The sequence below is a fragment of the Nitrospira sp. CMX1 genome, assembly GCF_054902215.1.
In genome coordinates this window covers 57,672-114,818 of record NZ_JBUBKD010000013.1, presented here as the reverse complement: position 1 = coordinate 114,818, position 57,147 = coordinate 57,672, and the positions used below count along the sequence as shown (strand labels likewise).

The window sequence follows — 57,147 nt, the reverse complement described above, 5'->3', positions numbered from 1 at the left end:
ACACCATGAGCGTTCAGCTTCGTGCTCAACGTTTCAGCGATCTGCACGGTCAACCGTTCTTGAACTTGCAGACGCCTGGCGAACATATCGACAATCCTCGGAATCTTGCTGAGGCCGACCACCTTCTTGTTGGGCAGGTAGCCGACATGGACTCGGCCAAAAAACGGTAGCAGATGGTGTTCGCACATACTGAAAAAATCGATGTCTTTGACGATGACCATTTCGTCATATTCGATCGGAAAGAGCGCACCGTTTAAGAGATGGTCGATATCACGCTGATACCCCTGCGTCATAAAGGCCAGGGCCTTGGCCACTCGCTCTGGGGTCTTGAGGAGCCCATTCCGACTGGGCTTTTCACCGAGGGCGAGGAGCATCTCCGTGACCAGCGATTGGAGGACCGATAAGTCCGGAGCCCTTCCGCTTCCGTTTGCGTCTTCCACCGATGTCGGTCTCTTCTCTCGCTTTGGTGACTTTCTCACGATGTTCCCCTTCGGCTTATATAGCACCCGTATATTCAAAATAGTTGTCTCTGGTCTCAATGACCCCGACCTTATGCAGACGACCGGCAGGCAGCAGCGGGTTGAGAATGTCCCAGATCACTGTGACAAGATTCTCTCCCGTCGTGGTCAATGCAGAGAACGCCGGGTCACTGTTCAGATCCTGATGATCAAAACGCCCGATGATCGTGTCGGTGACGAGGTGGTCAAGAGAATCCAGGTTGCTCATATTCTCTGCCGTTCCGGCACAAATCGTCACCAGGACCACATAGTTATGCCCATGACCATTCGAATTATTACATTTGCCGAAGGCAGCCCAGTTTTCTTCAGGTGAGAGGAGATCCGTGTGGAGCCGATGGGCGGCGCAAAAGCGATAGCGTCTGGTCACATATGTCTGTGACATTCAATCCGGTGACTCGTGGTGTGGGTAAAACGCTAAGACTGCTCGATGTTCGAGCAGTCTTAGACGGGAGAGTCCATGATCGGCATTCCTACGGTCATCCCGTAGCCACGCTTACGCGCTAAAGGAGCTGCCGCAGCCACACGTCGTTTTGGCCTGGGGGTTCTTGATCGAGAAACCCGAGCCCTGCACACTGTCGACGTAGTCCACTTCCGCACCCTGCAGCAAGGGAGCACTCTGTGAATCCATGATGAGTTTCACCTCACCCTTTTCGATGATGGTATCGTCCTCGGCCATCTTGGATTCAAAGGCCATCCCATATTGATAGCCATGGCATCCGCCGCCACGTACGTACACCCGCAATCCGACCACGTCTTTTTCCTCGGCCATCAATTCCTTGATCTTCTGTTCCGCCACCGGCGTAATGTTAACCATTTCATCCTCCTCTATAGATCGTTCCAGCCCACTCGGCTGGCTAGAATGTTAGTCTAACACCTCTTCTTCCAATATCAACCCCTTGCCTCTGATGCCGCCCGCTGTGGTTGCTCCCATTTGGCTTCCGGCACGCGCACCACAACATCTCCCAACACCCGAGCCTGACAAGCCAAACGATGCCATGGTTCCGTCAAGGCTTCACGATCTAGCAGGTCTTGCTCGTCGAAATCAATCTCCGAGAGATGCTCCTGTCCCATCTGAACCTCGACCCGGCATGTCGTACAGGACGCGTTCCCGCCGCAGTCGTGATTCAGGTGGAATCCCAATTCCTTGGCGGCATCAAGCAGCGAGACGTTCTCATCAACCTCTCCACTTCGCCCGTCCTGGTGCAGAAACGTCACTCGTGGCATGATGACGTCTCCTAGGAGTGGGTGACAGTCCCTGCCGGTGTTTCCTGATAGGGACACCGCTGCAGCCGAATATGGTCTTCGTATTCGTGACGGAACAGCTTCAAACTGCTTTGCACCAAAACCGACGCGCCAGTGACGAGAGTGCAGTACCCAGTGCCTTTGACGAAGCCACAAAGCTGCAGCATGCTCTCCAAATCTTTTTGCGTGCCCTGCCCCGATTCAATTTTTGTCATCAGGATGGCAAGATTATTCGTCCCCATACGACATGGAGGACACTGCCCGCAGCTCTCGTCCTTGAAAAAATTTGAAAAATGCAGCGTCTTGGCCACCATACAGGTCGCATCGTCGACAACAATCACACCGGCCGAGCCCAACCCTGTGCCGGCTTTTTTCAAGGAGTCGAAATCCATTGGCAAATCGAGCTGATCCGCCGTCACCATCGAAAACGCCGGGCCACCGGGAAATACGGCCTTGATTTTGCGGCCATTGGGCACACCACCGCCACATCGTTCAACCAGATCGCGGATCGTCACTCCCATCGGCATCTCGTACACCCCAGGCCGATTGACCGCGCCGCTCAGCGAAAACATCATCGTACCAGGACACTTCTCCGTCCCTATCTCGGTGAACCACCCAGCACCTTTATGGAGAATCCTGGGAATATTGCACAAGGTCTCAACGTTATTGACGAGGGTCGGTTTGCCATAGAGGCCGAAGTCGGTCGGATAAAACGGAGGCTTCTGTCGCGGCATCGCAGGACGGCCCTGCATCGATTCCAACATCGCCGTTTCTTCGCCGGCTACGTAACTCCCATGGCCGTCAAAGATCTCCAATTCAATATCAACTCCACTCCCCAGGACATTCTTTCCAAGTAATCCTCGTTCCTTCGCCTGGGCCAAGGCCTTCTTTAGATTTTGCTGCTCTTCATGATACTCATGGTTCACGTAGATAAAGGAAGCTTTCGCTTGCACAGTGAAGGAGGCAATCAGACAGCCTTCGATCAATTGGTGCGGCAACGTTTTCAACAAATGACGGTCCTTAAATGTGCCCGGCTCGTGCTCGCCGGCATTGCACACGAAATAGCGTTCTTTCACTCGGTGATTAAGGACTTTGTCCCACTTGATCCCTGTCGGAAATCCTGCGCCACCCCGTCCACGAAGCCCTGATTTCTTCAGCTCCTCAATCACTTTCGCCGCGTTCAATCCCTTGACACACCGCTTCCAGGCTTCGTAACCACCGACTTTGAGATACCCCTCAATTTCCCAAGGAGCTCCCTCTATCTGTTGAACAAGGCGAGGTTCTGTAAGCGTAGGCATAGCTACCCGATCCGAACTCTTCAAGGTTGAGCTGTTACTATACGGTTCTGCCTCTTCTTCCGTCAAGGCAACCAGCTGTAAATGGGCCTGAATCTCAAACAGTTAGGACTATGGGGCCTACTCAAAACCTAGGCATGGAGGGGCAGAGGACAACAGAATGAGGCGATGGAAGTCGTGGCCGGTGGGGTTTGTCCCCACCGGCGAGGCAACAAGACCTTATCTGAAATGGCTACCGGCCCCCATGAAGAACAGCATGGGAATCGAGAGTAAAAAGTTTACGCGGGAAGCGAGCAAGGCAGTCCTCCCCCACTGCGCCATCTCGGGCGGCGCCGGGGTTCCCTGCGCCGCTGCAGTGACAGCCGCAATAATCTTCTTCTGGTTCGGCCAGATGATGCCATGAACATTACCCATCATGATGATGCCGAGCAATCCGCCGATAGCCAAGGCCACCGCTCCTGTGCCACCTTTATGATACATGTGCCCATACAACAACACACCGGCCAACACCGTCACGGTGGCCCCATGCCGGAACCAATTGAGTGCGGCCGGCATCAGCTTCGGAATCACGATGTTCTTGGTCGGCCCATCCAGGCTTTTCAAGAACGAGGCATTGATCAAATTGAAGAAATATAACAGCCCGATCCACGTGATCCCGGCTAGGAAATGTACCCAGCGAAGGATCATCTGGCCCCAGTCTGCCTCGCCTGCGCCAATGCCGGCCATTCCCAGATATATGATGATCAAGACGACGGTGAGGGCAAATCCTACTCCCATCGTCTGCATCGGATCTTCAAGAAATTTCATAACTCCCCTCTCTTAAAAAAACGGTTGATCGCCTAGGCTGTTGTCTGTACGACAGCTTTTCTCCGATTGTCAAGCAGGCACCGAAGGTCGTCGGCCATTCGACATTGGTCCAAATCGAGGAATCATACTTTTTTTCTTGATGACCGACGACTATTGACCAGTGACCGTCCTACCCCATCAATCGATCCACCGTACTACAGAGCTCCCGCACCGCGTCGGCCGATGTCTCTAATGCCGCTCGCTCGTCACCAGTCAGCTCATACTCCAGGATCTGTTCGGCTCCGCCCCGTCCGATCTTGACTGGCACACCGACCACGACATCCTTCAATCCATATTCCCCGTCACACAGGACCGCGCAGGGCATGACCCGCTTTTCGTCCTTGTGAATCGCCTCCACCATAGCCACCGCCGAAGCGGACGGCGCATAAAAGGCGCTGCCTGTCTTCAAGAGGCCGACAATTTCTGCTCCCCCATCGCGGGTCCGCTTGACGATGGCATCAAGCGTCTCTTTCGACATCAGTTCAGACACCGGACGTCCCTTCACGGTCGTATACCGCGGCAGCGGCACCATCGTATCCCCGTGCCCCCCTAAGACCATCGCTTCGACCTCGGTAGACGGCACGTTCAGTTCTGCAGCGATAAACGTGCGCATTCTTGCGGAGTCTAAAACACCCGCCATCCCGATGATTTTCGATTTGGGAAGGCCGCTGACGGTACGCGCCACGTGCACCATGGCGTCCAACGGATTGGTGACGAGAATCAGAATGATCTCCGGCGACCGAGCCACCAACCCCGTCACAACGGATTTCACGATTTTGGCATTGGTCGCCAACAATTCATCACGACTCATACCCGGTTTTCTGGGCATGCCCGACGTGATGACCGCGATTGAAGATCCAGCGGTGGCTGCATAGTCGTTGGTCCCGACGACTCGGGTGTTATACCCACACACCGGCCCTGCCTGGGAAATATCGAGCGCCTTTCCCTGAGGAACCCCTTCCGCAATATCGAGGAGCACCACGTCGTAGAGATTCTTTTCGGCCAATCGTTGCGCCGTCGTCCCACCGACGTTGCCTGCCCCCACCACCGTAATTTTTGGTCGTGCCATGCTTCCTCCGAAAGTTCTAAAGTGCCGAGTGCTGAGGACTGAGAGATGTGTCGCTCTCAGAACCAAGCACGTTCAGCGCAGCACTTCTTATGCGTGTTCAGTCCAGCCTGCAACTTTGAAGTTGATCGTACAAACGAAATTCTCGTCGTCATAGAAATTGACCTTGATCTTCTTTTTCCCATAGGTGCTTGCCAGAAACTCCTCGGGATTGTCCACGAGGGCCTGAAAGCTGCCCGGGGGATACTCCCCGAGATCATGAAAGACCACGATCATGCCTTCTTTGACTTCTTGCAAGACTTTCACTCGACAACGCGGATACACCTCCCAGAATTTTGCCTCGATCATGTCCTTCGTCGGCTCAGGACGATCCTCCCCAGGCTTCACCACCTGCCCGAATTTGGCCAAACGACGGACATAGGGATACTGATGCCCCGTGAAGAGCTTATACAGCCAGGCAGGAACCGCTGGTTTTCCTGTTGAGTTGTTGGTCATGCTGTTGATGCGTCTAAGTCGTCAATTGTCTGTACATACGCGGCAACCTGGTCGGCAAAGCCTCGACTCTGTCGATGACGCAATACCGTGTCTCGGCATAGAGAGGGCGCAAGTAACTCTCCGCTTCCCGGTCGATCGTCACGCAAAAGGTCTCGATTCCTCGCTGCCTTGCTTCACGGAGTGCCGCTTTCGTGTCCTCTAACGAATAGTCGTCCCGATACTGATCATCCAACGGTCTTCCGTCACTCAATATCACCAGGAGGCGGTGTTTTGCATCACGAGCCAACAGCTTCGCGACGGCATGCCGAATGGCCGTGCCGTCGCGGTTCTGATGACGAGGAGACAGCCCTCCAAGCCGACGTGCCGTCGCCGCTCCCAATCGATCCTCAAAATCTTTAATCGTGAGAAACTCGACCCTCCCTCGCCCTTGGCCTGAGTACGCATAGAGTCCGTACTGATCGCCGACCGCGTCCAATGCTTCACAAAGCAGTACCAACGCTTCTTTCTCAACGTCGATGACCCGCCGACCGGATCCGACCTGTTGACCGGTCGATCCGCTGACATCAACCAGGAAGGCAACCGCCACATCCCGCTCTCGTTTATCGCGGCGGATATACAGTCGATCGTCACCTTCTATGCCGGCCCACCGGTCCGCTGTGCGTCGGACCACCGCATCGAGATCCACCTCTTCCCCATCTGGTTGCCCCGCAACCCGACGATAGGCCGGGGCACGTAATCCTTCAAAAAACCGGCGTAGCAGTTTCACCACACTTTGTCGGGCAGCCAATGTCTCCGTCACGAATTCGTCGGACCCGAGGTCTGCCGGTCGTTCCGCCACGCGACACCAATTCATCCGATAGTCCTCGATCCGATGGTCCCACTCCGGATAGAGGACGGTGCGCTCTTCATCGGTTGTGGTCTGCCTTGATTGCGGGTTGGGTTCAAGAGTGAGGCATTCCTCCACAATGGACGGCAAGGTGCGCCCCTCCTGCAATATTTCTCCGCTCTCGAAAAAAGACTCTGCGCTCCGACCTCCCTGCCCGACAGGACTATCCCCTTGTGCCGAAGACAGGTCCTGAGGCTTCTCCAATCGCTCCGGACTCCACACGACGAACTCCGGCTTCATCGAACCACGATAGGCCACATCCGTGACGGTACGGTATTGGTCCTCCGCTCGATACGGTTGCGCCTGTCCCGCCACAGCCTCCTCCGGCTGTTCACGTTTTTCTCCCTGGATCATCTCGCCGCGAGCCGCCAGCAGTTCTTCAAGCCGCACGTAGACAGCGTCGACCACACGGACGGTTTCCTCGGCTGTTGCCGTGATTGTGAGTGCCGGCTGACACAGATCCCACAGGACGGAGACCTCTCCCTTGATCGCTTGAGGCACAACAGAATCTGCCGCTTCACCCAGAGAGAGCCTGAGCAGGCAATCGACGACGAGTTCCTTCGGTGTCACCCCTTGCGCTGGATCACGCGGAGTGATGGATTCGCTCGCTACTCGTGCAAGGTCACACCGAAGCCCGGGATATTCCGCGCGCAGTAAGCATTCAACCCTTGCATCCTCCAGCACAACCCAGAGATCCCGTACCAGCGTGGGATTCGGATACAGCTGAAACAGAGCCGCCAACGTCTCTGGTCTGGCTTCATTGGATCGCCCATATCGCAGTCGCACTGTTTCGACCAAATCGGCTAACGATTCGAGCCTGAGTTGATACGTACCGAACTCTATATGGCCGGCTTCATGTGCGGCCATCACAAGATAGAGGCGTTCGTTCTCGGCGGCCGTGGGATATCGACGGAGCAGCGCCGGGAGTGCGATGCGGCATCCATCTTCGCTGACCGTTGCGCGAACTGGGGAAGCCACCGAATCCGGAAGCGCCTCCACAGCGATATCTGTTCCACACAGTCCCTGAACAAAAAGTTTCACCGTTCGAGCAACCTGACGAAACGGCACCCCGCTCAAGGCTTGTTCGACCGAAGCCAATGCTTTCCGCGACTCGACCGAAAAATAGGCTCGTGCCCCATCGAGGCTGTAGGCCGCAACTTCCATCCCGGTCTGAAACCATCGTTCAAATCGCGTGAGCGCATCCGGACCAGTTCCGATGAGCGCGACAAGTTCCGGAGCACGACGGAGATACTCGATTGTCACCTCTGCATACTGTTCGGCGAGCAAGGAGCCGTACTGCAAGAACCGGCTCCGCCATTCCGTTGACGGCAGGACTTCCAGAAGCTGTGGTGACTCCGTAAGCCACGTGATGCTCGACTCGGGGGACTGTTCAGCTAGGACAACACAGAGCGATACGACTTTCTCCCGAACGGGTGGCTCTGGGACCCTTTCGAGAATGGACGGGCTGGTCCTGAGGAACTCCATGGTCGCTACGTAGTCCGGCTTCCCAAGGCTATTCGGCACAATTAATTTCGTGCCCACCATGGCCCAACGACGAGCACTCTCTCGAGGCAGGATGGGGGCCAGCTTGGAGAGTTGTCGAATGAACTCCAGCCCGACCACCACATTGACCTTGGTCAGTTCAATGCCGATCTCGAGCCAGGATCGCACCTGAGTAACCGGGACATTCGACAGGATCTGTGGAGCTTGGCGCAGGTATTCGAGGGCGACATTCGCATCTTCCTCCGCCATGTCCAGGCCGATGGTCAAGACCTCGGTACGCACATCAACAGAATCAATCAGCCCAAGAACCAAGGGGCTTTCCTTGAAATATTTGAGTGCGGACGCGCCGGATGACTCGGTCAACGCAATGCCCAGGTCCAGCCACAGGACGACGTGCGAAAGCCCCCCCTTCCGATCCAGCTCCGGCAGCGCTGTCATGGCCGCACAGACGGCTTTTTCGGAGAGATCAGAGAGCTCGTCCAACAGAGTCAGGACCTGTGCGGATGCGTCTGCTTTGCCCGTCTCCTGGGCTAAGCGGGTCACAAGGGTCTCCGCGACCGCCGGTCTCAGCTCTGCTACCAGTCGGTCTCGCAAAATTTCTCGACTCGACATGTCCGTCATGATTGACTACCAGAATCAGCGTGAAGGGACGGATTGTAAAGGAGCGAATTATCCTTGTAAACTAGAGGCTCTGCCCATCGTGGCGCTGAGGAGGAGATCCATGGCTGAGCCGACAGAGGAAAGCCTCGAGAAAATCCGGAAGTTCATCAAGGGATTTGCCGAGAAAAGTGGAACCGTGATGCATCCGAATGCCGCGGTGACGGACGCGGTCGTCAAAGGGTTGGCGTCCCATATCGATGAACTCGGGAAGCCCCTCTGTCCCTGCAATTTCTACAAGGACAAAGAGGCAGAAGCCAAACTCCGACGCTGGATCTGTGCCTGCGACGAAATGCAGATCTACAAATACTGCCACTGCCTCCTCTTCGTGCGAGAAGATGGGATGCCGATCACGGAATATTTACCGGAGGGTCACGAGGGTCGCGAGGTATACGGGTTGATCACCGACCCGACGCCCGACAAAGGTCGCGCGCTCAAACACAAGGCTGGCCCAACTCCCACCATTCAGGACACGCCGTCCACAGCGGCGGCACCCTCGACATGATGGCGCGTCATCGCGACGGTCGATGCTGGGGTGCCGGTTTTTTGCTGATGAGTTGCGCTCTGGTGGTCTCCGCGCAAGCCGCGACGCCGCTCCCCCCGAGTCCATCGGCCTTCAATGAGAAAGAGCTGTTTGCCTACAAAGCCAAAGGACATGGGAGCGCGGCAGGGCAGGTGTTCTTGCGTGCTGTGTCAGGCAAAGCCGTCACGCAGGCTGGGGCATCAATCGTGTTGGTTCCCATTTCATCCTATACTCGCGCGTGGTTTGACAAGCAGGTGAGAGAGAGCACGTGCACATCAAAAGGGGGATCGTCGTCCTCTGAGGCCACTGCGACACAGACGCCAACCGTCGAGTGCCTGCGCGCGGGGATGGACCAACTCCTGGCCGAGAAACGCTTGCTTCCTTATCTGCGTGTGACGCGGGCCAACCCGACCGGGCATTTTTGGTTCACGAAAGTTCCTGCCGGCCGCTATTACGTCATCGGCCTGCTGGAAGGCAGTGGCGGAGCCCATCAAGATGAGCGGGCCGTGGGCATCGCCTGGCTGACCCTCGAGCTTGATGCCGATGAAAAGGCGACGAACCTTGTGGTCACCGATTGCAAAAGTAGTCTCTGCTGAACTACCGCCTCCGTCGCCGTCGGTCTGCTTGGTCCAGCCATGAGGTAGGCGATGAGAATTCTGCTGGTTGAAGATGATGCGGATCTGGCTCAGTTCATTCGAAAAGGAATGAAAGAAGAGCAGTACGCAATCGATGTAGCCAACGACGGCGAAGCGGGCTTGGCCCTGGCGCTGGACAACCCCTACGATCTGGTGATTCTCGACATCATGCTGCCCAAGTTGGACGGCCTGACAGTCTGCCGCCGTATCCGAGACAAGGGTATCTCCACCCCCGTGCTCCTGTTGACAGCACGGAACACCGTTGAAACCAAGGTTTCTGGCTATGATACGGGTGCAGATCAGTTTTTGGAGAAACCGTTCGCATTCGTGGAATTGCTCGCCAGGGTTCGAGCCCTCTTACGGCGAGGCAGCTCTCAGCAACTTGCCCAGCTTCAAGCAGCCGATCTTCGATTAGACCCAGCTTCTCACCGTGTCTGGCGCGCCGGTCAAGAAATCGCGCTCACTAATAAGGAGTACGCTCTCCTTGAGTTTCTGCTGCGGAACAAAAACCGCGTACTCACGCGTACGGCGATCATCGAGCATGTGTGGGATATCAGTTACGACCCGATGACGAATATCGTCGATGCTCATATCCGCGCCCTCCGTGCCAAGATTGATCGAGACTATTCCCCTCCCTTGATCGCTACGGTTCGCGGCGCGGGGTACATGCTTGAAGAGCCGGGCACCTCTACATGAAATCGTTGCGCAGTCTGATCAGTTGGTCCGCCTTCGTTTTGATGGCTGGGCTTCTCCTGTTTTCTGGGCTCGTGTATGCCGCCAGTGAAACCCTCTTGCAACGGTTCGTCGACGGGCGCCTGCTGGTGCTGGCAGAGACGCTGGCCGAGTTTGTGGAGCAGTATCCCGATATCCTTGAAAAGCATGACCGCACGATCACCCCCACGAATGAATTAACGCAAAGCCCGACAGAACAACGCGTGTTGCCTGATGTCACGCATGCCCTTCGCATCTTTTCGACAGACGGTCGACTCCTGTGGAGCAGCCCCCATGCCGCCCCACAAGACTCCCTGTCACCTCGCGTGCTTGAGCGAGTCCGAATCTCGACCCTCGTCTTCGACACACTGACCGCACCGGACGGCACACCTGCCCGACACCTCTTCCTGCCCCTCGTCGTAGGGGGTGGGCGTATCCGGTACGTCCTCCAGGCAGAAACCTCGTTGCTCCATCATCAGGAAACGCTCCATGGGCTCGTGTTTTTGCTCAGTCTTGGGTCCGGCGCCACGCTGTTTATGGCGTGGGTCGGAAGCCTCTGGCTGGCCAAGAAAGTCCTGGCTCCGATCGAGACTCTGTGCAAGGGAGCCGAGACTATGTCGGTAGCCGATCTCGGAAAACGTTTGGCACTCGATTCGCCCTATCGTGAATTTCGACGACTCACCCAGGCCGTCAATTCCGTATTGGATCAATTTCAGCGGGGAAGTGAAGTGCAGCGGAACTTTTGCGAGATCGCTGCTCACGAAATGAAAACGCCCCTGACCATTCTCCAGGGAAACCTGGAGGTGGCACTCATGAAAGCCCGCACATCCGAAGAGTATCAGGAGGTACTGCTCAACAACCTCCAACAAGTCGACCGGCTCATCGCCTTGACCCGTCCCTTGTTGACATTGGCGAAGTTCACCAGCAGCAAGCCGCCTGTCAACCTCGTCCCCCTCGCATTGGAACCGTTGATTCAAGAGCTCATGGATGAATTGATGCTCTTGGCGGATGATCGTCAGATTACCCTGACGTTTGAATCTCAGCCGGTGCCGTCTGTGCTCGGCGATGCGCAGTGGCTCAAACAGGCCCTGATCAACCTGCTCGACAACGCACTACGGTACACGCCATCCGGCGGAATCGTGACCGTCCGCTTGCAGACCGATAGTCGCGATGTCACCATCGCTGTCGAAGACACGGGCCATGGCATCGAGCCGGAAAATATTCCGCATCTCTTTGAGCGCTTCTATCGAACTGATTGGGCGCGGGCGAAAGATGCCGCCGGGACTGGTCTTGGGCTACCCATTGTGAAGGAGATCATGGAAACCCACGGCGGGAGCATTTCCGTCATCAGTGAGGTTAACAAGGGTTCCGTCTTTACCCTGCGGTTACCGGCGCTGGCACAGCTGACCCCTCCCGCCTAACAGGATGTTTGCGTTCTGCGTCCACCCTCGTGCTCTCTCCCCGCATCTCCTCTCCAAACCAGTCCTCAGAAAGCTTGGCCAGACCTTACTTTCCGGGTAAAGACCATTTTGGTTGTTTGGCCCAAGCGGCACAACCCTGGACACCTGACCAAGATTCCACAAGCTGGCTGCCACTGCTGCAGCGTGTGAGTGAACCAAACCTAGTCCCGTACCCTGCACAGCTGCGATGTGTAACTCAAGGGTAAAGACAGCGAGCATTATAGGCCTTCTATCAAGCTGTAGGGCTAACTCCTTAACAGCGAGGACAATCTCCAACACCCGCAATTCTTCGGCTTTCCAATGAGATCCAGGGCATGACCAGACCCTTCGTCCATGAAGAAGTCTTCATGATCGCCTCATGGTGGCTTCATCTTGAAGAGGTATACCTATAAAAAAGCGAAGGGGGGTGAAGAAATATCATGGTCTCCTTTATTGAAGTCTTCATTTTGGTCGGCATCTTCGGACTGTTGTATGCCATGTTGCAGCTCTCCCGAGGGTAACTGGAGCCGTCGAGCTGTTAGGGATCAACCAAACCCAGGTAACAGAGCGACAGTCTGAGCAAGGGAAGGTCTACTTCCTCAGGAAGTCCCAACCGAAACCAATCATGGTTTCATTCGGGGAATAGACGGGCTAGATTAGGAACCGGTTCCTTTCGGACCTTCCTGCAGTCTCGGATCGGGCAGGCACCAGTCAGAAATGATGATGGGAGCTATCGCCGGAGAGGGGATGCGATTCGATCGCCTCACTGGTCACTCTGCAGGACCAATCCGCTGCAATATGGGTCTTTGACTCACAGATGACGGCTAGGCTTTCTCCGCTCGAAGGAATGTTGGGCTAGCCGATTACTTTCTTTCTTTGATCGCCCGTTCAACTTCCCGTCCTGCTTCACGAGCTTTGATGGAGTCGCGGCGATCATGTTGCTTCTTCCCCTTCGCCAGTCCGAGTTCGACTTTCGCCTGGCCTCGTTCTGAGAAATAGATTCGAAGAGGAATCAGCGTAAGCCCTTTCTGTTGAGTCTTCCCAAGAAGCTTGTTGATCTCCTTCCGATGGAGAAGGAGCTTTCGAGTCCTCATCGGGTCGTGATTCATGATGTTGCCGTGACTATAGGGACTGATGTGGCAATGGTAGAGAAAGATCTCGCCGTCTTTGGCACCCGCATAACTGTCTTGCAAGTTCACTCGCCGGTCCCGAAGTGATTTCACCTCCGTGCCTTTGAGCACGATCCCGGCCTCGAATTTTTCTTCGATGAAGTAGTCGTGGTAGGCCTTCCGATTGGTGGCCACGACCTTTTGATGATCTTCCGTATCTTTCGCCATACCCCAACACCAGTCCCTTGATCTCGGTCTTCGCTACCGCCTATGATGCCGCATGGCTCGCCCAGGCACTCTTGATTCCTTCGGCACTATTTTGTCCGGGCTCTCCAAACGACTTGGCCTTGAATCGAGACTGGTGGAACTGCGCCTGCAACATCGGTGGCGTGAGATCGTTGGTGAGCCCATGGCGTCCCACACCTGGCCGTCCCAGATTCGCTTCAAAAAGCTCTATTTGATCGTCAGGAACTCCGTTTGGCTTCAACAATTGACCTTCCTCAAACCGGCTCTCGTGACAAAACTTCATGCGGAGGTAGGTCCTGAGCTCGTGACAGACATCGTCGGTCGCGTCGGAGAGCTTCCGGGTGATCTGGAGACACCTCCTGTTGATCTCAGTCCAGATATCCGATCGGTGCAGTCCGAGGGTTCATGGGCTGAGGTCGTCACACATACCACGACCATTCACGACCCCTCTCTTCGTGAACGATTTAGAGAGGTGATATCGCGATACCCGGTTCAGGCTCTGCCTCAACCGGCAAAGGGTCCGTCACGCGCCCCTTGAATAGGACTCGTGTCTCGGCGGAAAGAGGTCCGTCTTTGGGCATTGGGCCTAGACCACCGTCTTCTTCTTGATCCAGCAATCGATAATATCCGCGCATAGCCCGTTCATAGTCTTTCACAATGGCCCCATCTCCAGCCAGGTACTTAGCGAGGACATCCGGGTCGGTCCAACCATGGTCGTCAAATACGTAAATCATGATCTGCTTGTATGGCCCGCCAGGATCACCAGGGGTCGTGGGATAGATCTTCATCCGAGCGAAATCATGCGTGTGGTGACCCATCTTTCGAAAGCGTTTGACCAGCGACTCAACCTCTTCATCGGTGGTACCCCGAGGAACGTCCGTCACGACAAGACGTCCCGATTGGGCACCGACGGTATAGGGAGGAATCGATCGATCAGGACGGCTCAGATACATGCCTCCCCAGATTAAGGCAAACGACCCAACAAAGACGCTGAGTGCAAACTTGACGACGATGTCGAGGGGCTTCTTGGTCTTCGGGTCACTCGGAGGCATAGCAGAAAAGAGCGGTTTGGATTAAGGCATGAAATAATCGGCGGGCTTAATCCGATTAGCTCTCCGGGGCGTCCTCTGAGATGGCATCCTCCCGCTCAGCGGCCTCCGCCAATCTGGCCACTGCGACAACTCGGTCTCCCTCGCCATCGAGATCGAGAATCCGAACGCCCTGGGTATTCCGGCCGATTTCACGGATGTCGTCGACTTTGCAACGCAGCACTTTCCCCTGCGCAGCCATCAGCATGATCTGATCGTCGTCTCGTACTTGAAGGAATCCCACGGCCAACCCATTCCGCTCCGTCGTCTTGACACTGATAATGCCCTTTCCGCCACGACCTTGCACCCGATATTCGCCCACGGGTGTGCGCTTGCCGTAACCGCCTTCCGTCACGGTCAAGATCGAGGTGGTTGAGTCCGGCGTCATGGTTTCCATCCCGATGACTTCGTTGCCTTCCTCGAGCGTGATCCCCTTCACACCATGGGCCATCCGACCCATCGGCCTCACTTCTTCTTCCTTGAATCGAATCGTAATGCCTTGTCGTGTCCCAAGCAGGATCTCACGCTGTCCATCGGTCAGTTGGACCCCGATCAATTTATCCCCACCTTCGAGTCCCAACGCAATGATCCCGCCCTGCCTGGGGTTGCTGAACGCGGACAATTCCGTCTTTTTGATGATTCCTTTTTTCGTGGCCATCACGATATAGCGGTCACCACGAAACTCTTTGACCGGCAAGGTCGCGGTCACCTTTTCACTCCCGGCTAACGCAAGGAGATTGACGAGTGCCTTTCCTTTCGCCGACCGGCTGGCCTCGGGAATCTCATGGACCTTCAGCCAATAGACTTTCCCCGCGTCGGTAAAGAACAGCAACGAATCGTGGGTGGAGGCGGCAAAGAGCGTCTCGACGAAATCCTCGTCCTTGATGCCCATGCCGATCTTGCCCTTCCCACCACGTCGTTGAGCCCGGTAGAGAGACACGGCATTCCGCTTAATGTAGCCAGAATGAGAGATCGTCACGATCACTTCTTCCGCTGCAATCAGGTCTTCCAGGCTGATCTCGGCTTCTTCCTTGACGATCTGGGTCCGGCGGTCATCTTTGTACGTTTCACGGATCTCAGTCAGCTCATTCTTGATGATGGTGCGCACCAATGACTCGCTGGCCAGCACGGACTTCAGGTATTCAATCTGCTTGAGCACGTCCTGATATTCTTCGATGAGTTTGGTCCGCTCCAGCTGCGTCAAGCGCTGGAGCCTCATGTCGAGAATGGCATTGGCTTGGATCTCCGTCAGGCCAAATTCCCTCATTAACCCCGCCCTGGCTTCGTCAGGCGATTGCGACCGTCTGATGAGGGCGATGACGGCATCCAGGTGATCGAGTGCGATCTTGAGTCCTTCCAGAATATGCGCCCGCTCCTCTGCTTTTCTGAGTTCGAAAGCGGTTCGCCGTACCACGACTTCACGTCGATGCTCGAGGAAATGATGGAGGATCTGCTTGAGGTTGAGGATCTCGGGACGATTATTGACCAGCGCCAACATGATGACGCCGAAAGTGGTCTCAAGCTGGGTGTGCTTGTAGAGATTATTCAATACCACCAGGGGAATTTCGTTCCGTTTGAGCTCAATGACCACCCGCACGCCTTCTCGATCCGACGATTCGTCTCTCAGGTCTGAGATGCCCTTGATGCGATCATCTTGGATCAACTCCGCTATTTTTTCGATCAGTTTGGCCTTGTTAACCTGATAGGGAATCTCTGTGACGATGAGCCGTTCCCGCTCAGTGCGTTCATCGGTCTCGACCACGACTTTTGCTCGCAGTGTCAGGAGACCGCGTCCGGTCTCATAGGCTTCTTTAATCCCGCCCATGCCATAGATGAAGCCGGCCGTGGGAAAGTCTGGCCCAGGGATCTTCTGCATCAGCTGAGCGATCGTCACATCGGGATTCTCCAGCAAGAGGAGCAATCCATCGATGATTTCCCCGACATTGTGCGTGGGAATATTAGTTGCGTAGCCGACGGCAATGCCACCCGCTCCATTGACCAGGAGATTCGGCACTCTGGTCGGAAGCACCAGAGGTTCTTGTCGTGACTCGTCATAGTTAGGACCGAAATCAACGGTCTCCTTGTCGATATCGGCCAACATTTCCTCGGCTAGCTTCGTCATACGGGCTTCGGTGTACCGCATGGCCGCCGGTGAGTCCCCGTCCATCGACCCGTAGTTGCCCTGGCCGTCCACGAGGGGATACCGCATGTTGAAATCCTGCGCCATCCGTACGAGGGTGTCGTAGATCGCCGAATCGCCATGGGGATGATAGTTCCCCATGATTTCGCCGACGATCTTGGCGGATTTTCGGTAGGCTCGATTGGAGGCCAAGCCCATTTCGCTCATACCGAAGAGAATCCGGCGGTGGACTGGCTTCAACCCATCACGGACGTCCGGCAATGCTCGCCCCACGATCACGCTCATGGCATAATCAAGGTAGGACGACTTCATCTCGTCTTCGATCGCGATATGACCTAATCTCTCATCAGACGGCATGTCTTCTCCTCACTGCACACAGCCATCGGCTCCGGAACGCTGATCGCTGGAAACTGACAGCTGCTTCGCTACACGTCTAGATTGCGCACTTCGAGCGCGTGGGTCTGGATAAAATTCCGCCGTGGTTCGACTTCATCGCCCATCAAGATGGTAAAGATTTCATCCACACCAGTGAGATCTTCAAGAGTCACCCTCAGGAGCGTCCGTATCTCAGGATTCATAGTCGTTTCCCAGAGCTGCCCCGGGTTCATTTCGCCGAGGCCTTTGTAGCGCTGAATGCTGAGGCCTTGCTTTCCCATATCCAGAATGGCCTTGACCAACTCATCGGTGGATTGGTACGGCTTTTCCTGACCCTTGGCCTTCAGCTTGTACGGAGCTCGACCTAATCCGATCGCAGAGGGCGTCAGTTTCTGGAGTTCCCGGAAGTCGGCGGACCCAACCAAGTCATGTGTCACTTCCAGCTCATGCGTGACCCCACTCATGTGCAGCCGGCAGACGACCTTGTTGGACTGGTGCTCCTCGTCCACGAGGATATCAAACGTCGGGGTCATATTCGGGAACACCACAGCCAGCGATTGCGTAATGTTTTCGACTGATCGTTGAAGTGCCGCACGATCCTTGAGCCGCTCGCGGTCCAGCCCAGGTTCATCGACAAAGACGCGAAGTATTGCAGCCTCGTGTGATTTCTTATTCAGGCGACCAAGCAAGGTTTCGAAGGCAATCATTTTCTTCAAAATGGGCAAGAGTCGGCGCCCAGTCACGTAGGTCTGAGCTCCCTCCATATAGAGCTCAACATCCTCGACTGCCAAATCGGCGAGGTACTCGTTCAACAACCCTTCATCCTTGAGGTATCGCTCCGTCTTGCCTTTCTTGACTTTGAACAGCGGGGGTTGCGCGATATAGATATACCCTCGTTCGATGAGTTCGGGCATCTGCCGGAAGAAGAACGTCAACAGCAGCGTCCGGATATGACTGCCGTCCACATCAGCGTCGGTCATGAGAATGATCTTGTGATAGCGGGCCTTTGCGATATCGAAGGCATCCTTCTCCGACTTGTCCCCTTCTTCCCGTTTGCGACCGATCCCGGTGCCCAACGCCATGATGAGCGTTCTGATCTCATCGCTGGAAAGCATCTTGTCGAACCGTGCTTTCTCCACGTTCAAGATCTTGCCTTTGAGCGGCAAGATCGCCTGAAACTTGCGGTCTCGTCCCTGTTTCGCAGATCCACCTGCTGAATCTCCCTCCACAATGTAGAGTTCGCTCAACGCGGGATCTTTCTCAGAGCAATCCGCTAACTTTCCGGGCAACGAGCCGCCATCCAGGGCGCTCTTACGCCGGATCAGATCCTTGGCTTTCCGCGCCGCTTCGCGCGCGCGCGCTGCATCCACCGCTTTGCCAATGATCTTTCTGGCGACCGGGGGATTTTCCTCAAAATAATTGCCCAAGGCCTCATTGACCGCGGCCTCGACCACGCCCTTCACCTCGCTGTTTCCTAACTTGGCTTTCGTCTGCCCTTCAAACTGCGGATTGCGCACCTTGACACTGACGACCGAGGTCAGTCCCTCCCGTACATCGTCACCGGTCAGCGATTCAGTTTCTTTCTTCAGCAGGTCGTTGGCATTGGCGTAATTGTTGATCGTCCGAGTGAGAGCGGCTTTGAACCCGACTAAGTGCGTGCCACCTTCTTTGGTATTGATGTTGTTCGCGAAGGAAAAGAGGTTCTCCGCGTAGCTGTCGTTGTACTGGAGCGCTACCTCCAGGATCATTTCCGGCTTCTCGACTTTGACGTAGATCGGTTTGTGCAGCGGTGTTTTGGCTTCATTGAGATGTTCGACAAAGGACACGATGCCGCCCTTGTATAAGAACACCTGCTCTTTCGCCGGCTCTTTCCGCTCATCTCGAAGGGTAATGGCCAGGCCCTTGTTCAAAAAGGCCAGTTCCCGCAACCGTTGGGCTAATACGTCGAAGCTGAACTCCAGCGTTTCAAAGACTTGGCCATCCGGCTTAAACCGAACCTTGGTCCCTCGGCGTTTGGTCTTGCCTGTTGCATTGAGCGGTGCACTGGGTTTCCCTCGTTCATATCGCTGTTCGAACACTTGGGCGTCTTGCCAGATTTCCAGTTCCAGCCACTCTGACAAGGCATTGACCACGGAGATACCGACTCCGTGCAATCCGCCGGAGACGGTGTAGGCACCCTGTTCGAACTTGCCCCCCGCATGGAGCACGGTGAGCGCAACTTCTGCCGCAGACTTCTTTTGGGTCGGATGCATCCCTGTAGGAATGCCTCGCCCATTGTCGATGACCGTCACGCTTCCGTCGATATGGATCGTGACCTCGATGGCTTCACCGAAGCCCGCCATATGTTCGTCGACACTGTTGTCGACGACCTCATAGACGAGATGATGCAATCCGTCGACTCCGGTACTCCCAATGTACATTGCGGGTCGTTTCCGGACGGCATCAAGCCCTTCAAGGACTTTAATTTGATCGGCACTGTAACTATCAGACTTGGTCGGAGACTGTTCTTCTGTGGCCATCCGCTACCTATTCCAGCCTCGTGGTCAGAGGGCTTATTTCTGTTTGGGGCAAGGCGTTCGTCCATGAGGCAGTCCCTATTCGATAGGAAGAGCCACCGAGAAATGGATGAGCTATGCCCGTGACTGCGTGCCGCATCCTGCTAAATCTTCACCGGCATGACAACACACTTAAAACCAGGGCTCTCCGGCTCCTGGATCAGACATGGGCTCAGCGGGGTCTCCATCTGGAGAGCAATCGTTTCACCCTCCATCACACTGAAGACATCCAGAAGGTACCGGGCGTTGAAGCCGGTTGTCAGACTTTCTCCCTCGTAGCGAGCCGGCAATTCTTCTGTTGCTTCGCCGAAGTCCGGGCTGGCAGAAAATAGCGTCATCTTGCCGGGCCCAAAGGAAAGCTTGACTGCGCTGGCCTTGTCTTTCGACAGTACGGACACACGTCGCAGGGCACTTTCCAACTCCGTCCGATTGACACTGATGTTCTTGCCCCCGTCTTTTGGGATGACTTGTTGGTAGTTCGGATAGCTCCCCTCCATCAGCCTTGACGTCAGGAGGAGGCCGCTCTTCCGAAAGATCATGAGATTCTTCGAAAACCCGATGAGCGGTTCGCCATCTCCTCCTTCCTCTAAGAGGTACCGAATCTCGTGAGCGGCCTTTTTGGGAATGATCGCTTTCATTTCCTGAGGAATGCCCGTCGACTTGGCCCCAGCTTTGCCGACATCCTGTTCCGCAACCGCCAGACGGTGGCCGTCTGTGCCGACTAATCGGAGGGTCGTCTTCTTTTCCGTCACAATCAAGGTGACCAAGAGTCCATTCAGAATGTACCGAGCATCATTGTCTCCGGCGGCAAAGAGGGTCTTCCGAATCAATTCGAGAAGCCCGTCCCCAGCTAACGGCATGAGCCCCTCTCGTTCGATCGCGGGCAACGCCGGATAATCGGAACTGGGGAGGCCCACGACTTTAAATTGGCCCCTCCCGGCCTGAATCGTCGTCCAGTTATTGTCCGTCGCCGTCAACTCGATGTCACCGGCCGGCAACTCCTTCACAATTTCAAAGAGCTTTCTGGCGGAGATAGTGACCCCTCCTGTGGACAGGACCGTTGCCTTATACAAACCTCTCATCCCCAGCTCAAGGTCTGTCGCGACGATCTCGACTCCATCCTGCTTGGCTTCCAACAGGATATTCGACAGAATGGGCATGGTGTTGCGTTTTTCCACGACGCCTTGCACACGCTGAAGCCCCGTCAACAACTCGTCTCGTCCGATCCGTACTTTCATGGAATGCTCCCCCATCGACGTCGCTAACTGCGAAGAATCTGTTCCTTTAGTGATTCGATCGTCGTCTGCAATCCTGTATCGGCCTCCTTGGCTTTCGCCACTTGGCGGCACGCGTGAATGATGGTCGTATGGTCTTTCCCACCGAATTGGCGGCCAATCTCTGGATACGAGGCATCTGTCAGCTCTCGACAGAGATACATCGCAATCTGTCGAGGATGCACGAGAGTCTTGCTTCGGCGGCGGGACTTCAGTTCCGCGAGCTTGACATGAAATTGGGCACAGACGGCTTCCTGGATGTCGTCCATTGCGACAACCTTTTTCTTATCTCCGATGATATCCCTCAGGACATTTTTCGCAAGATCGAGGCTAATGACTTGCCCGGTGAGCGACGCATAGGCCCCCAGTCGAACGAGACTTCCCTCCAATTCTCGAATATTGCTCTTCATGGTGGTCGACAGAAACTGGATCACATCTTCCGGTAATTTGACTCCTTCATCCTCGGATTTTTTCCTCAGGATGGCGATCCGTGTCTCGACGTCCGGGGGTTGCAAGTCTGCAATCAGCCCCCACTCAAACCGAGACCGTAACCGTTCCTCGATATCAGGCATATCCTTCGGAAACCGATCGCTCGACAGAACAATCTGTTTATGACCCTCATAGAGAGCATTGAACGTATGAAAAAACTCTTCTTGCGTCCGTTCCTTCCCGACAAGAAATTGGATATCATCGATCATGAGCATGTCGATATGTCGGTAGCGCTTTCGGAGATCCATCATCTTGTCGTAGCGGATGGAGTTAATCACCTCGTTCGTGAATTGTTCGGTCGTCAGGTATGCAATTCGAAGATCCCTCTGTTCGGCGACATGATTCCCGATCGCGTTCAAGAGATGTGTCTTCCCGAGCCCAACCCCTCCGTAAATAAATAAGGGGTTGTAGGTTTGACCCGGCTGTTCTGCTACCGCCATGCAGGCCGCATGGGCAAACTGATTTCCAGCCCCAACAACAAAGTTTCGGAACGTATATTTCGGGTTGAGGAGAATCCCACGCCGTGGTTTTACTTGCGCTTGAACCCTTCCCCCTTGTGTCGCGAGCGGCAGCTCCTCCTGAGCCGGAGCCGTTTTCTCGCGTACGATAAATGCCACGGTCAGCGGTTCACCCGCACCAGCAGTCGCCACAGCTTCAGCCAGGAGGGCTCCATAGTGCGTATCTAACCACTCCCCAAAGAATTTATTGGGTACCCCAATGTACACAGTAGAATTTTCAACCCTATCGAATTGCACTGGTAGGAACCAGGTGTCAAAGACCTGTTTGGGTACTTTTTGTTGAATATATTCAAGCGCTTCATCCCACTCAATCTCTATACTCATAAGCCGCATTCACTCTCTATTCACAGGATTACTCACACTTGTGGATAACTACTATCTTTGCACGATTTCTAGTGTAAAACAGGCCCGCTCAATACCATGTCTCGCCGCAGTCTGTCGAGTTGATCTCCCATCTACATAATCTATCAACAAGCTACTCATCTATACTCACATCACTACACAGATGGTTTCCCCAAGGTTATCCCTATTAAAAATTATAAATCTACTCAATATTATCAAGTACCTACACGATATCCACTCTATACACTTCACTACTCCTAATCCGACGACGACGAATTTTCTTTATTACAAAATATCGGAGTTACAGAGTAATAACCCGCTGACTTCTTAGTAATAACTCAAGTAAGTCCCTATACGACAACCGTGTCCCTTTTCCCCAAGAACAACCAGCAACACTTTTTAATATCTTTCCTGCGGAGGAAGACTTTTCAAGAATAACAATAATTGCGTTCTCCGACTCTGAATACAGAAAGGGTGAGACCTCATCTACAGAGGAACGAACTAGATACACCGTTGCCCCCATCAGAAATTCCCCATTTAAAACACGAGTGTGCAGTCCATCGATTGAATCACAGCAGCAACCGCATCCTCCGATTCACACCGAACACAAAACTCACCACTCAATAATGAAAGATCAACTACTTTAGGGAGGATAAAAGGGACACCTAGTTGCTCAATAGAGGGTAGGTATTTCTCAAGAATATCGAGATCGATAATATCATCCGCATCATCCATCAGTAGGCGAACAGCTTCACCAATCAAAATAACCGTGGTGTTATGAGATCCGGCAACCAGTCCAAGGGCAATTCGTAACGCCTCAACCGGTCGATGTGTGCTTCGTGGATCTTCTTGAATAACAACGGCGATATTCTTTGACACGCGAGATTTATAATGCCTTATGTAAAAGAAATGAACGGCTTACAGGCATCAATCAGTCCAGATAGAACAACCAACCCACAAAGGGTAAATTCTTTCTCAACATCTGTAGTTGAAACATGATGCTGCTGACAGCCATACGCGCACACAAACATGCGAACCCCTCCACGGGCAAGATTGCGATATGACTGAGACGTCATATTTTTAACCCCCTCATCAATGAGGTAGAGATACACCTCATGATTGGCGTCTAGTGCTGCCTGAGCAAGCCCAATAACTACCGCAGAACTTGGATGTGCAGGGGGAAGGGCTAGAAGGAACCCAATTTTCTGTTTCACAGGTTAATTCACAGGAATTTATGTGAATATTCAGTAGATTCGATGAGTTACTCACCGATAGGAGACTAAGTGGTTTTGAGGGGAAAGTCAATGCCTAAAAGCAGTGGTCAAGAAGGCCTGAGAAGAGACTGTATCTGGCTGGGAAGAGATGACAATAGAATATCATGCTGACTCTTGGAGTCCATATTTCGGAGCAACGCCACTCCCTTTATGGCCTCATCGTCGCCGAGTAAAAGCGTAAATTGACAGCCAAGCCGATCGGCTTGGCGAAGGTGCGCTTTCAACGTTGTCGCCCGAAAATCAGAGACAGCAGGTATGCCAAAGGTGCGAAGTTCTTCAAGAGCGGTAAGTCCGGCCACCGAACCTTTATCTCCGAAACCGGCGACATAGACAGTCTTCTCTGCAGGAATGTGAGATTTCTGAGAGTCTGGTAACAACATGGCTATACGCTCCAGCCCAACAGCAAAACCGACGGCTGGAGTCGAGGCACCTCCAAGTGTTTCCACGAGCCCATCGTATCGCCCTCCCGCCCCAACCGCGTTCTGAGCTCCAAGGTTTGTCCCGGTCACTTCAAACGTTGTGAGATTGTAGTAATCGAGACCTCGGACAAGCCGGTGGTTTAAGGAGTAAGGTATGCGGATGAGATCAAGACCGGCTAACACTTGAGCAAAGTAGGAACGGGCGGTCTCCGACAGAGATTCGGAAAGACGAGGTGCCTGCTCCGTAATGATTCGGCACTCAGGAACCTTGCAATCCAGGACTCGAAGCGGGTTAGCGTCGATGCGGTGTTTGCAATTACCACACAACTTAGCGTCGTGTTGTGTGAGGTAGCTGACCAGTAAGGGGCGATAGGTCTCTCGATCGGCTGCCTGGCCGAGGTTATTGGTTTCGAGGGTGAGGCCAGGAAGGCCCAGCTCATGGAGCATATGCCATAAGAGGGCAATCACTTCGACGTCGGCGCGGGGATCCGCCATGCCGTACGATTCCACACCGAATTGATGAAACTGCCTCAGCCGGCCGGCCTGCGGACGCTCGTGACGAAACATCGGCCCAGTATAGAAATATTTTTGAGGTACCGGGATAGCGGCACGATTGTGCTCGAGATAGGCCCGGACGGTGCCGGCAGTCCCCTCTGGGCGGAGGGTCAATGAGGTGCCGTCCCGATCCGGGAACGTGTACATTTCTTTCTCGACGATATCTGTGGATGCCCCGATGCTCCGTGCAAATAAGGTAGTCACCTCAAAGATTGGAATACGAATTTCGTGAAATCCATATCGGGTAGCCCATCGTCTGGCGGATTCTTCGATGAATCGCCAGCGGGGGGTCTCTTCCGGCAACAGGTCCTTGACGCCTTTGATCCCTTTGATCACAGACACGGAATCATCTCCTATATGTACTTACCGGTCATACTGCAGAGTTCGCGCGGACTATAGCGGCGGCCTCTGCGGCAAGTCAACGGCGTGAAGCTTGCGCCGTCCTACATCGGGAGGTATAGTGCCCAGCTTATGGTCCTGTTTTGTTCCCTCAATCTCCTATGAACCAAGATCAATCAGGCCGTCGGGTTTTGGCCTTGGCCCCCATGCCCCCTGAAAAGTCCGCCTATGCGCTGGCACGGTACAGCCGATCTCCCGACTCCATCGAGCAGAGCATCCGATGGGTGCATGGGCACTCGTCGGAAAAATTCTGGGAGCAGTTTTATTTTGATTACGGACATGCGTCGATCGCCGACCTTGGGCATGTCATCATCTGCTTCGAAGAGATTTCGGAACTCGCCGCGATTCGTCTGGAAGATGAGCCGCTCTGGGATGGTCAAGCAAAATCGAGCCGCTATCAGAACTTTGCCTCCAACCGATGGTTTGTCCCTGGTCAGATTCGAGGGAGCGAAACAGAGGCTCTCTATGAAGGGATTCTCCGAAGCCTCGGTGACGTGTATCGACTCCTCCATGAGCCTCTGAAACAGTTCCTGGCTGGGCGCGAGCCACGGCCTGAGTCGATGAAGCAGGCCGATTATGATCGGACTATTGCGGCACGGGCCTTCGACATCACCCGATACTTGCTTCCCCTCGCAGCCAAGACCAATGTTGGGCAGGTCGTCAGTATCCGGACGTTGGAGAAGCAGATTACACGCCTTCTCTCATCTCAACTCTCGGAGTTGCGGGCGATCGGGGAAGATCTGAAGGACGCGTGTCAACGTCCCCCGGTGAACCTCTGGGGTGAACTCTGCGGCCAGACCGCTGGCTTGAGTGATCCGTTGGCTCCGACACTGGCGCGGCATGCGAAAGCAAACGCCTATCAGGAATCGGTGTACTCTGATTTAGCTCGCCATGCCAAAGAAGCCTTGCGTGGGACTGGCCTCGATCAACCTGGAAACTGGGGACCAGTTGAATCCGTCGAACTGATAGAGCCGCATCTTCCGCTGGACGAACTCGTGGCAACGCTGCTCTATCGCGTCTCACAGGCTCCCTATCGCAAGATCCTTGAGGTGGTGAGAGAGTGGTCAGAGAAGGAGAAACAGGCGACCATCGAAGTAGCCACGAGACAACGCGGACCGTATGATGAGCTCATCAAAGAGTTCCGCAGCGGCTATGCCTTCACCTTCGACATCCTGATGGATATCGGGGCTTGGAGAGACATGCACCGTCATCGACGATGCCAGCAGGTGCAACAGAACTTCACGACCGTCCATGGTTACGATGTGCCGCCTCCATTAATCGATGCAGGTTTGGATCAGGAGTACCGGCAGGCCATGGATGCCGTGCGCCAGGATATCGAATCGCTCAGGAAGAAAGACCAAGAAGCTTCACTCTACGCCATTCCGTTTGGCTTCAAAATCCGATGCTTGTTTAAGATGGACTACGCGGAAGCAGAGTATATCTGCAAGCTCCGGTCCGGTGTAAAAGGCCATTGGTCGTATAGAACGGTGGCTTGGCAGATGAAGCAACAGCTGGCCAAGAGATATCCCTTCCTAGGCGACAGCATTCAGGCGACACCGCCTGACGTCGAAGACGCACTGACACGATAAAATCGTCACATCGTACATGAATACCCATCAGCAACAATGCGAAGCCGCTCTCGTGGCCGGCGCATGGGATACCCTGTTCGCTGAATCGATGGCCTGGAGCCGAGATCCGGACGGGGCGAAGGACCCGCGCCCGCTCTTTGCACGAAATGTAGTGTATCTCGTCCAGGGTCGGTTTGCCGACGCCTGGAAAACGCATGCACTCTGCCTTGAGGCCCAGGAACACATCGCAGCTGTGGGGAGCTGGATGAATGACCTCCTCGAGCGGGAGAGGAGCAGTGGTTATGCCCATCTCGTCCAGGGCTTGTTTCTCGCCCAGTCTGGGCAATCCGAACAATCGATGGGGCCATATGCGGAATCTGCAAGACTGCTTCCACAATCGGCTTACCCGCACTACTTCTTGGCGCAGATTCACGAACGGGCCGGCCATGTTGAAAGAGCGATCAAGGAGTATCGTGAAGCTGTCCGACTGGCTCCCGACTACGCGCCGGCCCGGATGAATCTGGGCGTGGCCTATCAAGACCAGGGGCGGCTGGAGATGGCCATCAAGGAATACCGTGAAGTAATCAAGCTCACTCCGAGCGATTCAGCCGCGCATTCCAATCTCGCTTGTGCCCTGGCTGAACAGGGGAAGATGGAACCAGCGGTGCAATCCTACAAAACGGCATTGAAGCTGAACCCCCAGGACGCCGAAGTGCACTTTGCGTTGGGCGGCCTTTATGAAACGCGTGGCCGCCTGGACCTGGCACAAAAGAGCTATCACGATGCGCTCAGCGCCAACCCTGACTTTGGCGCGGCCCACTCAGCCCTCGGGTGGCTGGCATTAGGGAAGCATCGGCTTCAAGAAGCGGCGGACATCTTCAGCCGGGCGCTCAAGTGCAATGAAGAAGATGCGCGTGCGTATCACGGCATCGCTGAAATCTATGCGATCCGCGGTAAACGCCAAAGCGCAATGGAAAACTACAGCAAGGCGCTGAAGTACTATCGAGATCCAGAGAAGAGAAACCAGATCATGAATCAGCTGTTTCAAGAAGGACAGGTAGGAGATTAAGGGTCGAGCCCCCTCGATTAATCCCATACAAGGGATTGCTCAGAATGACGGATCTCTCAGCGAGAAGTTGAAGAGAATGACAAGAGCGGACATTCGGGAAAATTTAGGAGAGAAGCTCCTGGCCATTGGTGTTGGACGAGAGACACTTCACGAACGACGGGATACAAGTTCTAGAGCTCGCGAATCGCGCCTTGCAGAACGGTAATCTGTGTCGTGGGATCGCCCGTCGCTTGCAGTTCGTTGCGGATCTGATCCTTGAGGTAAGAGGAATAGCCGACACGGTCGATGAGGAAGTCGAGGAAGCGTTCTGTCGGCAAGAGGCTCTGCTCCTTGAGCTCGTCGATGGTCTCGTCACTCACGGGGACGTACGTGCTGCCGATATGGAAGACCACGTTGTAGTGGCGCCCTGTCGCAATCCGCTCAAATCTCAAGCCCTTCACAGGTTCCTCCTTGAAAGCCTCACAAAGGGTCTCATTCTAGACAAGGTCGAGTCGTGAAGACAAGAGTGGCCTCAGGGCTCGCTGAGTGGACAGTGATGACGGGGGGCATTTATCATGACATGCTTCTTGATTAGACTGACCGGTGAGATGAATTGTGATGACTGCGGCGGAGTTGATCGAGTCATGGATCGTTAACCTTGAAGCCGAGCAAGCGCGTCTGGTTGAAACGGGACAGGATGCTCCGGCCATGGCGTTACAGGGCCGACTCGTCAGGACGATCGGCGGGCTGCATCTGTACGAGTTTCTCGTACCCGGTGAGGTCAGGCTGTCTATGGACCTTCCGGTCTCCATCGTCCCTGCCGATGACACGGATACGACGGAGGGAATCGTACTGCGGCAAACGGGGCCATCGATTCTGGTTCAACTGGTCGATCACCTCGGAAGTGAAGTCCCTTCTGTCACTCTGGTTCCAGACAAAGCCGGGCTGGTTGGTACGGCAGCGGCCCGTTTAAAAGAGATTCTGGCGAAGCCCGACCTGTACCACCTCGGGCCAGCCGAGCGGTTGGCGGCGCTTCTCCAGACGCCGACTGCGGAAGTGGAAACGTTCTCCGCTAGTTCATCCGTCTTCACGACCCTGTGGTCCGATGACCGAGTGCTCCGTCGACAAAAGCTTGGGAGCCTGGCGATGGACTTGGTTCGCGCCAATAAGCGTATTCTGTTGCTCTGTCCCGATCATGAAGACAGTGATGAGCTTGTCGGGATGGTGGGGCGCATCATGAAGGCGGGCGGATTGAACCCCAGAACGTGGGTGACGCGATATGAGCTCCCGATGATACCGCAAGCCGCCGGCCTCGATCTTCAGGAGCTGGGGTTTGAAGCCCAGATGCATCAATTCTACGCCAAGTCACAGGGTGATAAGGCCTCGTTGAAGCAGAAGTACGACCGGTTTCGGGAGTTGGCCCCGTTTCTGTCTCAGAAGGACGCAAAACAAAGAGATTTGGACGAAGTCCGTCTTCTGGAATGGCGCTTGGTGACACAGTTCCGAGAACTTCAAGTCAAGCTGGCGGGAGTCGACACGACGCTCAAAGAATTTGAGACGCTCCCGTTGTTTCAACGTCTCGCGATGCAGACCGTTGGGAAAAATGTGGACTCGCTCAAGCAGTACCGTGTGTTATATCAGAGTCAGATGGATCGCCTGAACAGCGAGATCGATGTGGCCAAAGGAAGAATTCAGCAGCTTGTTCCGGAAGCGGCGGTGCCTCGAGGGCAGCGTGCGGAGTGTGAGGACCTCAAGGAACAGATTGCGAAGCTCGGTGGGGCCAAGAAAGTCCGAGAGCTTCTCGCGGCTGAGGAGAATCCGAATCGCCAAGCCTTCGTCCAGAATCGACGTCTGGTTGCCGCAACGCCCACGCGAGTCGCAACCGACCCGTTATTCAGCCGCGTGCGATTCGATGTACTCATGGTCGATGAAGCCCCGCAGATAGCCATACCATCACTGCTGGCTGCTGCCGGACTTGTCCATGAACGCATTATTCTGAGCGGCGATCCACGAGCCATTGCGACAACCGGGCAATGGGCGATGCCTCAGAAAGGCTCCCGGGCTGTTTCGGAGACCGCTCCCTTACCACTTGCTTGACGTGGGTGAGGAGAATTCAGGATAATCCCCCATCTCGCAGGTTATTCAGCAGCACGCTCAACGCGGTTTTCAACGAAGCCGCAGGTAGCTGGAAGAAGGACCAGGGTAGCTCATTGCATTCGGGGATGTTCAAAAAGGCGGGTCAGCGAGGCCGCAGTGAATGAAAGCTTGAGGCGTACTCTTTACCGGTGGGTTGAGACCTTGAGCGAAACGAAAACAAAGCTGGTGGTCTTTTTCAACATCCCTTAGAGCCGAAGTGGTGGAATGGCAGACACGCCAGCCTCAGGAGCTGGTGCTCGCAAGGGCGTCCGGGTTCAACTCCCGGCTTCGGCACCAACCCTACCGTTGAATGACATCCCTCAGCCTGCCCTCGCATCAGAGTGTTGGAGCCCTTCCTGGCTAGGGACCCAGGCGGATCCATCGACCTCCGATCACCACTTCTTAGGACCTTCCACGTATCATCCTCAAGCGCAGAAGTGGTATTTTGGTGACAGCTTCATCAGGTTCAACAACAATGAACGTAGTCACAATCGACTCCCGTGAGCAGAGTGTGAGTATTCAAGAAGCCGCCGGCATATTACCAAGAGTGAACCGGTCGGCTTCACGATAGATAATCAGGCTGAAAGGTAGGGACGCAATGAGACGACTTGTGCTCGCGGGAGTCTTGATTCTGAACAGTGCGGCGATCGCCGCGGCAGTGGAACCACCGCCCGGGGCTCCAAAGCCGGTGGTCCCCCCCAAATCAATCCCGCTGGCTGGGGAAGAGCCCTATGAAGCATTGAAGCAAGGCGACTACCGAGTCGCAGCGGTACTCTTCTCTCCGAGGGCGGAGAAGGGCGATGTGCGAGCGCAGTACAACCTCGGGCTCCTGTATGCCAGCGGGATGGGTGTGGTGCAGGACTACCAGGCCGCATTGAAATGGCATCGGCTGGCGGCGGGGCAAGGGCACGCTGGAGCGCAAAATGAACTCGCGCAGATGTATGCAAAGGGACAGGGCGTGCAGCCAGATTCAGTGCGAGCTTATGTGTGGTACAGCGTTGCGGGGGAATCGATGACAGGCGGGTCGAAAACGGAAATCATGAAGGACCGGGACCATATGGCTAAACGCATGACCCCAGAGCAGATTCAGAAAGCAGAGGGGCTGACGAAGCAGTGCCTAGAATCACAATTCAAGAAGTGTGGTGAGAAATAAAGGCGGTCGATATCATTATCCGAACACGATTCCTCCAAACTCAAAACCTTCCGTAGTTCGTTTCTCCATGTCTATCCAGCTGGTTGTCTGACCAACTCGAAATAGCTTCCAGCTAACGGAAAGCTCCGACCGATTCCAATCGTAAGCTTCCCACCTTGCGTTCATCGTGAAAATGCGTAGAATCTGGCGCGGAGGCAGAGCAATCCGTTCGCCCTGAACTCGTCGAAGGGCGTATGATCTCGTATCTAAGCCGTTCATGGTTCGACAAGCTCACCACGAACGTATTTTTAGGTACAACACGACCATGAGCAAGATCCTGATTTCGTATCGGCGTAAGGATAGCGCCGATGTCACTGGTCGGATCTATGACCGGCTGGTCCAGCAGTTTGGGAGAGAGTCGGTTTTTGTCGACGTGGATTCCATCCCCTTTGGCGTAGACTTTCGCAAGCATCTGGATGAGCAGGTGGCCAAATGAGTGACATCTTCATCAGTTATGCCAACGAGGATCTTCACCGGATCCAATCATTAGTGGAAGCACTTGAAGCCCAAGGCTGGTCAGTCTTTTGGGATCGCACGATCCCATCTGGCAAGACATGGCGAGAATTCATTGGGAAGGGACTGCGCGATGCACGATGTATCGTGGTGGCGTGGTCAAAGACTTCAATAGACTCGGTATGGGTGCAGGAGGAGGCGGATGAGGGACGCGAACGAGGCATTCTGCATCCAGTACTAATTGATGACGTAAAGCCACCACTAGGTTTCAGAGCCATTCAGGCTGCGAAGCTAGCTGGATGGAACTTCACGGACCCCTCGCCAGAATTCAAGCGATTCCTGAGGGATTTGGAAAACATAATCGGTCCACCTCGACCAGAGGAATCGTTATCGTCCTCGGCAGGCATGCAGCCCCAAGAACAGCGACTTTCTCAAATGAGACCGGCGCCCGGCATGATGAAAGTGCCGAAAGGACCATTCCTGTATGGTGACGATAACACTCTGACAGTGCTTCCGTATGACTATTGGATCGACAAGTACCCTGTGACCAACGAGAAGTATCGAGTGTTTGTTCAAGCGGTGGGTACGAAAATAAGCAGTACTGGCCAAATGGATTTAATCCCAAAGTCCCAGGATACTTTTGTGAATGGAACAAGACGGGTAAGGATGAACATCCCGTGGTCGGTGTCAGTTACTACGAGGCAGAGGCCTATGCGAAGTGGGTGGGGAAACGATTACCGACGGAGCAAGAGTGGGAAAAGGCGGCACGAGGGACAGATGGACGCAAGTACCCATGGGGCGAAGAGTTTGATGAAGGAAAATGTAACTATAAGTACCTGGGCATGTTTGGTATCCTATCTAGCATCATTCTTAGTGTGACCACGCCAGTCACGCAGTACCCCAACGGTGTCAGCCCCTATGGCTGCTATGACATGGTGGGAAATGCGTGCGAGTGGTGTTCAGGTCTGTATAGCAATATGCTCAAAGGAAAGGTAGTCCGTGGAGGGCCTACCGCTATGGGCATATATCGTATCAAGCAGACCAATCTGCGTGCTTCGAATCGGTATGGGGGCCAGGCCGACGATCAGAGCGGCTTCATTGGTTTTCGTCTCGTCCAGGACGTTCCCTAACTCTGTGCATCCTTATTATTCAGGCGAGCAACTGTTCACCCTTCGACAGGCTCAGGGCGAACGGGTATAAGTCTAAAAATACGTTATCTCCGCTCGTGCTGAGCGCGTCGAAGCACGGTCATGAGGGCTTGAGATAACTTCTAGGCCGCACGTAGCTTTCTGATCTCTTCCAGTGTGGTCTCGATGTCCTTCGGTGAGTTGAGAAGACTCGGTGCGAGCCGAGCATATTTTGTCGCGTAGGGTGTCACGCTTCCGACGATGCTGTGCTGACGGAGCTGGTCTACGACTTGACGAGGCGACAGCCCGGCCACTTCGAAACAGACGATTCCCGCCGACAGATCCTGCGACATTGGGGTGTGTAGCGTGACATGGGGCATGGCCGCCAAGCCCTGCTTCAGTTGTTGGTTCAATTCATAGACGCGCTGTGTCACTTTGGATTTCCCGATCGCCTGATGAAACAGGAAGGCTTCGTCCAGCGCCCAGCGATGTTCGAAGGAATGGAATCCGCCTGGGGTCATATGAATGGATGGCGGAAGATCCTTCGAGGATTTGTTTTCCATCCAGAGGTCGTAGGCCTGACCGCTAAAGGTCGGGATCGTTGCCCTGGCGATCGGCCATGCTCTTGGGTGGCCCCAAACCAAACCAGTCCCACGCGGGCCAAACATCCACTTGTGGGTCCCGGCGATCAAGAAGTCGCAGCCGAGTTCGCTCACGCGGAAATCTTCAACTCCCAAGGCATGCACCCCATCCACGCAGAAGATGATCCGGTCTCGCTCGTCTCTCGAGCGATTGATAGCTTGGATCGCCAGCGCCATCTCATGAATAGGCAGTTTAAGCCCTGTGCTGGAATGGACCCAGGTGACGGCCACAATGCGCGTCATCGGGGTGATGCTTTTTCGCAGCGATTCGACGATTTCATCGCGTGAAACGGTCTTGAGTGAACGATAGAGGTGAATCTGTCGTACCATGGCGCCTGTCCGTTCGGCGCGAAGACGCAGCGCAGTTTCCGTCGAATAGTGGTCATGGGTCGTTGTCAGAATTTCCTGCTCGTTACCAAGCTTGAGACCACCATAGAGTAGCCCCAGTCCCATTGTCGTGCTGTCGGTGAGGGCGATATCGGTGGGATAGCCTCCCAGATACTCGGCAGCCGCCTGGAGCACCTTCGCGTCCTGTTTCTCTTCATGTTCAACCCAATAGCCGATGGGATTGGCATCCAGTCCGGCTCGGTGTCGTTCGATGGCCTCACGCACCGGGGTGGGATGGGATGCAAGGAAGAACGCGGCTAAGTGGATAAGCTGTGGAGAGAGGGGAAACTGAGCGCGAACCTCATCCCAGTTATCAAGTTTTCTTTGTGGAGGTTCGGCATGGGTGTGACTGTGGGCACCAGCTAGTACCGCTGCACCTAAGGCTAAGCCTGTCCGGACCAGAAAGCCTCGACGTCCGATGTCGATCATAGAGTGCCCTCCTCATACATGAATCCTCCGTACTGTACTGCTTGTTTGGAAAATCAGGCAAGGAGAGACGCAAACGAAGCCCCTGACTGATGAACCAGCCAGGGGGCGGACCTGGTACAGGAGGTTCTGTTAGTTCTGATACGTCTCAATCGGCGGACAGCTGCAGACGAGATGGCGGTCGCCGTAGGCCTCATCGATTCGACTGACACTCGGCCAGAACTTGCTGTGTTTGACGCAGGAGGCGGGAAACGCCGCTTGTTCGCGGCTATAGGGTCGGTTCCATTCCGTGGCGGTCACGCTCGCGGCGGTATGAGGTGCGTTCTTGAGCACATTGTTGGTCCGTGGCTGGCGACCGTCGATGATCTCCTGAATCTCTGCGCGGATCAAGATGAGCGCTTCGCAGAGACGATCGAGTTCGTGCTTCGACTCGCTCTCCGTCGGTTCGATCATGAGTGTGCCGGCTACGGGGAACGACACGGTCGGCGCATGGAAGCCGTAGTCCATCAAGCGCTTGGCGACATCCATCGCCTCAACGCCGGCGCTTTCCTTGAATTCACGCAGGTCCACAATGAATTCATGCGCCACCAGTCCTGAATCTCCTCGGTACAGAATCGAGTAGTACTTCTCCAGACGCTTGGCCATGTAGTTGGCATTGAGGATAGCTACCTGTGTGGCCTTGGTCAGGCCCTCTCGTCCCATCATGGCGATATAGGTCCAGGAGATAGGAAGAATACCTGGGCTGCCGAACGGTGCTGCCGATACGGGGCCGATGGTCTGTGGGCCACCAAGCTTGACCACGGGGTGCCCTGGTAAAAACGGCACCAGATGCTGCGCGACGCCGATGGGTCCCACGCCCGGCCCGCCGCCGCCATGGGGAATACAAAACGTCTTATGGAGATTGAGGTGGCATACATCGGCTCCAATGTCGCCCAGACGGCAGAGGCCGACCATGGCATTCATATTGGCTCCGTCGATATACACCTGTCCCCCGTGGGTATGGACGATTTGGCAAATGCGCCGCACGCTGGCCTCAAACACTCCGTGGGTGGAGGGATAGGTCAGCATCAGTGCCGCCAATCGGTCTCGATATTGCGCCGCTTTGGTTTCCAGATCAGCGACATCCACATTTCCGTTCCGATCGCATGCGACGACCACCACCGTCATGCCGACCATCGCCGCGCTGGCGGGGTTCGTGCCGTGAGCAGAAACAGGAATCAAGCAGACATCTCGATGGGTCTCTCCCCTTGACCGATGGTACGCCCGAATCACCATCAAACCGGAATACTCGCCCTGAGATCCGGCGTTCGGTTGCAGCGAGAAAGCCGCGAATCCTGCAATCTCGGCCAACCAGCCTTCCAGTTGACGAAACAAGGTTTGATAGCCACGCGTTTGGTCAACTGGGGCAAATGGATGGAGACGGGCGAACTCCGGCCAGGTCACCGGCAGCATTTCTGATGTGGCATTGAGTTTCATCGTGCAGGAGCCCAGCGGGATCATCGAGTGCACCAGCGAGAGGTCTCGCGCTTGCAGTCGATAGAGATAGCGGAGCATTTCGTGTTCAGAGTTATAGCGGTGGAACACCTCATGCGTGAGATACGGACTGACCCTCATCAATGGAGTGGGGTATGTGAGATTAATGGAAGAGACAAGATCCGAAAGGCGGAACGGCAACTGGTCATGGCCAACGAAGATCTGCAGGAGGCGGAGGACTTCCTGCTCGGAGCTGACTTCGTCGAGCGACAGGCCGATGGAGCCGTCTTCGTACTGTCGGAAATTGATCCCTTGCGCCTCTGCCCTCGCGACGATCTGCTCGACTTGAGGCTTGGATATCGGTACTCGAATCGTATCGAAAAAGACCTTGGGCAACACCTCGAAGCCCAGGCGACGCAGGCCCTCCGCGAGCAAGAGCGTCAAGCCATGGACCCGTTCGGCGATGCGACGCAACCCTTCCGGCCCATGGTAGACCGCGAACATGGCGGCCATGACGGCCAGCAAGACCTGGGCGGTACAGATGTTACTCGTGGCTTTTTCTCGTCGGATGTGCTGCTCGCGTGTTTGAAGGGAGAGCCGAATGGCCGGCTTGCCGGTGACATCCTTGGAGACACCGACGAGTCGACCAGGTATCTGCCGTTTGAATTCTTCTTTAGTCGCCAGAAACGCGGCATGAGGTCCCCCGAAACCGATTGGGACGCCGAACCGTTGGGTCGAGCCAACGGCAATATCAGCGCCGAATTCTCCGGGTGAACGGAGGATCGTGAGTGCGAGGAGATCGGTGGCCACGACGACTAGAATCCCGGCTTCATGAGCCTGGGTCACCAACTGACTAAAATCACCTACATAACCGTCCGTGGCAGGGTACTGCAGGAGGATGCCGCACAGTTCCGGGCGCGTACAATCAGTGGTCGATGGGACTCCCGTTTTGAGAATAATGCCTAGGGGTTCAGCCCTTGTTTGCAGCACGGCGAGGGTTTGTGGATGGCAGTCTCGTGAGACGAAGAACTCATGGCGTTCCTGACCAGCATGGCGGGCGATCGCGTAGCACATCGCCATTGCCTCCGCGGCAGCCGTCGCTTCATCCAAGAGGGATGCATTGGCCAGCGGGAGCCCGGTCAAATCCCCGACCATGGTCTGAAACGTGACAAGAGCCTCCAAGCGGCCTTGTGAGATTTCGGCCTGATACGGAGTGTACTGCGTATACCAGGCTGGATTTTCAAGAATGTTCCGTTGAATGACCCCGGGCGTGACACAGTCGTAGTATCCCATGCCAATCAGCGACCGATACACCTTGTTCTGGGCCGCGATCCCCTGCAGTCGTGCGAGAACAGCTTGCTCGCCTTCGCCGTCGGGAAGGTCCAGAGTTTGTCGAAGACGGATATCAGGCGGAACCGTCGTGTCGACTAATGTCTCGAGCGACTGGTGGCCTAAAGTCGCCAGCATCTCTTGAAGATCTGCGTTTGTTGGCCCAAGGTGTCGATGCACAAAGTCGTCCGTCGGTTGAAGCCAGGTCGGAGTGTTCATGAAGTCGTCCATCCCATTTTGTGATTGTCCAGATTGCTGCCGCTCGTGCTAGGCCTATGGGTCATCGTGTTAACCGCGCAGCCTACCATGGGATCACTACATTTCCAAGCGACTGACCTGCTCCTTGTTCAGAAAGGTCATGGCGACGATGAAGAGCGCTGAATAATCAGGTGTGAGGTCCATCTTTACCCTCCGGAACTATTCGGCTCATTCTCCGAGCGTCACGAGCGTGCACAGCCTCGCTCTTTCGTTGCTTTTTGAAGAATTCACGTTATTGTGAAGTGATCAATCGAGTCCGGAGCGTTGACCATGCTCGCCACAAGTCGAAGCTCCAGTCAGAATTCTGAGAAGCCATCCACGGGGCGTTCCTTTAAAGGAACCGCCCTCGTCCTCACACTGGCCATCAGCCTCCTGGCCGGAGGTGGATACGTGCTCTTTAACGGCCAGGGGTTACCAACCACCTTTTTGGCACCTTCTCCTCAGCAAACCGCGTCCCTGACGGAGCGCCAATCGAATTCCGGGACGATGGACGTGCGCCTCACACGCGAAGGAATTGACCGGCTTCTCGCAACGCTCGACGACGCCGTTCGTCGAAAAGATGTCGATGGTGTCCTCCGTCACATTTCGCATGACGCGATGATCACCATCCATCTGAAGCAAGGCCCACAGCAGCAAACGGCTTTGTTGACACGGGATGACTATCGCAAGACATTGGCCATGGCATTCGCCTTCCCCAGCAACAATGATTTCACACGCACAAATACATCAGTCTCGTTGGCTGCGGATGAGCGAAGCGCCAAGGTATCCTTTAAGTCGACCGAAACCCTTCGACCAGCCAATCATGAATTCAAGGCAGAAGGCGAAGAAACCCTCCTCTTCACTATCCGCGATGGGAAACCGATGATCAGCTCTCTGGAACAGACCTTCCCCGGTGACTCCACCTAGTAGGGTGCGGTTGAAGTCGCTGTCCCTCTGATTCATCCTGGGCCTGTCGCCGCATGTGAGAGGGAATTCCCCCCAGCTTTCTTGGGTTCCGAGATTCATCGTGCGTCGTTTGGTATAATCACCCCCTGATCAATCTTTACGGGAGTGGGTATGCGGGTGCTTGTTCTCGAAGACGAAACCAAAGTCGGCTGCTTTATTAAGCGGGCATTGGAAGAAGAAAGCTATGCCGTCGATCTCTGCGAAGACGGGGCGAAGGGGTTAGAGATGGCATTGGCGACCAACTATGATCTCCTGGTGGTCGATGTCATGTTGCCGGGTATGTCGGGGTTGGATGTGCTCAAGAATCTTCGTCGTGAACGGATTCAAACGCCGGTGTTGATTCTGTCCGCTCAATCGCAGATCGATCAGCGAGTCAAAGGACTGGATGCTGGTGCCGACGACTATCTCACGAAACCATTTGCCATCGATGAGCTATTGGCGCGGGTTCGTGCCTTACTGCGCCGTGGTGCAACAGAAAGTCCGGGAGTGCTCCAAGTCGATGACTTGCTGCTCAACCCGGCGACGCGTGAGGTGACACGAGGAGGGCAACGCATCGAGCTGACTCTGAAAGAATATGCCTTGCTGGAATACTTGATGCGTCATACCGGTCGGGTACTCACCAGACCGATGATTTCTGAGCACGTATGGAATCAAGACTTCGACACCTTTACGAACGTCATCGATGTCTATGTGAACTATCTCCGGAACAAGATCGACCGAGGTCGGACGAAGAAATTGATCCATACGATCCGCGGAAGCGGATACATGCTCAAGGCCGACTAGCAAGATGCGGACACTGGTGTCCCCCACCTACGACGCTATTGCGGCAGTCCGGTACCGAGATAGCACCGCGATTCTTGTTCGCCTTCATCAGTCAGGAGGTCTCTGATGCCGCTACGTGTCCGGTTGACACTCTGGTATGGGACCGTGCTCGCGCTGGTCTTGATCGTGTTCTCCGTGGTTCTCTACGCCATTACGGCGCGAAATCTCCGCGACACCGTCGATGAGTCATTGGAAGATACGGCGACGACGGCCGTGCGCTTGCTCGAAACGCACGGATTTCTTCCTCTGATCGATGAAGAGGTACTCCTCTCTCAGTTTCCGGAGCTGACGCGAATCGATAAGTTCTTCCAGATCTTCAGTCCTTCCGGCACCATTACGATTCGCTCCCCGAACATCAAACAGCACGAGGTTCCACTGAGCCGGACGGCCCTCGACGCCGCGTTCGCCGGGGAGAGTATTTATGAGTCGGCCAAGTACCCGAAGGAGCCTCCCTTGCGGTTGATTTCTATGCCGATCATGTACCGAAGCAATCTGTTGTATATCGTGCAGGTTGGTACGTCGATGGAGTCAGTCGGAGAGACACTCCATCGATTCCTCGTCCTGGTTGTGGTGGCGATCCCGATTGCGCTGGCCGTGTCGCTTGCTGGAGGCTGGTTTCTGGCAGGGCGGGCGCTTCGCCCGGTCGATAGGATTACTCTGGCTGCGCAGCGGATTGCCGCGGGAGATCTCAGTCAGCGGCTCAGTATACCTGGGGCCCACGATGAAATCGGGCGTCTGGCGGCTACCTTCAACAACATGATCGGCCGATTGGATGCCTCGTTTCGCCAAATCCGCCAATTCACCAGCGATGCGTCGCATGAGTTGAGAACGCCGCTGACCGTGATGAAAGGCGAAACAGATCTGGTTTTGAGGAAGTCTCGTCCGCTTGAAGATTACAAGGCGGTGTTGGAGAGCAACCTCGAAGAGATTGATCGGATGACCCGCATCGTGGATGAACTGCTGTTTCTTTCGCGCGCCGATATGGGGGAGGTGAAGGTCGAGTCTATGCCGGTGGTCCTGCAGGCGCTGGTGGAAGACGTCCATCGCCAGGCGAAGTTGCTGGGACATGAACGACAGATCGAAGTGGTGCTGGGAACCGTCATGCCCGTCATTGTCCAAGGGGATGACCTGCGGCTTCGTGAGCTCCTGCTCAATCTCGTTGAAAATGCGATGAAGTATTCGAATCCTGGCGGCAAGGTCGAGATCTCGTTGTTGAAGAACGGACAGGAAGCCAGACTTTCCATCACCGACCATGGGATCGGCATTGCAGAGGCCGACCACAAGAAGATTTTCCAACGGTTCTACCGCACGGATGTGGCCCGTTCCCACACCAAGAAGGGAACAGGGCTCGGGCTTGCCATTTGCGCCTGGATTGCAGATCTCCATAAGGGGCGGGTCGAGGTCAAGAGTGAACTCGGCCAAGGATCGACCTTTACGGTCGTGCTGCCGCTCGTCACTCTTCCAGCTTAGCCACGTTTAATCCTCGATTAATCTTCCTCTCATCACCGATTGTTAGATCTGGTACTTGATACCGGACAACAGTCCGCGCAGTGATGAGTTCGAAGAATCTCGAGAGCATGATCTGCAGCATGATAAAGGAGGGAATCATGTCATCGCATCCCTATCGTACGATCGGTTCTATTGTTGGAATCGGACTGGTGAGCGGGGCCCTAATATGGGGTGGCCACTCACTCACCCTGTCCCATGCATCCAATGCCCCCTCACAGGGCGTCGTACCTGCCGCCACTGTTCAGCCAGCGCCAGGCTTTACAGACGTCGCCAAACGAGTCACTCCGGCGGTCGTGAACATTACGACGGTCATAACGGAGCATGTGACAGATGGCTCACCCGTTCCGGATGAGCTACGAGAACGAATGGAGGAATTCTTCGGGAAACCATTTGGACCTCGTGGGCGTCGACCAGAGGCCCCGTTTGACCATCGAACGCCTCGGAAAGGACAAGGATCCGGTGTGATCATTTCGTCGGATGGCTATATTGTGACGAATAATCATGTGATTGCCCAGGCCCGAGAGGTCAGCGTTACCCTTCCCGATAAACGGGAATTTAAGGGCAAGATTGTCGGAGTGGATCCGAAAAGTGACCTTGCCGTGATCAAGATCAATGCCGGCCATCTTCCGACCGTGACTTGGGGTGATGCGTCAAATCTTCAAGTCGGTGAGTATGTCTTAGCGGTCGGCAACCCCTTTGGGCTCAATTCCACCGTGACGCTTGGGATCGTGAGCGCGGTGGGTCGCGGCCAAATGGGGATCACTCAGTACGAGGATTTTATTCAGACGGACGCCGCCATTAACCCTGGCAACTCGGGCGGTGCGCTGGTGAATACCAAGGGGGAGCTGGTGGGCATCAACACGGCCATCTTTTCACAGACAGGAGGATATCAAGGCGTGGGGTTCGCTGTGTCGACCACGATGGTCAAGCCGATTTATGAGAGCCTGATCAAGTCTGGCAAGGTTGTCAGAGGATATCTGGGGATAGGGCTTCAGGGATTGAGCCAGGATCTGGCCGCGTCATTTGGCCTCAAGGATGCGAAAGGGGCATTGATCAGCGATGTGAAGGCAGGGAGTCCTGCGGATCAGGCCGGCCTCAAGCAGGGGGACGTGATCGTCAGCTATCAAGGGACTCCGGTGGAAGATGGGGTCGCCTTACAACGACTCGTCACCAGGACCACTGTTGGTGTCAAGGTGACACTCAACGTCATTCGTGATGGAAATGAACGTGAGTTGACCGTCAGGGTGGGTGAGCAGCCTGACGAATCTAAGGTCGCGAAGATGCAGTACGGAGGTTCCGACGATGCTCTGTCGGGTCTTGTGGTTGAGGAGTTGGATCAGGACCGGGCAAGACAGCTTGGATTTCATGGAGCGAGTGGCGTGGTGGTGACAAAGGTTGATCCAGACAGCGGCGCCGAGAGGGCCGGTCTTTCTGTGGGTGACGTGATCCAAGAAATGAATCGGCGACCGATCAAGTCAGTCAAAGATTTTGAAAAGGTGTCCGCAGATCTCAAGAAAGGATCCAACGTTCTGCTTCTGGTTACTCGGCAGGGGAGTTCCTTGTTCGTATCCGTCAAAGTGTAAGAACTGTACTCGTTCCAAGGTAGAGGGAGGAGGAGGCAACATCCTGCTCCCTCTTGCTGGGGCTTCAGGTCTTTTAGTCGAAGACGACGGTTTTTCTCCCGTACACTAAGACCCGGCGCTCAATGTGACGACGAACCGCTCTTGCCAGCACGACTTCCTCAAGATCTCGCCCTTTCCGAACGAGATCCTCCACCGTATCTCGGTGTCCCATACGAATCACATCTTGTTCGATGATAGGCCCTTCATCCAGGTCTTGGGTTGCGTAATGGGCAGTCGCTCCAATGATCTTCACGCCGCGGTCGTAGGCCTGTCGGTAGGGGTTGGCTCCGATAAAGGCCGGAAGAAAGGAATGGTGAATGTTGATGACGGGGCAGCCGACCTGTGCCAGAAAATCCGCGCTGAGAATCTGCATATAGCGCGCCATGACCACAAGCTCGATGCGATGTTCTTTCAGCAAGGCGACGACCTGTTGTTCCTGTCGGGGTTTGGTTTCCTTCGTGACGGGATAGACGGCATAGGGGATGTTAAAAAGCTCAGCCCAACTTGCACATGTGTCGTGGTTTGAAATGATGATGGGAATATCGATGTGCAGCTCGTCTCGACGGTGCCGTTGGAGAAGGTCGGCCAGACAATGATCCTGTTTCGAGACCAGAAGGGCGACACGAGGTCGTTGGCTGGACGGATACACCTCATAGTGCATTTCATAGACTTTCGCGATTGGATCAAAGGCGGCTGGAATATCGCTGGGGGGCATCTGAAGTCCATCCGTGGCAAATTCCATCCGCATGAGAAAATCGTTGGTATCCTCATCGGTGTGGTGATCGGAGTCGAGAATGTTGCCGCCGAAATCGTGAATGAATCCCGATACGCGTGCAACGATGCCCTTGCGATCTTTACAGCGGATCAGGAGCACGATCGAGTCCTTCTTCCGTGACGTCATGGGTGTGTACTCCTTCCGGAGTTGTTACGATCAGTGTATGAAGAGCGGCAAGATGCCGTTTTCAGTGGACAGGTGTCGTCACGATGCGTCCGACGAGATCGAATCCCGCGGCGTCGGTGATCTCGACTCTGCAGAAGTCACCAGGTGCCGGTTCCGAAGTCTTGCCGCCGGCATCGGCTGAGTCCTCGTCGACATAGACGACGCCGTCTATTTCAGGAGCAAGCCCTTCATGACGCCCTTCGAGAACGCCCTCTGTCTCTTCAGATCGCCCATCAATCAGCACATCGAGGATCGAGCCGATTCTAGCCCTCCCTTTTGAAGCGGCAATCGTTTCCTGGGCGGAGAGGATCATATTACGACGGTCTTCCATCACGTCCTGCTCGACTTTGTCATCTAACTCGGCTGCCGGGGTATCGTCCTCATCTGAATACACAAATACTGCGACTCGGTCGAACTCCGCCTGTTCCACATATGTGCGCAGCTCGGTGAACGCAGCCTCGGTTTCTCCAGGGAAGCCGACAATGAACGCCGTTCGGAAGGTGACTCCGGGGATACGGGTTCGGATACGATCGACGAGTGATTCGATGGTTGTGCGATTTCCTAGGCGATGCATCCGGGTAAGCATCCGATCATTAATGTGCTGGAGCGGCATATCAATGTACTTGGTAATCTTGTCTTCCTCGGCATAGAGGTCCAGCAACTCATCCGTGACTTGTTGGGGATACAGATAAAAAGGTCGGATCCATTGGAGGCCATCCACTTTGACCAATTCACGAAGGAGTGACACGAGGCCTTGGCGAAGACCGAGATCGACACCATAGTTCATGGTGTCTTGCGAGATGAGGTTGATCTCCTTGACTCCTTCGGCAGCAAGCCGGCGTGCTTCTGCCACGATAGATTCCACCGGTCGGCTGCGCTGTTTCCCACGCATCAACGGGATCGCGCAGAACGTACAGTTGCGATTGCAGCCTTCGGCGATTTTGACGTAGGCGCTGTGCTGTTTGCCGAGTCTGAGACGGGGAGCCAGTTCGTCATACAGATAGGGAGGTTGACTGATCCAGAGGCGCTTGTGTCGTTTTTTGGGGACCAATAGATCGCGGCAAATATCCGCGATCTTACCGAATTCACCGGTGCCGACGACCCCGTCCAACTCCGGCAACTCTTTCAACAAGTCTCCTTGATACCGTTGGGCTAGGCAGCCGGCAGCGATCAGCACGCGACAACGTCCGGTCTTCTTAAGGTGCCCATGTTCGAGAATCGTGTTGATCGATTCTTGTTTGGCCTCTTCGATGAAACCGCAGGTATTGACGATGACCACGTCGGCTTGTGTTGGATCGCCGGTCAGTTGAAACCCTTCCGTGACCAATGTCCCGAGCATAATTTCTGAGTCGACCTGATTCTTAGAGCAGCCGAGGTTGACGAAACCGATGGTTGTTGCAGATCGATTGACGCGGGCGGTCTTCGTGGAGCGCGCGCGTGTTGGAGTAATCAGAGGTTGTGACATGCCAGGCAGTCTACGGGAAGGTCAAAAAGGCTGTCAATGCGCCCCTTGCGGAAGCTCGAGCAATTCCCCTAGAGTGCCCCTCATGATTCGAACTTTTCAGGGCATCAAACCGACCATTCCCAAGTCATGCTTTATAGAAGAAACGGCTGTGGTGGTCGGCGATGTGGTGATGGGCGAGGACTGCAGCGTGTGGTTCAACGCCGTGATACGAGGCGATGTAAACTATATCAGGATCGGCAAACGGACAAATGTGCAAGACCTCTGCATGCTACATGTGACACATGATACACATCCCCTAATCATGGGCAGCGACGTCACGATCGGTCATAACGTCGTTCTACACGGCTGTACGATCCATGATCGCGTCCTGGTGGGGATGGGAGCCATCATCATGGATGGCGCTGTGATCGGCGAGGATTCGGTAGTGGGAGCCGGAGCCTTGGTTGTCGAAGGAACGATCGTGCCGCCGAAGAGTCTCATCCTCGGGTCACCTGCAAAGGTCAAGCGATCGGTCACCGAGAAGGAATTAGCCTGGATCAAGGAATCGGCGGGCAACTATGTGCGATATGCCAGGCAGTACATGGGCGATCCATCGAAGAAGACCGGTTTTGAACTCTGATAGATCACGATCGTCGACTTTCTTACTTCTCCCCTTTTACCTCTTCCCAACCTTGATAAAACAGATCGGATCGCCGACGAGTGCCGTGGGATATCGTCTTCGTTCCACACGATACGGAACGTGGTGCCGGTGGCACCAGTCTGCAATCCACACCGCTTCTTCCGTTGACGTTGTCACCAGACCGGGGATTGTCAATTTCGGCAGACATCGATTGACGATCGTCTGCACAATCCGCCGTTCCTTCTGAAACTCAATAGGATTGAATGTCACCGGATCTGCTTGGCCATAGGACAGGGGGGAGAGATGCGGAAATCGTTCGGGATCGTTGAGGACGCTGACCATCCAGAGATGGTCGAAACGCCCTTGTGCCGAGGAGGCATCGCGAGCAAGGAAGCGCACCGGCAGGTCGCGACAAGCGCGGTTGAGAATCGTGACCTCTGATCGTCTAAGGTTATAGGGTTCAACGTATCGTTCACGATCGATGGATTCTGCAATCAGCACCGGAAGTTCCGCCACGCCGGCTCCTATGTAGAGGCTTCGGCCGCCACGAGGTAACTTCTTGACGAGAGCTTCGGCTACCAGTGTCCCTAACTTTCGGCAGGGTTCCCGCTTGGCGCGCCAGAACTCATTGCCGCCTTCGTAGCAATAGACGGACTCCAGGCGCTTGTAATCGAGGTGGGTGAATACATCGGTGATTATACGTCGAGCTGAACCAGATACTGGTTTTTTCATAGATGTCTTGTCCCATGGCGGGTATCGAATAACCCTTCAACCACACAAGCAGCCGGCAGTCTATCGAAATCAAATGCTCCAAAGCTATGTAGATGGTCGACTAGCTAACTCAATGACGGTGGCCTTGAGGCCATTGGCGACGGCAGCAATGAAGTCGAGACTCAACGTGTCGAGCGTGTCGGTCGAACGATGGTAATGGGGGTTTCGGAAGTTGGCAGTATCAGTCAGCATGACAGCGGGGAATCCCTGCTCCCAGAACGAGGTGTGGTCGCTCCGTCTCGTGTCTGGGAGCTTTTCTCCGTTGCCCGGCACGATCAGCGGAACAATTGGAAGGTGCGGCTTCATGGCCTGGACAACAGAGCCGGTCAGATGGTGTGAGCGTTCGTTACCGATGACAGCCAGAAAATTGCCCGTTGTGGGTACCGCGATTGGGATACCAGGAGGGATTTTCTGTGAATTGGGTTGATGGCTTGCATAGCCGACACATTCCAATACGATCGCTCCATGGATGGATTCACCATTGTTCCGTAAGAGAGACGTGTAGGCCTGGCTACCGAGCAGGTTCTCTTCCTCTAAGTTAAACGCGATGAAACGGATCGGTCTGGCCAACGTCATGGCTCTTACCTGACGTGCCACCTGAAGCATCACGACGAGTGCACTGGCATTATCGTCAGCGCCTGGAGATCCTTCAACAGTATCGAAATGTGCAGCAAGGATCAGCGGTGGTACAGATTGTGATAGGCCTCTCTCCGGAAGCACCGTTCCGATCACATTGTGGGAGGTGCCGCCCAAGGCAGGGAAGGGTTGCGTGGTCACGGTTAGCCCTGCTTCCGAGAAGCGACGGTGTAGGTAGGCCTCCGTCTGTCGTAAGCGGTTCGGTGAGGTGATGGGATGGCGTTCCCCCACCAGGGCCTGAAGATCTTCTCTGAGTTGATTCCGATCGATAGGCACAGAACTGGTTTCCAGCTGCAGGAGGGTTAGGTCACGATTTCGGTGCCGATACCCTTCCGCGTGAAGATTTCAAGCAGAATGGCGTGCGGAATACGCCCATCAATAATGTGGGCTTTCCCAACCCCGTCACCCAAGGCATCCAAGCAGGCGTGTACCTTTGGGATCATCCCTTCCGTGATGGTCCCTTTCTTCATCATGCGCTGCACATCTTTACGGGATACGGTGGAGAGGTGGCGCCCGTTGGCGTCGCGAATGCCTTTGATATCGGTCATCATCAGCAGTTTTTCCGCCCGCAAGGCTCCGGCGACCGCTCCGGCCACGAGATCGGCGTTGATGTTGTAGGTATTGCCCTCACGATCCGTGCCGATGGGCGCGATGATCGGGATGTAGTGGTCTTCCTGGAGATTGCGTAACAATCCCGGATCCACCTTTTCGATGTCACCGACCAAGCCGAAATCACCTTCGCTGTCTTCTCCATGGACATCGCGATTGAGGCTTTCCGCCCAGGCCTTCGCCGTCAAGGGCTTGCTGAGGATCAAGCCGCCGTCCTTCCCGCTCAACCCAACCGCGCTGCCGCCATGCCGGGTGATCAGGTCGGTCAGCTCCATGTTGATTTTCCCGGCCAGGACCATCTCCACGATTTCCATCGTGGCTGCGTCGGTGATCCGGACACCATGGCGGAACTTCGCTTGAATGCCGAGTCGATCGAGCATCTTGTCGATTTGTGGCCCGCCGCCATGAATGATGACTGGGTTGATACCGACATATTTCAGGAGGACGACATCTTGCGCAAACCGCTCTTTGAGTGATGCGTCTGTCATTGCGTGGCCGCCGTACTTCACAACAACGGTTTTTCCACGAAACGTCCGGATGTACGGAAGAGCTTCGATCAGGACGTCGGCTTTTTTGATGAGTTTGTTCATGCCCCTCTCCCGTCGATCAGAACGGTCTCCTACAAGATATACCGGCTCAGATCTTGGTCTTTGACGATATCCTTCAATCGATCCCGGACGTAGGTGGCGGTGATGTTGATCCGCTTGTCCGGCCAGCCTGGTCCCTCGAAAGAAATTTCTTCCAACAACCGTTCCATGATGGTGAAGAGGCGACGGGCACCGATGTTCTCGGTTCGTTCATTCACTTGGACAGCGATCTCTGCAATTTCCTCCAAGCCGTCCGTGGCGAACTCGATGGCCAGTCCTTCCGTGGCCATCAAAGCCTGATATTGCCGGACCAACGCTCCCTTTGGTTCCGTGAGAATGCGGACGAAGTCGTCTTTGGATAGGGGGCTCAGTTCAACGCGGATTGGGAAGCGCCCTTGGAGCTCTGGAATGAGATCGGACGGTTTGGCCACATGGAAGGCCCCGGCTGCGATGAAGAGAATGTGGTCCGTCACGACCGGGCCATATTTCGTGTTGACGGTGCAGCCTTCTACGATGGGCAGCAAATCTCGTTGCACACCTTCTCGGGACACATCGGGTCCTGCTGTGCGCTCGCGACCGGCGATCTTGTCGATCTCGTCCAGAAAGACGATTCCGGTCTGTTCTACCTTGTTGATCGCTTCACGCGTGGTGTCGTCCATATCGATCAACTTCTGGGCTTCCTCCTGCGTCAGATGTTTCAGCGCTTCGGGCACCTTCATAAGTCGCTTCTTCTTTTTACCTTGGAACATGCCACCCAGCATGTCACGAAGATTGTTCTCGATGTCATCCAGCCCACCCACATTGGAGATGACGCCGACCGGAACTCCCCGCTCTTTGACTTCCATTTCAACGGTTCGTTCATCCATCTTGCCTTCGCGCAACTGGAGACGGAGTTTCGACCGTGTCGTTTCATGAGAGTCCGGATGAGGTTGTGTGACCGTCTCGGTTGTGCTGTCCACAAATCCGGGCCGAGGTGGGGGCGGAGGCAAGAGGAGGTCGAGCAGGCGCTCCTCAGCCTGTTGTTCGGCCTTGTGTTGGACGAACGCCAGGCGTTGGGTCTTGACCATGTTAATAGCAAGCTCGGTGAGGTCGCGAATGATCGATTCCACATCGCGCCCGACATAGCCCACTTCGGTGAACTTCGACGCTTCGACCTTGATGAACGGCGCTTCGGCCAGCTTGGCCAGCCGTCGGGCAATCTCCGTTTTGCCTACGCCGGTCGGCCCGATCATGATGATGTTCTTCGGCATGACCTCATCGCGAAGGTCGGGCGACAGTTGTTGGCGTCGCCAGCGGTTGCGAAGGGCGATGGCGACCATGCGCTTCGCATCCTTTTGTCCGATGACATAGCGGTTCAGTTCGTCGACAATCTGACGGGGAGTGAGATTGTTGAGATTCAACGCGACAGGCTCCGTCGTGAGCGGCTTCATCATTGTGGATTATCCTCGAAGTTCTTCAACAAGAATCTGTTGGTTTGTATAGATATCAATGGATCCCGCGATAGTCAGGGATTCAGTCACGATCACCGGGGCTTCCAATTGTGAATGGCGGAGCAATCCTCTGGCCGCTGCCAGAGCATAGGGGCCACCCGAGCCAATCGCCAGAATCCCGTCTTCCGGCTCGACGACGTCACCGGTCCCGGTAATGATAAACGACTGCTCACGCCCGGCAACGGCCAGGAGGGCTTCCAAGCGGCGAAGCACGCGATCCGTCCGCCAATCCTTCGCGAGTTCAACGGCTGCCCTCGTGAGATTCCCACGATATTCTTCCAATTTGCTCTCGAATTTTTCGAACAGTGTGAACGCGTCCGCCGTGGCACCGGCAAATCCTGCCAGGACCTGATCATGGTGCAAGCGCCGAATCTTCTTCGCGTTGTGTTTCATGACCGTGGTGCCGACGGTGACTTGGCCGTCACAGCCCATGGCGACTCGTCCGTCACGACGGACACAAAGCACGGTCGTCGACCGGATTTTCATGATGACTTGTGGTCCTTTCCATGTGGGGGGCGTGCCGTGTGTGCTCGGGGATGGGCACGGTCGTAGACCGCGAGCAATTGGTCTATTGCCACATGTGTGTATTTTTGTGTGGTGCTCAGCGAAGCATGACCGAGTAGTTCCTGGATCGATCGGAGGTCGGCTCCTTCGTCGAGAAGGTGTGTCGCGTACGAATGTCGGAGGGCATGGGGACTGACCGCGCCACCGACGAGACGACCGGAGTACCGGGCGACCATGTAAGCGACGCTTCTGGTGGTCAGCCGTCCACCACGATGATTCAAGAACATCGGGGACGACGGATGACGGTTGCGAGGAGTCGGCTTCAAGGACGTGCGATACTCGCGGATGGCCTGCAGCGCCACATCGCCGATCGGAACCAAGCGTTCCTTGCGGCCCTTCCCCTTCAAGCTGACGAGGCCGTCCGCTTCGTCGAGGTCATTGAGATTAATCCCCACGACCTCGCTCACTCGCGCGCCGGTCGAATACATCGTTTCCAGTAGGGCACGGTCACGGAGGGAGAGGGGCGATGGCTCCGAGGGGAACGTCATGAGAGCCGCCGCGTCATCCTTGGTGAGTACTCGAGGGAGGTGTTTGGGCAATCTCGGGCTCCTCAGCGTCTCAGTCGGATCTGTTTTCACGAGTGCTTCACGAAGGAGGAAGCGGAAGAAACTGCGCAAGCTTGCCAGCTTTCTCGCCAGGGACGCCGCTTTCTTGCCTTGTCGGTCCAACGAGTGGAGATGGGCACGGATCTCGTCGCTGGAGATCGAGTCAACGCGGATGGACGAGGCGCCCTTCTTGGTGCTTCTGAGGAAGCCAGTCAGCTGCTGAAGGTCTGAGCGATAGTTGCGGATCGTCTCAGGGGACGCATTGCGTTCGACCTGGAGGTACATTACGAAAGCCTTGATTGCGTCTTCCATGCGTCAAAATCCTCAAGGGCCCGCTGGCTCAGCGCACGGCGCTTCTTCTCCTTGTCCCTTGGCGTATTGGACAGGGGTGGGAACAGACCGAAATTGGTGTTCATCGGTTGAAAGTGACGAGGATCCGATGAGGCGACATGGGACACGAGGCAGCCATGTGCGGTCGTGGGAGGTGGTGTAATCAAGGGCTGTCCGGTGAGGGCCCGCGCGGCGTTGATACCAGCGAAGCCCCCCATGGCCGCTGATTCCGTATAGCCTTCCACCCCGACGAGCTGCCCGGCAAAGAAGAGGGAAGCGCGGGCTTTGAATTGCAAGGTGTTCATCAGCAACTGAGGCGAATTGATAAACGTGTTGCGATGCAAACTGCCATACCGGAGAAATTCTGCCTGTTCGAGACCGGGAATCATACGGAAGACACGTTTTTGTTCCGGATACGTCAGTTTGGTTTGAAACCCTACCAGGTTGTAACAGGTGCGATGGATATTCTCAGTCCGCAATTGCACGACCGCAGCTGGTTCCACCCCAGTGCGGGGATCTTTGAGGCCGACTGGTTTCATAGGACCGAACTGCATCGTCTGTCGACCACGCTCGGCCAACACTTCAATCGGCACACAGGCCTCAAAATAGGGTGTCTTCTCAAATTCTTTTGGCTGGATCTTCTCAGCCGCCATCAAGGCATCGTAGAACGCATTGTACTGCTCTGCCGTCATGGGGCAATTTAAATAATCATCCCCGCCCTTGTCGTAGCGAGAGGCCAGAAAGACGATCTCCATGTTGATGGAATCGGCATCGACGATCGGCGAGATGGCGTCATAAAAATAGAGATGCTGGGACTTGGTGGCCGCGCGGATGGCTTGAGAGAGTTTGTCCGAGGTTAACGGACCTGTCGCGACAATGCAGAAGCAGTCTGTTGGGATCTCCTCAATTTCCTCGTGGAGAATGCGGATGTTCGGATGACCTTCCAAGGCTCGAGTGATGTGTTGAGAGAACTGGTCGCGATCAACAGCCAGCGCCGATCCAGCCGGCACTTTGGCTTGCTCAGCGGCGGAGATAATCAGCGAATTCAGCCGCCGCATCTCTTCTTTCAGGATGCCCGGTGCGTTTAGCGGATCGGAAGAGCCGAGCGAGTTCGAGCAGACGAGTTCGGCCAAGCCACCCGTCTTGTGCGCCTTCGTCATCTCCTTCGGGCGCATCTCGTAGAGCGTCACCTTGGCGCCGCGATTCGCCGCCTGCCATGCCGCTTCTGATCCAGCCAGACCCCCACCTACGATGACGACATCATCTCTCATGATCAGCATTCCTTGCAGTGAATGGCGGTTATTCTAGGAATCGTGTTTGAGTGAAGTCAAGGCAAACGACTGTGAATATGTGTTGTGTTCCAGAGGGCCGTTCGTGGTGAGCCTGTCGAACCATGAACGGAATCTGGGGATCCGCTAGGCTTCTTGCCTTTGTCAGACGACCGGGTAGAATGCGCCGGTGAAGTGGACCGGTGCCTCAAGGAGCCTGTTGTCAGTACGAGTGACTCGACCATGAGTAAGATCCTGATCTCCTATCGCCGAGAGGACAGTGCAGACGCCACCGGGCGCATCTATGATCGGCTGGTCCAGCAGTTTGGGCGAACCGCTGTGTTCAAGGATGTGGATTCCATTCCCTTGGGCATCAACTTTTGGAAGCATTTGGATGAACAGGTGGCCAAGTGTGATGTGTTTCTGGCGATCATCGGCCCAGACTGGATGGGAATCAAAGCCGGTGAGGGAAAATCTAGATTGGATGACCCACGCGATCTCGTGCGGATTGAAGTCGAGTCCGCATTGAAGCGGCAAATCCCTTTGATTCCAGTGCTGGTTCGAGGGGCCACGATCCCTGATCCAGAACGGATGCCAAGAAGCCTGCAAGAACTGTTGGACAGAAATGGCATTGCCGTTCGCTCTGACCCCGACTTTCATCGCGATATGGATCGGTTAATTGAGCATCTGAAGGGAGTGATTCAGGGTCAGCAAAAGACTCAGAAGATTCGAAACAAGGTAGTGCTGGTGGTTGGTGAGGAAGCAGAAAATGGTCCATCGGTCCTGATAGGAAAAAAGATCTCACGCCGGTTGGAACAGCCCAAAGAACTAACCCCTATATCACAACGGAATCGTATTCAAAGAAGCATTGTGGCGCCTGAGCAACCGTCATGCAACGCTCCAGTGGATATGGTGAAAGTCCCCAAAGGGCTATTTTTGTATGGTGATGAGAGAACTCGTAAGGTGATGATTGACTATGACTATTGGATCGACAAGTATCCGGTAACGAATGAGAAGTACAAAGCATTCATCTCGGCGGGAGGTTACAAAAATCGGAAGTACTGGTCAAAAGAAGGGTGGAAGTGGAAGGCCAAGGACAAAATCACTGCCCCAGAGAATTGGGATTGGAAGGCCATCGAATCGTCGAGGAAACAGCATCATCCTGTCGTTCTTGTCAGCTATTACGAAGCCGAGGCCTATGCTACATGGGTTGGCAAGCGCCTTCCAACCGAGCGGGAGTGGGAGAAAGCGGCGCGAGGTGAGGATGGGCGTAACTATCCTTGGGGCAAGGAGTTCGACAGACATAAATGTAACTGTGTCCGTGGATTCTTTTCTTCAGTCACAGCCTCATTTGGTGGTGGGTCTACGACACCGGTCAACAATTACCCCAGTGGGGTCAGTCCTTATGGCTGTTACGACATGGCGGGAAATGTGGAGGAGTGGTGTGAGAGTTGGTATGACAAAAGCAAGAGCGAGCGCGTGGCTCGTGGCGGTTCCTGGAGCGACTCACCGAAGTTAGTCCGTGCGCCATACCGGTACGGGTACTCGACCGTCGACCGGAGCGACAACCTTGGCTTCCGTCTTGCCCAGGACATTCCCTAACCCTTTATCTTTTGACCCTTTGCTTCTTCACATGTCTTCAGCGTTATTCTCTCGGTCACATTGCGTCAGTCCTTGTATGCCCAGGCTGCTTGCGACTGGTTTCCGCCTTCCTCTTGGCCGAATGTGCCTGCACATAGGATCGCAGCACGGCGTTGATCTTGGTTTGATACCCGGCTCCTAGCCCGCATTATTCATGAACGCTTCTGCTGCAATTGCCGATCCGCTGTTCCGACGAACCTGCGGCCAGCGGGCTCGCCCCTCGAATCCTCGATGTACTGCACGAGTACGCCTCAGATCCTCCTGACTCCGCGCGCCGGTCTCACGACGCGGCTAAGCAATTTCGCAACGAACTGTCTGAATAATGTGGGCTTACCGCTTAACCCAACCCACGACATCTTCGTCCAACCGGAGGGACAAAAGGGTTTTGACGGGTGGAAGCATGACTTGCGCCTTTTCTCAAAACTTGGCGTCCGTCGGCAGGATGTCTGAGTAATCAACCGCGTGGTCCGTGTGATTGGATCTTCTATCGTGCATTGTGGCCGATCGCGATTTTCGATGTGCCTCTTTCAATAGCGGGCCAGCTAATTGGTCTGTGGCATAGAGCGGCTGACGTATTTGTGAAAGAACTAGCGATCAGGCGTTTCAGGTTCTGAGAAAATATTTCGATGGCCTAAGGCTGTAAGGCGAGCGTGATACGGATCGCCTCGTCGACCGCCATCAACTCGTCGTGGCTCAACCTGTCGATTCTTGATCGTAATCGTGATTTGTCCAATGATCGGATTTGGTCACCCAAGACCCGAGCTGGCTTGCCGTTGACGACGACCTCGGCTTCTCCTGGATACAACGACTCGACGTTGCTGGTGAGCGGCAGCACCACTACGCGAGAGCCGAAGGTATTACACGAGTTGTTTGACACGATCACGGCAGGTCTGGTCTTCTTGATTTCGGATCCGGTCGCGGGATCTAATGCCACCCAATAGACGTCCCCTCGACGGGGTAGCTTTTTCACTTAGGCCACCCTTCACCCTCTGTGGTCTCCCAGTCATTCTCTAGTTCCCTCCGCCAACGTTCCTTTCGGGCGGCCCGATAGGCTTCATCAAGGGATTTCCTGTCTGGATGAAGTTTCGCTCGCACTGCGGAGGAAATGAATGCGCTGATCTTCTTCGGCGGCACTTCCTGCTTCAGTCTCGCGTAAATGTCTTCCTCCATCGTGATATTTAATCTTACTGCCATTGGCTCCTCCATGAAAATGCGAATGCTGTATTGTATACAGCATTGATTGTTCTGGCAAGGTGGCGACCTTCCGTTACCCTTCAACGAGCCTGCCCTGAGTTTATCGAGAGGCTCAGGGCGAACAGATGAACTCTTGCGGAATGAGAAATTCAATGAGTTGGTTGATCACTCAAAAGGGAGTCCCCCCGCGTTGACTGCTCCCAAGGCACAGTGCTAGAGTTTCCCCTCTTTTCGGCTCGTTTGTCAGGTTGGGCGATTAGCTCAGTGGTAGAGCGCTTCCTTCACACGGAAGAGGCCACAGGTTCGATACCTGTATCGCCCACCATGCTCCTTCCAATCCATCCTTACTCCCCTAACGGGCTTCTGCTTGGCAAACCCCTCGATTCCTGGACAGAAACGGGGTTGTCGGCTAGACTTCAGTTTGTCTTTTGTGGCGTGTCTGATTCGAGATTCCAGTACTAGACGTCGAAACAAGCGAGGTTATGCTATGAGAGGAACTGTGATGGGTATCGGAGTCCTAACGCTGCTGTTGATGGCAACCGGTTGCAGCACGACACACCAACAGAGTGCCGGGATGAATGATCGGGAATATACGCCCCCGACGAGTATTTATAACATCTTGGACAGCACCGCCTTAGTCTACTCCTCCCCTGCTGCGGGATCGGCCGTCAATGACCATCCGCTTCGGTGGTTGGGCTTCATTGCGCATCCGATTGGGCATGCCTTTGATTACGCGGTCAATCGTCCGATCTATCGGGTTGGTGCTAGCTCTCCCTATCTCCACGGGTATACGGCTGAAGATAGTATGCTGGATGCTCAACGCCAGTAGGTAGATCGAGTCATCTGATCGCGTACGGCTGAAGCCCGCTCTTCATTTGAAGAGCGGGCTTTTTGTTTCCGCCTCGTCCGAATCCGCCCCAATCGTGGTATGGTTCCGCTCAATGCGTCCCTTCATGAGTGCGATCCGATACTGGTTCTTGGTTGGCCTGCTTGTGCCAGTGGGGTTCACCCTGGGATGCGGAGGATCAGATGCGCCTGTGCGGCCTCCGCTCCCTCCTTCCAAGAGCGATCTTGTACTCTTGGCCTCGACGGCCCTCTGTGAGCGAAAGGCCGACTTCTTGAACAAGCATCCCTCCGCGACGCAGCCACCGCAAACCTGGGGGAGTGGTCAGGAACTCACCATTGCTGGGGAACGCAGTGCCTCGCACGGCGATGAGTCCTATTTTTTCGATGAGGATGGTGTGTTGGTTGGGGCGCTCTTTACGTTTCCTAGAGGGCTTGACTTGGGCCCCTATCCTATCCTGCGTGATACGCTGTCACGACTGAAGCCCTCCCTTGAATTCTATTTGAATGTGGCTCAGTTGGAAATGAAAACGAACATGGAGAGCAGCTCGCTTCTGGAAACCGGCGATGAGAAAAGCACCACGCAATATCTCGTGACCGGGTTACGCGACCATACGATTCTGCTCCAGGCCTCCTTCACCATCGACCCCTATGTTCGACTCTTTTCTCCCTATCGACGCGAATTTCTTGATCGACTTCGTCATCCGACTGGGGGTACGGGAGGCCAGACTATGGAAAGCCAGGGAACCGAGGATAAGGAACCGTTCCCCTCGTTACAGCAATTCGCCCGTGGCCAGACGGCACAGCTAGCCTATTGCGGTGAGAAAAATTATGACATTGCCGTGGATGCCTACCAGCGAGCCATTGGGAGTGGGTTCACGAACAAGGTATGGCTGGCCGAAGCACGGCATAAACTCGGCGTGGCCTTGTTGGTCAAGGGCCATGTGGAACAGGCGAAATCCGAGTTGCTCCAGTCACTCGCGCTCAGGCCGAATGTTCCGGAGGTGCTGAATAACCTGGGCACGGCTCAGATCAAACTTGGCGACAAGGTTGCCGGTTTGAGTTCGTTCGAGCGAGCGATCGTTCTGCGCCCCAATTATGCACTGGCCCGCTACAACTTGGCAGAGGCTTCTGAGGCGACAAATCCCAAACGTGCGCTTTCGGAATATGAAACCTATGTCGCGATTGTCGAAGGCATTCCGGAGGAAGCCGACCGGATCGTGCATGCGAAAGAACGGATCAAGGTTTTGAAGCGTTAGGGTTGCTTCCGCTGGAAAGCGGTTTGATAAGTCGGAGGGCTTGGTCGTTTGCTCCGAGGAGTGCGAATACACCGAGCTCAGCTTCGAGCTTGCTCTTCCTGTTCCTGAAGAGTCTTGCACTCAATGCAAAAGGTAGTGACCGGGCGGGCTTTGAGCCGCTTGTACGGAATCTCTCCACCGCACCCTTCGCAAATCCCATAGGTCTCGGTCGTCATCCGCTCGAGCGCCTCGTCGATCTTCTTCAAGAGCTTCCGTTCCCGGTCGAGAATGCGCATGGAGAAACCCTGATCGACCTCGGCAGAGGCTTGATCGCTGACATCAGGAAATGCTTCAGGGTTCTCGCGGTGTGTCAGCACCTCACCCGTCTCACTGAGGATCGCGGCTCGTTGGCGCTCAAGGTCCTGACGGATGTCGGAGTACTTTGGGCTTGCGGATGCAGTCTCTCGATTCGCGGCCGAAGCAGGCTGTTTCTTGGAAGGAGGTGTTTTCATGACAAGGACTCGCTGTGGGATGATTGATGAATGCAGAAACTATAGCAACCTCGATGAGAAGGGGTCAACGCGCGTTGGTTAGGTATCCAATGGCTATAAGTCTCGGCGCCCTTCGATTGATTTCAGCAAGGTTACTTCGTCTGCGTACTCAATATCCATGCCCACCGGAATGCCATAGGCGATACGGGATACGCGGACGCCGAACGGCTTGAGCATTCGGGTGAGATAAATCGCTGTGGCCTCTCCTTCAATGGTAGGGTTCGTTGCCAGGATGACCTCTTCGATCCCACCAAGCTTGACCCGATCGATGAGTTCTTCGGCTCTGATGTCTCCGGGGCCAACACCATCCAGCGGAGAGAG

Annotated in this window: 53 protein-coding genes, 2 tRNA genes and 1 pseudogene (2 of these 56 running past the window's edge); 22 read left to right on the top strand and 34 right to left on the bottom strand. The window is 55.0% G+C overall.

Annotation, left to right across the window (positions count from 1 at the left end; genetic code table 11):
- The 9 genes from folE to ACYX34_RS04525 all read right to left on the bottom strand — a co-directional run.
- Positions 1–440: the 5' portion of a GTP cyclohydrolase I FolE gene (folE, locus tag ACYX34_RS04565; protein ID WP_462075379.1), read on the bottom strand. 169 nt of this gene lie to the left of the window's left edge; only the first 440 of its 609 coding nucleotides appear in the window; it begins with the start codon at positions 438–440; the stop codon falls past the left edge of the window.
- A 55-nt stretch (positions 441–495) separates the two neighbouring features.
- Positions 496–900, bottom strand: coding sequence for a 6-carboxytetrahydropterin synthase (locus tag ACYX34_RS04560; protein WP_462075369.1), 405 nt, complete (start codon positions 898–900; stop codon positions 496–498).
- Positions 901–1,011: 111 nt separating this feature from the next.
- Positions 1,012–1,332, bottom strand: a complete 321-nt coding sequence (erpA, locus tag ACYX34_RS04555) for an iron-sulfur cluster insertion protein ErpA (protein WP_462075368.1) — start codon at positions 1,330–1,332, stop codon at positions 1,012–1,014.
- A 74-nt stretch (positions 1,333–1,406) separates the two neighbouring features.
- Complete coding sequence (locus ACYX34_RS04550) at positions 1,407–1,742, bottom strand: 2Fe-2S iron-sulfur cluster-binding protein (protein ID WP_462075367.1); 336 nt, start codon at positions 1,740–1,742, stop codon at positions 1,407–1,409.
- A gap of 11 nt (positions 1,743–1,753) precedes the next feature.
- A complete protein-coding gene (nuoF, locus tag ACYX34_RS04545; RefSeq protein ID WP_462075366.1) occupies positions 1,754–3,058 on the bottom strand; it encodes an NADH-quinone oxidoreductase subunit NuoF in 1,305 nt (434 codons plus the stop codon).
- A gap of 216 nt (positions 3,059–3,274) precedes the next feature.
- Entirely contained in the window at positions 3,275–3,862 is a 588-nt protein-coding gene (locus ACYX34_RS04540; protein WP_462075365.1) for a urate hydroxylase PuuD, read from the bottom strand.
- Between the two features lie 169 nt (positions 3,863–4,031).
- Positions 4,032–4,970, bottom strand: a complete 939-nt coding sequence (mdh, locus tag ACYX34_RS04535) for a malate dehydrogenase (RefSeq protein WP_462075364.1) — start codon at positions 4,968–4,970, stop codon at positions 4,032–4,034.
- A gap of 87 nt (positions 4,971–5,057) precedes the next feature.
- Positions 5,058–5,462 carry a hypothetical protein gene (locus ACYX34_RS04530; RefSeq protein WP_462075363.1) on the bottom strand — a complete coding sequence of 135 codons (405 nt, stop codon included), beginning with the start codon at positions 5,460–5,462 and terminating at the stop codon, positions 5,058–5,060.
- Between the two features lie 13 nt (positions 5,463–5,475).
- Positions 5,476–8,472, bottom strand: coding sequence for a nitric oxide reductase activation protein NorD (locus ACYX34_RS04525; protein ID WP_462075362.1), 2,997 nt, complete (start codon positions 8,470–8,472; stop codon positions 5,476–5,478).
- Between the two features lie 100 nt (positions 8,473–8,572).
- On the opposite strand from ACYX34_RS04525, the gene ACYX34_RS04520 reads away from it, so the two are divergent.
- The 4 genes from ACYX34_RS04520 to ACYX34_RS04505 are packed head-to-tail and all read left to right on the top strand — an operon-like array spanning position 8,573 to position 11,798.
- Entirely contained in the window at positions 8,573–9,013 is a 441-nt protein-coding gene (locus ACYX34_RS04520; RefSeq protein ID WP_462075361.1) for a ferredoxin-thioredoxin reductase catalytic domain-containing protein, read from the top strand.
- On the top strand, positions 9,010–9,627 hold the full coding sequence (locus ACYX34_RS04515; protein ID WP_462075360.1) for a hypothetical protein: 618 nt from the start codon (positions 9,010–9,012) through the stop codon (positions 9,625–9,627). Before ACYX34_RS04520 ends, ACYX34_RS04515 begins: the two co-directional genes overlap by 4 nt.
- A 51-nt stretch (positions 9,628–9,678) precedes the next feature.
- Positions 9,679–10,362: a response regulator transcription factor gene (locus ACYX34_RS04510; RefSeq protein WP_462075359.1), complete on the top strand. Its 684-nt coding sequence runs from the start codon at positions 9,679–9,681 to the stop codon at positions 10,360–10,362.
- Positions 10,359–11,798 carry a sensor histidine kinase gene (locus tag ACYX34_RS04505; protein WP_462075358.1) on the top strand — a complete coding sequence of 480 codons (1,440 nt, stop codon included), beginning with the start codon at positions 10,359–10,361 and terminating at the stop codon, positions 11,796–11,798. The genes ACYX34_RS04510 and ACYX34_RS04505 overlap by 4 nt, the downstream gene beginning before the upstream one ends.
- An 881-nt stretch (positions 11,799–12,679) precedes the next feature.
- On the opposite strand, the gene smpB is transcribed toward ACYX34_RS04505, so the two are convergent.
- Complete coding sequence (gene smpB, locus ACYX34_RS04500) at positions 12,680–13,153, bottom strand: SsrA-binding protein SmpB (RefSeq protein ID WP_462075357.1); 474 nt, start codon at positions 13,151–13,153, stop codon at positions 12,680–12,682.
- A gap of 52 nt (positions 13,154–13,205) precedes the next feature.
- Between smpB and ACYX34_RS04495 the strand changes: the two genes are divergently transcribed.
- Complete coding sequence (locus ACYX34_RS04495) at positions 13,206–13,709, top strand: DciA family protein (RefSeq protein ID WP_462075356.1); 504 nt, start codon at positions 13,206–13,208, stop codon at positions 13,707–13,709.
- Here ACYX34_RS04495 and ACYX34_RS04490 read toward each other — a convergent pair.
- The 8 genes from ACYX34_RS04490 to hisS form a co-directional block, all read right to left on the bottom strand.
- Positions 13,636–14,223, bottom strand: coding sequence for a hypothetical protein (locus ACYX34_RS04490; RefSeq protein ID WP_462075355.1), 588 nt, complete (start codon positions 14,221–14,223; stop codon positions 13,636–13,638). The genes ACYX34_RS04495 and ACYX34_RS04490 overlap by 74 nt on opposite strands.
- A 55-nt stretch (positions 14,224–14,278) precedes the next feature.
- The gene (gyrA, locus tag ACYX34_RS04485) at positions 14,279–16,756 is read right to left on the bottom strand and encodes a DNA gyrase subunit A (RefSeq protein ID WP_462075354.1); all 2,478 of its coding nucleotides are present in this window, start codon (positions 16,754–16,756) and stop codon (positions 14,279–14,281) included.
- Between the two features lie 68 nt (positions 16,757–16,824).
- On the bottom strand, positions 16,825–19,293 hold the full coding sequence (gyrB, locus tag ACYX34_RS04480; protein ID WP_462075353.1) for a DNA topoisomerase (ATP-hydrolyzing) subunit B: 2,469 nt from the start codon (positions 19,291–19,293) through the stop codon (positions 16,825–16,827).
- A 140-nt stretch (positions 19,294–19,433) separates the two neighbouring features.
- A complete protein-coding gene (dnaN, locus tag ACYX34_RS04475) occupies positions 19,434–20,567 on the bottom strand; it encodes a DNA polymerase III subunit beta (RefSeq protein ID WP_462075352.1) in 1,134 nt (377 codons plus the stop codon).
- Between the two features lie 23 nt (positions 20,568–20,590).
- A complete protein-coding gene (dnaA, locus tag ACYX34_RS04470) occupies positions 20,591–21,928 on the bottom strand; it encodes a chromosomal replication initiator protein DnaA (protein WP_462075378.1) in 1,338 nt (445 codons plus the stop codon).
- 561 nt (positions 21,929–22,489) lie between these two features.
- Entirely contained in the window at positions 22,490–22,831 is a 342-nt protein-coding gene (locus ACYX34_RS04465; RefSeq protein WP_462075351.1) for a hypothetical protein, read from the bottom strand.
- A 17-nt stretch (positions 22,832–22,848) separates the two neighbouring features.
- On the bottom strand, positions 22,849–23,166 hold the full coding sequence (locus tag ACYX34_RS04460) for a DsrE family protein (protein WP_462075350.1): 318 nt from the start codon (positions 23,164–23,166) through the stop codon (positions 22,849–22,851).
- 107 nt (positions 23,167–23,273) lie between these two features.
- On the bottom strand, positions 23,274–24,542 hold the full coding sequence (hisS, locus tag ACYX34_RS04455; protein ID WP_462075349.1) for a histidine--tRNA ligase: 1,269 nt from the start codon (positions 24,540–24,542) through the stop codon (positions 23,274–23,276).
- 158 nt (positions 24,543–24,700) lie between these two features.
- On the opposite strand from hisS, the gene ACYX34_RS04450 reads away from it, so the two are divergent.
- Both ACYX34_RS04450 and ACYX34_RS04445 read left to right on the top strand, forming a co-directional pair.
- Positions 24,701–26,188, top strand: coding sequence for an FAD-dependent thymidylate synthase (locus ACYX34_RS04450; protein ID WP_462075348.1), 1,488 nt, complete (start codon positions 24,701–24,703; stop codon positions 26,186–26,188).
- Positions 26,189–26,204: 16 nt separating this feature from the next.
- On the top strand, positions 26,205–27,236 hold the full coding sequence (locus ACYX34_RS04445; RefSeq protein WP_462075347.1) for a tetratricopeptide repeat protein: 1,032 nt from the start codon (positions 26,205–26,207) through the stop codon (positions 27,234–27,236).
- A gap of 170 nt (positions 27,237–27,406) precedes the next feature.
- Here ACYX34_RS04445 and ACYX34_RS04440 read toward each other — a convergent pair whose 3' ends face one another.
- Positions 27,407–27,676: a hypothetical protein gene (locus tag ACYX34_RS04440; RefSeq protein WP_413933425.1), complete on the bottom strand. Its 270-nt coding sequence runs from the start codon at positions 27,674–27,676 to the stop codon at positions 27,407–27,409.
- A 157-nt stretch (positions 27,677–27,833) separates the two neighbouring features.
- Here ACYX34_RS04440 and ACYX34_RS04435 point away from each other — a divergent pair, with 157 nt between their 5' ends.
- From ACYX34_RS04435 to ACYX34_RS04415, 5 genes and pseudogenes are all read left to right on the top strand, one after another.
- A complete protein-coding gene (locus tag ACYX34_RS04435) occupies positions 27,834–29,312 on the top strand; it encodes an AAA domain-containing protein (RefSeq protein ID WP_462075377.1) in 1,479 nt (492 codons plus the stop codon).
- Between the two features lie 250 nt (positions 29,313–29,562).
- Positions 29,563–29,648, top strand: a tRNA-Leu gene (locus tag ACYX34_RS04430).
- A 301-nt stretch (positions 29,649–29,949) separates the two neighbouring features.
- Positions 29,950–30,504: a tetratricopeptide repeat protein gene (locus ACYX34_RS04425; RefSeq protein ID WP_462075346.1), complete on the top strand. Its 555-nt coding sequence runs from the start codon at positions 29,950–29,952 to the stop codon at positions 30,502–30,504.
- Between the two features lie 304 nt (positions 30,505–30,808).
- Positions 30,809–30,979 carry a hypothetical protein gene (locus ACYX34_RS04420; protein WP_462075345.1) on the top strand — a complete coding sequence of 57 codons (171 nt, stop codon included), beginning with the start codon at positions 30,809–30,811 and terminating at the stop codon, positions 30,977–30,979.
- Positions 30,976–32,126 (top strand): annotated as a pseudogene (locus ACYX34_RS04415) (SUMF1/EgtB/PvdO family nonheme iron enzyme). The gene ACYX34_RS04420 and the pseudogene ACYX34_RS04415 overlap by 4 nt, the downstream one beginning before the upstream one ends.
- A 140-nt stretch (positions 32,127–32,266) precedes the next feature.
- Here the strand turns inward: ACYX34_RS04415 and ACYX34_RS04410 are convergent.
- Positions 32,267–33,580 carry an aminotransferase class V-fold PLP-dependent enzyme gene (locus tag ACYX34_RS04410; RefSeq protein WP_462075344.1) on the bottom strand — a complete coding sequence of 438 codons (1,314 nt, stop codon included), beginning with the start codon at positions 33,578–33,580 and terminating at the stop codon, positions 32,267–32,269.
- Positions 33,581–33,709: 129 nt separating this feature from the next.
- Positions 33,710–36,598: an aminomethyl-transferring glycine dehydrogenase gene (gene gcvP, locus ACYX34_RS04405; RefSeq protein ID WP_462075343.1), complete on the bottom strand. Its 2,889-nt coding sequence runs from the start codon at positions 36,596–36,598 to the stop codon at positions 33,710–33,712.
- A 309-nt stretch (positions 36,599–36,907) separates the two neighbouring features.
- Here gcvP and ACYX34_RS04400 point away from each other — a divergent pair, with 309 nt between their 5' ends.
- The 4 genes from ACYX34_RS04400 (at position 36,908) to ACYX34_RS04385 (ending at position 41,496) form a co-directional block, all read left to right on the top strand.
- Positions 36,908–37,543 (top strand): Cif family virulence factor, encoded by a 636-nt coding sequence (locus ACYX34_RS04400; RefSeq protein WP_462075342.1) that lies wholly within the window; start codon positions 36,908–36,910, stop codon positions 37,541–37,543.
- A gap of 150 nt (positions 37,544–37,693) precedes the next feature.
- Positions 37,694–38,365 (top strand): response regulator transcription factor, encoded by a 672-nt coding sequence (locus ACYX34_RS04395; protein ID WP_462075341.1) that lies wholly within the window; start codon positions 37,694–37,696, stop codon positions 38,363–38,365.
- 105 nt (positions 38,366–38,470) lie between these two features.
- On the top strand, positions 38,471–39,874 hold the full coding sequence (locus ACYX34_RS04390) for a sensor histidine kinase (protein WP_462075340.1): 1,404 nt from the start codon (positions 38,471–38,473) through the stop codon (positions 39,872–39,874).
- Positions 39,875–40,011: 137 nt separating this feature from the next.
- Positions 40,012–41,496 (top strand): DegQ family serine endoprotease, encoded by a 1,485-nt coding sequence (locus ACYX34_RS04385; protein ID WP_462075339.1) that lies wholly within the window; start codon positions 40,012–40,014, stop codon positions 41,494–41,496.
- A gap of 73 nt (positions 41,497–41,569) precedes the next feature.
- On the opposite strand, the gene purU is transcribed toward ACYX34_RS04385, so the two are convergent.
- Complete coding sequence (gene purU / locus ACYX34_RS04380; RefSeq protein ID WP_462075338.1) at positions 41,570–42,436, bottom strand: formyltetrahydrofolate deformylase; 867 nt, start codon at positions 42,434–42,436, stop codon at positions 41,570–41,572.
- Between the two features lie 61 nt (positions 42,437–42,497).
- The gene (gene rimO, locus ACYX34_RS04375) at positions 42,498–43,940 is read right to left on the bottom strand and encodes a 30S ribosomal protein S12 methylthiotransferase RimO (RefSeq protein WP_462075337.1); all 1,443 of its coding nucleotides are present in this window, start codon (positions 43,938–43,940) and stop codon (positions 42,498–42,500) included.
- A gap of 82 nt (positions 43,941–44,022) precedes the next feature.
- Here rimO and ACYX34_RS04370 point away from each other — a divergent pair, with 82 nt between their 5' ends.
- A complete protein-coding gene (locus tag ACYX34_RS04370) occupies positions 44,023–44,559 on the top strand; it encodes a gamma carbonic anhydrase family protein (protein ID WP_462075336.1) in 537 nt (178 codons plus the stop codon).
- 36 nt (positions 44,560–44,595) lie between these two features.
- Here the strand turns inward: ACYX34_RS04370 and ACYX34_RS04365 are convergent, their stop codons facing one another.
- From ACYX34_RS04365 to trmFO, 7 genes are all read right to left on the bottom strand, one after another.
- Entirely contained in the window at positions 44,596–45,291 is a 696-nt protein-coding gene (locus tag ACYX34_RS04365; RefSeq protein WP_462075335.1) for a hypothetical protein, read from the bottom strand.
- An 84-nt stretch (positions 45,292–45,375) separates the two neighbouring features.
- Positions 45,376–46,242 carry a M28 family peptidase gene (locus ACYX34_RS04360; protein ID WP_462075334.1) on the bottom strand — a complete coding sequence of 289 codons (867 nt, stop codon included), beginning with the start codon at positions 46,240–46,242 and terminating at the stop codon, positions 45,376–45,378.
- A 26-nt stretch (positions 46,243–46,268) separates the two neighbouring features.
- Complete coding sequence (argB, locus tag ACYX34_RS04355; protein ID WP_462075333.1) at positions 46,269–47,165, bottom strand: acetylglutamate kinase; 897 nt, start codon at positions 47,163–47,165, stop codon at positions 46,269–46,271.
- A gap of 29 nt (positions 47,166–47,194) precedes the next feature.
- A complete protein-coding gene (hslU, locus tag ACYX34_RS04350) occupies positions 47,195–48,595 on the bottom strand; it encodes an ATP-dependent protease ATPase subunit HslU (protein WP_462075332.1) in 1,401 nt (466 codons plus the stop codon).
- Between the two features lie 6 nt (positions 48,596–48,601).
- Positions 48,602–49,138 (bottom strand): ATP-dependent protease subunit HslV, encoded by a 537-nt coding sequence (gene hslV, locus ACYX34_RS04345; RefSeq protein WP_462075331.1) that lies wholly within the window; start codon positions 49,136–49,138, stop codon positions 48,602–48,604.
- Positions 49,135–50,073 carry a tyrosine recombinase XerC gene (gene xerC, locus ACYX34_RS04340; protein ID WP_462075330.1) on the bottom strand — a complete coding sequence of 313 codons (939 nt, stop codon included), beginning with the start codon at positions 50,071–50,073 and terminating at the stop codon, positions 49,135–49,137. Before xerC ends, hslV begins: the two co-directional genes overlap by 4 nt.
- The gene (trmFO, locus tag ACYX34_RS04335; protein ID WP_462075329.1) at positions 50,046–51,362 is read right to left on the bottom strand and encodes a methylenetetrahydrofolate--tRNA-(uracil(54)-C(5))-methyltransferase (FADH(2)-oxidizing) TrmFO; all 1,317 of its coding nucleotides are present in this window, start codon (positions 51,360–51,362) and stop codon (positions 50,046–50,048) included. Before trmFO ends, xerC begins: the two co-directional genes overlap by 28 nt.
- Positions 51,363–51,602: 240 nt before the next feature.
- On the opposite strand from trmFO, the gene ACYX34_RS04330 reads away from it, so the two are divergent.
- A complete protein-coding gene (locus tag ACYX34_RS04330) occupies positions 51,603–52,961 on the top strand; it encodes an SUMF1/EgtB/PvdO family nonheme iron enzyme (protein WP_462075328.1) in 1,359 nt (452 codons plus the stop codon).
- A gap of 270 nt (positions 52,962–53,231) precedes the next feature.
- Positions 53,232–53,450, top strand: coding sequence for a hypothetical protein (locus ACYX34_RS04325; protein ID WP_462075327.1), 219 nt, complete (start codon positions 53,232–53,234; stop codon positions 53,448–53,450).
- 181 nt (positions 53,451–53,631) lie between these two features.
- On the opposite strand, the gene ACYX34_RS04320 is transcribed toward ACYX34_RS04325, so the two are convergent.
- Together ACYX34_RS04320 and ACYX34_RS04315 are read right to left on the bottom strand one after the other, a co-directional pair.
- Positions 53,632–53,970 carry a type II toxin-antitoxin system PemK/MazF family toxin gene (locus ACYX34_RS04320; protein ID WP_462075326.1) on the bottom strand — a complete coding sequence of 113 codons (339 nt, stop codon included), beginning with the start codon at positions 53,968–53,970 and terminating at the stop codon, positions 53,632–53,634.
- Entirely contained in the window at positions 53,967–54,194 is a 228-nt protein-coding gene (locus ACYX34_RS04315; RefSeq protein WP_462075325.1) for a hypothetical protein, read from the bottom strand. The genes ACYX34_RS04320 and ACYX34_RS04315 overlap by 4 nt, the downstream gene beginning before the upstream one ends.
- Before the next feature lie 250 nt (positions 54,195–54,444).
- On the opposite strand from ACYX34_RS04315, the gene ACYX34_RS04310 reads away from it, so the two are divergent.
- The 3 genes from ACYX34_RS04310 to ACYX34_RS04300 all read left to right on the top strand — a co-directional run bounded on the left by ACYX34_RS04310 (position 54,445) and on the right by ACYX34_RS04300 (position 56,296).
- Positions 54,445–54,519, top strand: a tRNA-Val gene (locus tag ACYX34_RS04310).
- Between the two features lie 177 nt (positions 54,520–54,696).
- Complete coding sequence (locus ACYX34_RS04305; protein ID WP_462075324.1) at positions 54,697–55,023, top strand: hypothetical protein; 327 nt, start codon at positions 54,697–54,699, stop codon at positions 55,021–55,023.
- A gap of 124 nt (positions 55,024–55,147) precedes the next feature.
- Positions 55,148–56,296 (top strand): tetratricopeptide repeat protein, encoded by a 1,149-nt coding sequence (locus ACYX34_RS04300; protein ID WP_462075323.1) that lies wholly within the window; start codon positions 55,148–55,150, stop codon positions 56,294–56,296.
- A gap of 77 nt (positions 56,297–56,373) precedes the next feature.
- Here ACYX34_RS04300 and ACYX34_RS04295 read toward each other — a convergent pair whose 3' ends face one another.
- Together ACYX34_RS04295 and recR are read right to left on the bottom strand one after the other, a co-directional pair.
- Positions 56,374–56,787 (bottom strand): TraR/DksA family transcriptional regulator, encoded by a 414-nt coding sequence (locus tag ACYX34_RS04295; RefSeq protein WP_462075322.1) that lies wholly within the window; start codon positions 56,785–56,787, stop codon positions 56,374–56,376.
- A gap of 93 nt (positions 56,788–56,880) precedes the next feature.
- Positions 56,881–57,147: the end of a recombination mediator RecR gene (gene recR / locus ACYX34_RS04290; RefSeq protein ID WP_462075321.1), read on the bottom strand. 336 nt of this gene lie beyond the right edge of the window; only the last 267 of its 603 coding nucleotides appear in the window; its start codon lies off the right edge, out of view — the gene reads right to left on this strand; the stop codon is at positions 56,881–56,883.

Bases quoted from the DNA above. Each gene is read 5' to 3' on its own strand.
- ACYX34_RS04560 (WP_462075369.1), bottom strand. From the start codon at position 900: ATGTCACAGACATATGTGACCAGACGCTATCGCTTTTGCGCCGCCCAT.
- erpA (WP_462075368.1), bottom strand. From the start codon at position 1,332: ATGGTTAACATTACGCCGGTGGCGGAACAGAAGATCAAGGAATTGATG.
- ACYX34_RS04550 (WP_462075367.1), bottom strand. From the start codon at position 1,742: ATGCCACGAGTGACGTTTCTGCACCAGGACGGGCGAAGTGGAGAGGTT.
- nuoF (WP_462075366.1), bottom strand. From the start codon at position 3,058: ATGCCTACGCTTACAGAACCTCGCCTTGTTCAACAGATAGAGGGAGCT.
- ACYX34_RS04540 (WP_462075365.1), bottom strand. From the start codon at position 3,862: ATGAAATTTCTTGAAGATCCGATGCAGACGATGGGAGTAGGATTTGCC.
- mdh (WP_462075364.1), bottom strand. From the start codon at position 4,970: ATGGCACGACCAAAAATTACGGTGGTGGGGGCAGGCAACGTCGGTGGG.
- ACYX34_RS04530 (WP_462075363.1), bottom strand. From the start codon at position 5,462: ATGACCAACAACTCAACAGGAAAACCAGCGGTTCCTGCCTGGCTGTAT.
- ACYX34_RS04525 (WP_462075362.1), bottom strand. From the start codon at position 8,472: ATGACGGACATGTCGAGTCGAGAAATTTTGCGAGACCGACTGGTAGCA.
- ACYX34_RS04520 (WP_462075361.1), top strand. From the start codon at position 8,573: ATGGCTGAGCCGACAGAGGAAAGCCTCGAGAAAATCCGGAAGTTCATC.
- ACYX34_RS04515 (WP_462075360.1), top strand. From the start codon at position 9,010: ATGATGGCGCGTCATCGCGACGGTCGATGCTGGGGTGCCGGTTTTTTG.
- ACYX34_RS04510 (WP_462075359.1), top strand. From the start codon at position 9,679: ATGAGAATTCTGCTGGTTGAAGATGATGCGGATCTGGCTCAGTTCATT.
- ACYX34_RS04505 (WP_462075358.1), top strand. From the start codon at position 10,359: ATGAAATCGTTGCGCAGTCTGATCAGTTGGTCCGCCTTCGTTTTGATG.
- smpB (WP_462075357.1), bottom strand. From the start codon at position 13,153: ATGGCGAAAGATACGGAAGATCATCAAAAGGTCGTGGCCACCAATCGG.
- ACYX34_RS04495 (WP_462075356.1), top strand. From the start codon at position 13,206: ATGGCTCGCCCAGGCACTCTTGATTCCTTCGGCACTATTTTGTCCGGG.
- ACYX34_RS04490 (WP_462075355.1), bottom strand. From the start codon at position 14,223: ATGCCTCCGAGTGACCCGAAGACCAAGAAGCCCCTCGACATCGTCGTC.
- gyrA (WP_462075354.1), bottom strand. From the start codon at position 16,756: ATGCCGTCTGATGAGAGATTAGGTCATATCGCGATCGAAGACGAGATG.
- gyrB (WP_462075353.1), bottom strand. From the start codon at position 19,293: ATGGCCACAGAAGAACAGTCTCCGACCAAGTCTGATAGTTACAGTGCC.
- dnaN (WP_462075352.1), bottom strand. From the start codon at position 20,567: ATGAAAGTACGGATCGGACGAGACGAGTTGTTGACGGGGCTTCAGCGT.
- ACYX34_RS04450 (WP_462075348.1), top strand. From the start codon at position 24,701: ATGAACCAAGATCAATCAGGCCGTCGGGTTTTGGCCTTGGCCCCCATG.
- ACYX34_RS04445 (WP_462075347.1), top strand. From the start codon at position 26,205: ATGAATACCCATCAGCAACAATGCGAAGCCGCTCTCGTGGCCGGCGCA.
- ACYX34_RS04435 (WP_462075377.1), top strand. From the start codon at position 27,834: ATGACTGCGGCGGAGTTGATCGAGTCATGGATCGTTAACCTTGAAGCC.
- ACYX34_RS04425 (WP_462075346.1), top strand. From the start codon at position 29,950: ATGAGACGACTTGTGCTCGCGGGAGTCTTGATTCTGAACAGTGCGGCG.
- ACYX34_RS04420 (WP_462075345.1), top strand. From the start codon at position 30,809: ATGAGCAAGATCCTGATTTCGTATCGGCGTAAGGATAGCGCCGATGTC.
- ACYX34_RS04410 (WP_462075344.1), bottom strand. From the start codon at position 33,580: ATGATCGACATCGGACGTCGAGGCTTTCTGGTCCGGACAGGCTTAGCC.
- gcvP (WP_462075343.1), bottom strand. From the start codon at position 36,598: ATGAACACTCCGACCTGGCTTCAACCGACGGACGACTTTGTGCATCGA.
- ACYX34_RS04400 (WP_462075342.1), top strand. From the start codon at position 36,908: ATGCTCGCCACAAGTCGAAGCTCCAGTCAGAATTCTGAGAAGCCATCC.
- ACYX34_RS04395 (WP_462075341.1), top strand. From the start codon at position 37,694: ATGCGGGTGCTTGTTCTCGAAGACGAAACCAAAGTCGGCTGCTTTATT.
- ACYX34_RS04390 (WP_462075340.1), top strand. From the start codon at position 38,471: ATGCCGCTACGTGTCCGGTTGACACTCTGGTATGGGACCGTGCTCGCG.
- ACYX34_RS04385 (WP_462075339.1), top strand. From the start codon at position 40,012: ATGTCATCGCATCCCTATCGTACGATCGGTTCTATTGTTGGAATCGGA.
- purU (WP_462075338.1), bottom strand. From the start codon at position 42,436: ATGACGTCACGGAAGAAGGACTCGATCGTGCTCCTGATCCGCTGTAAA.
- rimO (WP_462075337.1), bottom strand. From the start codon at position 43,940: ATGTCACAACCTCTGATTACTCCAACACGCGCGCGCTCCACGAAGACC.
- ACYX34_RS04370 (WP_462075336.1), top strand. From the start codon at position 44,023: ATGATTCGAACTTTTCAGGGCATCAAACCGACCATTCCCAAGTCATGC.
- ACYX34_RS04365 (WP_462075335.1), bottom strand. From the start codon at position 45,291: ATGAAAAAACCAGTATCTGGTTCAGCTCGACGTATAATCACCGATGTA.
- argB (WP_462075333.1), bottom strand. From the start codon at position 47,165: ATGAACAAACTCATCAAAAAAGCCGACGTCCTGATCGAAGCTCTTCCG.
- hslU (WP_462075332.1), bottom strand. From the start codon at position 48,595: ATGATGAAGCCGCTCACGACGGAGCCTGTCGCGTTGAATCTCAACAAT.
- hslV (WP_462075331.1), bottom strand. From the start codon at position 49,138: ATGAAAATCCGGTCGACGACCGTGCTTTGTGTCCGTCGTGACGGACGA.
- xerC (WP_462075330.1), bottom strand. From the start codon at position 50,073: ATGGAAGACGCAATCAAGGCTTTCGTAATGTACCTCCAGGTCGAACGC.
- trmFO (WP_462075329.1), bottom strand. From the start codon at position 51,362: ATGAGAGATGATGTCGTCATCGTAGGTGGGGGTCTGGCTGGATCAGAA.
- ACYX34_RS04330 (WP_462075328.1), top strand. From the start codon at position 51,603: ATGAGTAAGATCCTGATCTCCTATCGCCGAGAGGACAGTGCAGACGCC.
- ACYX34_RS04325 (WP_462075327.1), top strand. From the start codon at position 53,232: ATGTACTGCACGAGTACGCCTCAGATCCTCCTGACTCCGCGCGCCGGT.
- ACYX34_RS04315 (WP_462075325.1), bottom strand. From the start codon at position 54,194: ATGGCAGTAAGATTAAATATCACGATGGAGGAAGACATTTACGCGAGA.
- ACYX34_RS04305 (WP_462075324.1), top strand. From the start codon at position 54,697: ATGGGTATCGGAGTCCTAACGCTGCTGTTGATGGCAACCGGTTGCAGC.
- ACYX34_RS04300 (WP_462075323.1), top strand. From the start codon at position 55,148: ATGAGTGCGATCCGATACTGGTTCTTGGTTGGCCTGCTTGTGCCAGTG.
- ACYX34_RS04295 (WP_462075322.1), bottom strand. From the start codon at position 56,787: ATGAAAACACCTCCTTCCAAGAAACAGCCTGCTTCGGCCGCGAATCGA.